Source organism: Lyngbya sp. PCC 8106, assembly GCF_000169095.1.
Taxonomy (GTDB): Bacteria; Cyanobacteriota; Cyanobacteriia; order Cyanobacteriales; family Microcoleaceae; genus Capilliphycus.
Map to the genome: position 1 here is coordinate 1 of NZ_AAVU01000007.1, position 57,671 is coordinate 57,671.

The following is a 57,671-nucleotide window of genomic DNA, read 5'->3' on the forward strand; positions in this document are numbered from 1 at the left end:
ATTGCTGCTGCGCCACCAACCAATAGCGAAGCACCACCAGTGAACGGTGCCAAATACCGCCAATCAAAGCACAACCGATCGAAGCGGTAACCGCCGCGATAGTGAAATCTTTCCATGCTTTGTAGGCAGCATCTCGACTCTTTTCAAGACCTTTGATCCTTTCAGTGGCTGCACCAATAGCTTGATCCACCATCTGAACCAGATTTGATGAATCTCTCGTGAATGACTGTAATATTTCGTTGTACTCGTTCATCTTTTGCTCGAACTTGCCAAGCTTTTTGATGAGCACACCAACCTCGTCTGACATCGTTTTTGAAAGAGGAATCGGACCTAGGGTCTCGTCGAACAAGTATGCCTTCAAGGCTTCCACTTTATCCTTAGGAGGCAGACCTCCCAATTCGTCAAGAACGCTTTGGTAGCCGCTAACGAACCGTCCGGCAGTTGAATTTACCCTTTGACCCAGCCATACCGTGTGTGTGTAGATTTCCTCTGGCGGTTCGTCCGTGGCCAAGAGATTTGGGTTAGAGATCAACTGGGCTCTGAGGGTTTTAGGATTTCCAAACTCTGTAGCCGATGCTTTCACATTTTGCATGGCTGCAATACAATCTTTGACCTGTTGCTCGCCGCCAAAATCACCGTATTTTGCCTTAAAATCACCTTCAGTGATAGGCATTTCAAGAGCAGTACCAACATAGCCTTGAAGCTCAAGCCAACTGTCACTGAATAGTCCAAACTGGCTTTTTTGCCCTGAGTTAGGGTCGGCAGGCTTAACTAGTCCTGGTTGTGGAGCAATAGATAGTTCAGTCATGATTTTTTCCTTAAGTTAATAATGGTGAATAGAAAATTACAAGGTTGATCGGCCGTTAGGCTGCAATTCGTAAGGTCTGCGCCCAATTTGGATCGTCTTTCGGAAGATCACTGCCAAAAGAGATCAAACTGGAGTCAACAAATGAGCCATTAAAGAAGGCTTTAAGAGCATAATCAACTTTGATCCAGTTGGCGGCTGATGCTGCCATTTCCTGCTCTTTGAGCCAGGGTCCATCGGCTAACGTCTCAATGCTGAGATCGGTTACCTTATACCGAATCTCATCAATCGAGCTTGCCCATGCTGTTTTGATAACTTGAATCTGGTTAATGATTCCGTTCGAGGTTGGAAGTGAGAACTTCATCAAATCGTCAAGTGCGCCGAGATCGTGACGGTAGGCGATCCGTTTCTGGAGGAATTCTTGCTTAGTGCTTACCTCTTGGACAAGTCCGTCATAGGAAGTCCGCGCCAACGCTGCTGCCACACCAAGACCAGTACCAGCAGCAGCAGCAGCAGCAGCCGTCACTGCACTTCCCACAGCAAAGCTGCCGCCGCCAGTTGGAACGGCAAGGTAAACCATGAGCCCAATCCCGACAATAGCAATACCAGCGGGAACCGCAATAGCAGCGACAGTAAGGTCCACCCATTTTTTATATGCAGCATCACGATCCTTTTCTAGCTGCTCGATTCGGGTTTTCAGACTACCAATCTCCTTGTCAAGTGACTGGCGGGTATTGGATGAACGTTCTGTGTAAGTCCTCATGGCATCCTGGGCTGCTTCCAATTCTTTTTCAAGGGCTTGGAATTCCTTGACTAGCAGATCGAGTTGTTCTACCGTCTGCTGCATCTTGTCAACGATTTGGTCGGTATCCAGGAAAAGGCTCTTGATTCCCGTAACCACGTCGGAGGGTTTTTCACCACGGGCGTTGGCGGGAATATTGCGTAGTGTCGATGCCAAGGTAAAGGCATTCTGATGGGCACGATCAAGGGTCCACAGGGTTGAAGTAAAGGTATCATTTCTTGGCCTTGCTGCATTGGCCAAGAGATTTGGATCTTTGAGTATATTGGCCCTGAGACTCTTGGGGTTGCCGTACTTTGATGCCACGTTGCGTAAGTCACGCATCGCATCAAAGCACTCCTTCATCAACTCACCGGACGATGCATCCCCATAACGTTGCTCGTATTCGCCGAAGTCGGATGGCAACGCTAATAGCGCTTGTACATTGTTTTGTAGGTCAAACCACTCGCTGGAAGCTAAAACAAACTTCTGCGCGAGTTGACTGTCACCAACAGTAGTTAGCAACCGGGATGATGGAACAAACAAAGGCATTTTTCTTTCATCTCCATAATTCTGAGTAGTAGCCTAACTATTCTTTACAGGACTTACGCAATTGTCACAATACTCTGGTACTCCAGAATACTCTTATGTGAATTTGAGACTAATTCAGTTACAAGCCCACTAATCTCATAAAACTAATATCAAAGCTAATAATATCAATTTACAATGAAGTTACCAAGAATACATAGTAGGTTCATTCGTGACAAGTTAAGCTTGTATCACAGTTGTCATTACTTGCAAACCGCTATCAGAGTATGCTTCCAGCATAAAGATTTCCTACCGACAACACCACCAAAGTTTGTAATGTTAAGAATATAGTCCCAAAGCCATTCCCCGTATCTGTTTCAGCAATCGAAAACTTAACAACTTCGCCACCATTGAGGAAGGATTCCCTTAACTTTAGAAAAACTCAAAAGTTAAAGACTATAATTCCGCTTCTTGGTAAAAGGGTACAAGCTTCACAAATCAACACACACTGCTCCCAGACGTTGAGCGTATAACCACTCCCGGTTTGCCCATTTTGAAGTGAGTGAGGAAAAATGGGCAGTCAGAAAGTATACCAAGAGACAGATTACCAAAAATCAAGCAAACAGGTACTATTTATACTCAACTGGGGAGTAATTTTTTTACCTCTGAATAACTGTTAGTCAAGCCTTTAGAAAAAAATGCAATCAGAAAATAAAAACTCTGTGCGCCGCCGGGGTGTAACTCTAACGATTCAAGGCTCAAGAAAAATCAATCAGGCAAAAGCCGAGATAGAAATTGAGCAAAACTTTAAAAGATACACTCTCGAATCTCTCAGTGAAGCCACAGGTTTAACCCCCACTACCATCAGCAAAGTCTTTACTGGCTCCGCAAGAGTCGATAAACGAACCTTACAATACTGCTTTGATGCCTTTAATCTGACCTTGTTAGCAAACGATTATCAATATAACTCCGATCGGGATAATCTTGCCGAGATGAGTTTCTCGACCTCTGCTGAAAACTTTTCCAACCTTGAAGCAGTCCGTGATTCTCCTTTGGAGACGCTGCGCGATCGCACCAATACCCCCCAAACCAGCCAAATGGCTCAATCACCTCGTCCCCCAACCGTTCCAGGAGGGCAGATGCCCCTGGATTCAGTATTTTACATTGACCGTCCTATCCTCGAATCTCTCTGTTACCAAGCCATTGTGCAACCCGGTACACTGCTCAATATCCGCGCCCCCAAGCAAATGGGCAAAACCTCCCTAATGAGCCGCATCCTGGCTTACGGTAGCTCCCTGGGCTATCAAACCGTTTCCCTAAACTTACAACTGGCAGATGCTGAGATTTTACAGAACCTAGAACGCTTCCTAAAATGGTTCTGTGCCAGAGTCAGCAAACAGTTAGGCTTACTAAATCAAACCGCCGACTTTTGGGATAACTCCTTGGGCAGCAAAGCAAACGCCACCGACTGCTTTGAGGATATTATCTTAGGCAACTGCGTTCGCGCAACGTCTCCAAAGGAGAATTGCCCTCTAGTCATAGCCATTGATGAACTCAACCAGCTTTTTGCCTACCCAGACATTGCTCGTGAATTTCTCCTACTTCTACGAACTTGGTCAGAAAAAGCCAAAATTAAGTTAACTAATAGTAATCTTTGGCAAAAGCTGCGACTGGTGGCGGTTTTTTCTACTGAAGTCCTGATACCTTCGGCGATCAATCCTTCCCTCTTGAATACTGGGCTGGTGATTGATTTACCTGAGTTTACCCAGGCTCAAGTACAGGATTTGGCAAAGCGTTACGAACAAGAGATAACCGCACAACAAATTGAGCAACTCATTACTCTTTTGGGCGGACATCCCTATCGGGTGCAGTTAGCATTTTATTCTCTCTATCAGCAGACAATAACTTTAGAAGAACTCTTAGAAAATTCTGGTAGCACAACTGCTCTTTATAAAGAACATCTAAAACAACAATGGTGGAATTTGCAACGCTATCCTGAATTATTAACAATATTTACGGAAATCGTTAGTCAATCAAGTCCTGTAGAGTGCGAGGCAAAGCAAGCTTCTCAATTGTATAAGATGGGGTTAGTGCATCACCAAGGTATGCAAGCAAGTCTCGCCTGCGAGTTATTTCGTCCGTTTTTCTGCAATCGCCTGTCGCCAATTAAAAATCAGTAGTTATCCCTCTTTGTGTTACTTTAAAGTTTGACACTCCCCGCTTGGGAATTACGTGGATTCTTATTTCAGCGAGTCGGCTTTCACTTGGCATTGATTTGGTGCATCTACTTTGCGACTGTCTAAGTGAAAATGTCTATCGAGTAAATGTGGAAATTTAGAACAGGTTTTGTATTTGCTCAATCTCAGAATAAGAGATAAGGTAACTTAAAATTGACTGCGAGTTTTACCAGTAACCCATCTATCTTTTCAGGTATTTTTTGAGGACTACAGCGTTTAATGAACACTGTAAAAATCTATCAGGGATGACTTATTTTAAGCCTGATTGTACTCGCCACAAACTCGCATAAATTCCTGTTGTTTCTAAGAGTTGTTCATGTCGTCCCCATTCTACTAATTTTCCCTGATCCATGACATAAATACAATCGGCATTCCGAACGGTCGAAAGACGATGGGCGATCGCAATGGTTGTTCGATTTTGGGTAATATGTTCTAGCGATCGCTGAATGGCAGCTTCTGTTTCGTTATCGACGGCAGAGGTCGCTTCATCTAATATTAAGATAGGAGGATTTTTAAGGACGGCTCTGGCGATCGCAATCCGTTGTCGTTGTCCGCCGGATAACTTTTGTCCTCGTTCTCCTACTATTGTATCATATCCTTGTGGTAAAGTTTGAATAAAACTATCGGCTTCTGCGACTTGGGCGGCTGCAATTATTTCAGGTAAACTCGCATCAAAACTTCCATAACAAATATTTTCAGCAACAGTACCATGAAAGAGAAAAACATCTTGACTTACTAAACCAATAGATTGACGTAAATCTCTTAATTTGATCCGATTAATTTCAATCCCATCGAGGGTAATTGTTCCCGATTGAATTTCATAGAGTCGCAGCAAAAGTTTAACCAATGTACTTTTTCCTGAACCTGTCGCCCCGACAATTGCGATAGTTTTTCCTGCGGGAATATGTAGAGATAAATCTTCAACAACACTCACTCGATTATTGTAGGCAAAGGTAATATTTTTGATATCAATTTCACCTTTGATCTCACTCACGGGAAGGGGAATATCTCCCGGATGAGTTTCAATCGGTGTATCTAATAAATTCATCACTCGGTTAGTAGAAGCCATCGCCCGTTGATACTGATCAAAGGTTTCTCCCAGTCGCGTTAACGGCCATAATAAACGTTGAGTAATAAACACTAAAACACTATAAGTTCCAACTGCTAAACGTCCCGCAATGGCTTCTAATCCACCTAACAATAAGGTAGCAATAAACCCAAATAAAATCACAATTCTAATTAACGGTACAAACGCCGAAGAAAGTTTAATTGCTCGTTTATTACTCTGGCGATAGGAGTTACTTTGTTGATTAATTCGTTCGATTTCATAGTCTTCTGCGGTAAAACTTTTGATGGTTGTAATTCCGCTTAAATTATTCGATAACTGTCCATTTAACCAACTGACTCGTTCTCTGACTTCTGCATAGCGAGGCGCGAGACGTTTCTGAAAAATTAGCGAACCCCAAATAATCAAAGGCATGGGTAACATTGCCAACCAAGCCACTTCGGGAGCGATAATAAAAAACCCGCCTCCGACTAAAATAACCGTTGTTACGACTTGGATAATTTCATTGGCACCGAAATCTAAAAACCGTTCTAACTGATTGATATCATCATTTAAAATTGACATCAAACTTCCCGTGCTGCGTTCTTCAAAAAATGCTAATTCTAACTCTTGTAAATGACTGTAAGCATCCAAACGCAAGTCATGTTGAATGGTTTGACCCAAGTTTCGCCACAGCAGTTCATAGGCATATTGAAAGCTTGATTCTAATCCCCAAATAATTAAACTCAACAGCGACAATACCCACAATTGAGCGACAACATTTTCGACTCCCCAGCGGGCGATAAATGAGTCTTGTTGGTTCACGACAACATCAACCGCAGCACCAATTAAAACAGGCGGTGCTAAATCAAATAACTTATTTAAAATTGAACAAATTGTCGCTTGCCAAATTTGCATCCGATAAGGATGAGCGTAGCGAAATAGGCGAGTGAGAGGATGAACGGTTTTAGATGATTTAGGAGACACTTTTCTAAATTCCGGTAGATGAATAAACCCTAACTGTACTGATTATTTTTGAGCGTAACTGTACAGAAACTTAATCTAACGATGTCTTCTCATTGTTATACCATTTTTTTAGAACTTATTTGGACTTGGGAAGCGAGTCCTAAGCAGGCACCGCCAATTCGCGGTGTACCGATGACTTTTCTCTCACCCTCTCCTGAGATGAGGGAATAGCCTCCTGCTTTTAGGGGGAGGATGGGTAGAGTGCATCAAAAAATTAGCATTTTTCTAATTCTTTCTCAATTCCTCTGTTTGATGTACCCTACTTTTCTGGTAGTTTGGTTAAGGTGTAACCCGTCCATACGGGAGTTTTTAAGGATTAGGAATTAATGGAACGGGCTAACAAAGGCGCCGCATTTAAAAGGGTTTGGGTGTAGGGATGTTGAGGATGATTAAAAATGGCTTCTGTTGAACCGATTTCGACAATTTTTCCGGCGTTCATTACTGCTATTCTATCGCATAAATATCTCGCGACCCAAAGATCATGAGTAATAAACAAATAGGTTAAATTAAATTCTTCTTTCAATTCTAACATTAAGGCTAAAACTTGCGATTGAACACTGGCATCCAACATACTCACGGGTTCATCACAAATTAATAATTGCGGATGAGTAATTAACGCCCTAGCAATGGCAACGCGCTGTTGTTGTCCGCCAGACAATTCACCCGGATAACGTTCATAATACTCGGATGCAGGCGTTAATTCTACACGTTCTAACATGGCTAAAACTTGAGATTTTGCCGCTTCTGGCGTGGCGAGTTTATGAATAAAAAGCGGATCAGAAATTGCCTGTCCGATGGTCATCATGGGATTTAAACAAGCGAGTGGATCTTGAAAAACCATCTGCATTTGACGGCGATAGGAACGAACTTGAGGAAGTGACAAATGGGTTAATTCTGTCCCGGCAAATTCAACGGTTCCGCCCGTCGGACGAATAAGCTGTAAAATACTTCGAGAGAGGGTACTTTTCCCACAACCCGACTCCCCAACTAGCCCTAATATTTCACCGGGATAAAGGTCTAAACTCACTCCATCAACGGCTTTAATCGCTGTTTTTTTCTGTGCAAAAAACTGTTGAATTAAATTCGATTCTAAGCTATAATATTGTTGTAAATCTTTAACACTTAATAACGGTTTAGCTGTGTTCTCAAAAATAGGAGAATCTTCTGAACGTTCTTCGACAGCTTGAATATGTAAAGCAGCATTTAAAAGGGATCGCGTATATTCGTGTTGAGGTTGTTGTAAAAGTTGATCTGTAAAATTCATTTCGACCATTTTTCCCGCATACATCACCGCCATGCGATCGCAATATTCCCCGACCATTGCTAAATCATGAGAAATCAATAAAATTGCTGTTCCTCGTTCCTCACATAATCGCGTTAATTCTTGCAAAATTTGAGCGGAAATGGTAACATCTAAACTGGTTGTTGGTTCATCTGCTACAATTAATTTGGGATCAAGAAGTAACGCCAATGCAATAGCTACCCGTTGTCGCATTCCTCCACTAAATTCATGGGGATATTGTGACCACCGACTCGCCGGAATTTTCACAGATTCTAATGTTTCGATCGCTTTTTCTTTCGCTTGGGAACGAGAAAGTTGAGGTTGATGAGCATTCAATGTTTCGATACAATGTTCACCAATGGTCATCAACGGATCAAGACGAGTCATGGGGTCTTGAAATACCAACGCTACCGCTTCACCCCGAAATCGCCTCAACTGGTTGGGGTTCATCTCAAATACCGACTGTTCCCCAAACATAACTCGCCCTTCAACTTTCGTAGAGGAGGGAAGCAACCGCATCGCCGCCCGCCCTAACGTTGATTTCCCACAACCCGACTCCCCCACCAGTCCCAACTTTTCTCCAGGTTTGAGGGTAAAGGAAACGTCATCCACCGCCCAAGTTACGGTATCGCTGCGACTCGGGTAGGCGACTCGAAGATGTTCGACGCAAAAAAGAGGATCAAACATGGGGGACGGGAGGTTAAGATTCATTGATTGTTGACGAATGACCTGAAATCCTTATTCTATCGGAATATATCAGCCAGTCATCAAGCAAGTCTAGATAATTTCAAGAGTCATCAATTCTTTTCTAAATTTATCCTATGGTTGATGGTCACAAAAACGGGTTTAAACTTGCCTTAAAATCCTTTAAATTATCGAATTTTCAATTAGAAAAACACATCTTACTGTTTAAAAAAAGCGGAAAATATAGGGATAGCGATAGGGTTTACTAGGATTATTAATCACAGAAACAATCCCAATAATCGGCATCACAAAACTAATTAACCCAACTAAAAATAAAAGCGGAATTCCAATTAAAACAGGAATCAGAATAAAACAGATAAAAGCCGCAATATAGAGATTGATATGTAAATTTAAAGCTTCTTTCGCATTTTCCTTGACCACCGAATCTTCAGCAGCAAAGAAAATCGCAAACGGAATCCCCACCGAAATTAAAAGACTACTAAAAAAAATCGAACCATGACATAAAGCCGATAACAGTCTGCGCTTATCTTCTCCGTTCATCAGTCACTCTCCTGATTCTCAATTGATTCTTTACCTTTAAACAGATTTTACCGCTTTCGAGAAGCAGTTGCTTGTCGAATTGGAATCTGAATCACAAACTCTGATCCTTGTCCAATCTCAGAGTAGCATTCTAACTGACCCTGATGTTTTTCGACGACAATCTGATAACTAATCGATAGCCCTAGCCCCGTTCCCCGACCAATTGGTTTTGTAGTAAAAAAGGGATCAAATAGCTTACAACGAACCTGTTCTCGCATTCCGGGGCCATTATCTACAATTCGGATCATCACCCAATTTGAGTTTACAACTTCGGTTTGAATTCGGATCGTTGGTTTTTGAGAACAAAGATCATCATCAGACTCAAAATCAGACAATAAATACTCAACTTTTGATGTATTCGGTTCATTGAAAGCATCAATAGCATTAACCAAAATATTCATAAATACTTGATTCATCTGACCTGCGTAACACTCCACAAAAGGAAGATTACCATAGTCTTTCACCACCTCAATTCCGACCTGTCCGGCTTGCTCTTTTAAGCGGTTTTGCAAGATTAAAAGTGTACTGTCAATTCCTTGATGCAAATCCACCGCTTTAAACTCCGCTTCATCCAGTCGAGAAAAACTCCGCAACGATAATACAATCTGACGGATTCGATCTGATCCAAGCTGCATTGAACTGAGCAGTTTGGGTAAATCTTCCTGAACAAATTCTAACTCAACTTCTTCAATATATCGCTTGATCTCCAGCACAGGTTGCGGATAATATTCCTGATAGAGATTCAGTAAATTTAATAAGTCGTTTGTATATTGAATTGCTGGAATGACATTGCTATACACAAAAGTCACCGGATTATTAATTTCATGAGCAATCCCAGCAACCATTTGACCTAAACTTGACATTTTTTCAGTTTGAATTAGTTGAGCCTGAGTTTTTTGTAATTGTTGTAATGCTACTTCTAGTTGTTGAGCTTGAGCTTGCGCTTGAATCGCATTTGCTTGGGTTTTAGCATAAAGTTGAGCTTGATTAATCGCAATCGCAAGTTGATCAGTCACTGCTTTTAATAATTCGATTTCATTCTCATGCCAATGATGAATTTTTTGATGATAAGCACAAGAAATAATTCCAATTTCACCCAATTTAGTTTGAATCGGAATAGATAAAAAAGAAAGAAAGCCTAACTGTGTTAAAAATTTACGCATCTCAGGTTCTGATACTTCAGCAATATCATCAACTTGAATCCTCTCTAGCTGTAAAAATCGCATCGCCCAACTTCCCACCTGTTCTACAGAATAATCACCCACTAAACTCGGAAGATCTGAATTTTTAGACTCATAAACAATCTCCCAATAATCTAAGAAAGATGTATTTCCGTTGGAACTTAAGTTAGAATTTGATTGTAGCTGCAACTGAGAACTTGACGACTTAGAACGATACCAAACAAAATAACACCGATCAAGCTGTAATAAATCCTGAATCTGACCGACTGTTGTTCTTAGAATAGTATTGAGATCAAGAGAATTCCGAATTTGACTAGCAATCCGATTAATTAATTCTTCCTGTTGAGCGAGTTGACGAAATTTTGTTTCCGAAGTTTGTAGTGCAACTTCAGCTTGTTTGCGAGCTGTAATATCTGTGATCGTACCAATATAACCGATAATTTCTCCCTGTTCATTGCGTTGAGCGATCGCCTGACCAAATACCCAACTGACTTCACCTGTCAAATGTTGCATTCGATATTCACTACGAAATATTTCTCCCTGTTGAATTGTTTTTTGCCATTCTTGAACAACTCTAGGTCGATCTTCTGAATAAATAGTTTTGATCCATCCTGTCCCTAAAGAAGCGGCTTGATTAGTTCCAGAAATTTCACAGCAACGTTCATTAACATACAAACAATTTCCTTGACTATCTGTATGAAAAATTCCCACAGGTGAGGTTTCAGCTAAAGTTTGATAACGTTTTTCACTCTCTCGTAAGGCTTCTTGAGCTTCAATTTCATCGGTTACATCCTGAACCAATGATAAAATAGAAATTAGTTTACCTGATTCATCAAATAAAGCTGAATTGTACCAATCGCAATAAACAATTGAGCCATCTTTAGTATAGTTACGGTTGCGAATTAAATTCCGAGGTTGAGTTTTATCCAGCAGCGAAGTCATGACTTCACGAACTGCTTCCATATCTTCCGAGATAATAAAATTCCACTGATTTGGCTGTAAATGAATCACTTCTTTTGCTGTCCATCCGAAAATTATTTCTGCTTGTTGTGACCATCGTTGAACCTGAAAATCTTGATTCCACTCAATGACTGCTAAAGGGGTATTTTCAATATGAAAACTAAGCTGTTGATGGGCGTGTTCAAGAGCTTGATTAATTTGTTCGAGTTCCTTCGGACTTTTTAAAGCTAAAAGTTGGGGAACTAAAGGAATAATTGCTGTAGCAGTGACCACCGAAATAAAAGCTGTAATTGCTTTCATAACTCCAGATACCCAATAAATAGGATACCAGAGTGTCACCACTGACATTAAATGAGTTAAACCACAAGCAATAATAAACGCTGCAAACAATAGGAAAACATTGACATAGGGTAAATCTTTCCGCTTGCGAACAAAGTAAAATAAGGTCGCTGGAATGGAAAAATAAGCCAGAACAATTAAGACATCAGAAATAACGTGTAATCCGACCAACTGAGGTCGCCAAAGGTAACAATGACCATGAGGAATAAAAGGACTTGTTTGCAAAATCTCGGATAAAATTTCCATAATAGACTAATTAATCGGATGGGAATGGATCGAAGCAACTCAAAAGTAATCAAACAATAAATAGATTCATCTAAAACGAGATTGATACTTTAATCTATAATTTTAACTCAAACTTAAAAGAGATCACCCCTAAAAATTAATTTTTAATATCTTTTATACTCTCTCTAAATTAAAAACATAAAAGTGATTTATAGATGAGTTTTACATCAATTACATCAATATTTTTTGTTTTATCTAAACTCGAAAACTTAAGATTCGAGGTTTTCTGGTAAGCTCTCTAGCTTCCTTCGGGAAAGAATCTCGACATTACGAGTTAAGATGATATCTATATTAACCCTGACTGCTCAATTCATCCAGAGGTTCAACAGAGTAGACCTTTGAACTCAAAATTAAGTTAATATATACAAAAATAGTTACATCCCTCATCAAAAGAGAGTCACCCGGCTTAAAATCAAAAAAATGAGAAAAGTCAAATTATCACCCAAATTCAGTAGAAAACCCAGTCTGAGAACAATCTAGCATCGAAAAACAGCAACAGTTCTCAAAATCATTAGCCATGAACCCCTTTCTGCAAAGAAATCCCCGGTAATCTGACGAATTTTTAGTGAAACCGATCAGAAGATTCACTACCTCGTCGCCCTATCCCGACTCACCACAGACTTGATATTAGGGATAAATTTAATTAAACTTATAAAGAAAAGGAACTAAATTTTTCGTTACTCTGAATCTATAGCTTTAGAACCGTAGTCACCCTAATCAATAGTTCTTCCCGTTTCCAACAAGGCTTTGAAATGTCCCCAGAAACTCAAACCGAACTTCAACTCGAAGTAGAACGAAGACGCAACTTTGCCATTATTTCTCACCCCGATGCCGGGAAAACCACCCTGACCGAAAAACTCCTACTCTACGGAGGTGCTATCCACGAAGCCGGCGCCGTCAAAGTCCGTAAATCCCAACGTCATGCCACTTCTGACTGGATGGCAATGGAACAACAACGGGGAATTTCCATCACCTCCACCGTGTTACAGTTTGAGTACAGTGACTACCAAATCAACCTTCTCGATACACCCGGACACCAAGACTTCAGTGAAGACACCTATCGGACTTTAGCAGCCGCCGATAACGCAGTTATGCTCGAAGACGCCGCCAAAGGGTTAGAACCCCAAACCCGCAAGCTGTTTGAAGTCTGTAAAATGCGGAGTCTTCCCATTTTCACCTTCATCAATAAAATGGATCGACCGGGACGCCATCCCTTAGAACTCCTAGATGAAATTGAACAAGAACTCGGACTCAAACCCTACGCCGTTAACTGGCCAATCGGTATGGGAGACACCTTTAAAGGCGTATTTGACCGCCGTACCCAACAAATCTATCTCTTTGAGCGATCGCATCATGGTAGCCGTGAAGCCACAGAAACCATCATTAGTCTCGGAGATCCTCGCATTGAAGACCTGTTAGACCAAGACCTCTACTACCAACTCAAAGAAGATTTAGAACTCTTAGAAGAAGTCGGATCAGACCTAGACCTCGAACAAGTCCATCAAGGCAAAATGACCCCCGTATTTTTCGGAAGTGCCATGACCAACTTCGGGGTGAAACTGTTTCTCGAAGCTTTTTTGGAATACGGCTTAAAACCCGGCATTCATCGCAGTACCCAGGGCGAAATTCCCCCCGAGTATCCAGAGTTTACAGGCTTTGTCTTTAAACTCCAAGCGAATATGGACCCGAAACATCGCGATCGCGTTGCCTTTGTGCGAGTCTGTACCGGAAGATTTGAAAAAGATATGACCGTCAACCATGCGCGTACAGGCAAAACCGTCCGTCTGTCTCGTCCCCAAAAACTGTTTGCTCAAGATCGAGAATCAATCGAAAACGCCTATCCGGGTGATGTCATCGGTTTAAATAATCCCGGTGTCTTTGCCATTGGAGACACCATTTACAATGGTCAAAAACTTGAATACGAAGGGATTCCTTGCTTTTCTCCCGAACTCTTTGCCTACCTGAGAAATCCCAACCCCTCCAAGTTCAAACAGTTCCGTAAAGGCGTTTCCGAGTTACGGGAAGAAGGGGCTATACAAATTATGTATTCTGTTGATGATGCCAAACGTGATCCGATTTTAGCCGCCGTCGGCCAACTGCAATTTGAAGTGGTACAGTTCCGACTTCAGCAAGAATATGGCGTAGAAACCCTTCTCGATGTCCTTCCATACAGTTTGGCGCGTTGGGTGCATGGCGGTTGGGAAGCCCTCGAAAAAGTTGGACGGTTATTTAATACAGTCACCGTTAAAGATAGTTGGGGGCGACCTGTATTGCTGTTTAAAAATGAATGGAATTATCAACAGGTACAAGGCGATCATCCAGAATTACAACTCAATAGTGTTGCGCCCGTTGTTTCGGGTCAAGAACCTGAATCTATTTAGTTAACCTTTCGGGGAGAATCAGTTGAAACCTAACTACTAGAGTCGGGTTTCAATCTTTGTTCTGGTGTCGAAAATTCACATTGATCAATTTTTTTAGCTATTCTCCGTTGTCTTTGACCACTAACACTGAACACTGAGCCTCCGCTACGACTTGAGCGCTGACAGAACCTTGTAAAATACGATTTAACCCGGTTAATCCCCGACTTCCCAGAATAATTAAGTCTACTTTGTAGATATTTGCAAGGCGAATAATCTCGACTGCCGGATCACCATGAACGATTTCCAGTTCACTCCGAAAATCTAACTTGTCTTGATAAAGGCGAAGTTGCTCTTGGAGAAATTCTCCCGAGTCGGGATGAGGACGATCAGCGAGTGCTTCACTGTCGGACTCCTGGGCAGAAATTACATGGGAGAAGATAATATTTGTGGTCGGTTGTAAATGAAATTGTTCTAGAGCCTGAATCACCAACTCAGTCGATGGTGAACCATCAACAGCAACCAATATTGTTTTCAGCACAGATAGAGTTATCCTCCCAGACGATTAGCCACGATTGTTCGTGACTTCCCATCATACCAAGATCTGCTCCTCAAACCCCGAAGATCGAGATGACTTGACAGCAAATATTTCAGTTACAACTGACCATCGAGATCAAAATCCGCTTCATCTTTAGAGGTTTCCGTTCGCAAACGTACTGAGTCCCCATGAGAGGGTAAACCTTCGGCAGTCGCCAGAATATTAATTGCATCCGCAACTTTTTGGAGAGCCGTAGGAGAATATTGGATTAAACTGGAATGCTTCAAGAATGTTTCCACCCCCAAAGCCGAAGCATAACGGGCTGCCCCAGAAGTTGGTAAAGTATGGTTCGGGCCTGCGAGATAGTCTCCCACCGCTTCTGGAGTTGAACTGCCCAGAAAAATAGCCCCCGCATGGCGAATTTTTTCCAGCATTGCCCAAGGATCTGCTACTTCGAGTTCTAAATGTTCTGGAGCAAATTCATTAGACAGTTTAGCTGCGGCATCTAAAGACTCAACCACAACCACCAAACCATAATGAGCGATCGCTTTTTCTGTTAAGGTTCGTCGAGGGTGATCCGTGAGTTGACGTTCGACCTCAGTGACCACCTGACGGGCTAATGCCGAGTCTGTGGTCAGTAAGATCGCCGCCGCCATCGGATCATGTTCAGCTTGAGCCAACAAATCCGCCGCCACATAAACTGGATTTGCCCCACTATCGGCAATCACTAAAACTTCTGATGGCCCAGCGAGGGAGTCAATGCCAACCGTTCCATACACTAACTTTTTCGCTAAGGTGACATAGATATTTCCGGGTCCTGTGATCACATCAACGGGCGGGATTGTTTCTGTACCGTAAGCTAGAGCGGCTACTGCTTGCGCTCCACCCACGCGATAAATTTCTTGAACCCCGGCAACTTGTGCCGCTACCAACACTGCTGGATTGACTTTACCTTCGGGGCCGGGAGGCGTAGTCATCACAATCCGAGGGACTTTCGCCACCTTCGCCGGAATTGCATTCATTAAAACGGTACTCGGATAAGCTGCTCGGCCTCCGGGAATATATAAACCCGCTCGATCAACAGGAGTGTAGCGTTTACCTAAGACCACATCATCCTCTTGAAACTGAACCCAAGATTTGGGAATCCGTTGTCGGTGAAAGGCTTCGATTTGTTTCGCCGCCAACCGAATCGCATCAAGAAGTTCTTTAGAGACTTGCTGGTAGGCAGCATCCAACTCTGAACCACTGACACGCAACTGTTCTGGCGTTAAGGTTTGGTGGTCAAATTCTTGGGTGTAGTGCAGTAGAGCTTTGTCACCTTGTCGTTTAACGGTTTGCAGCACTTCCCGCACCGTTGCCTCTTTATGAAGGATCATGTCATCATGGGTACGACTCGCGATCCGTCGTAGTTCTGATTGTGCTTCAACCCACTGAGTGATAATTCGCAGCATGGTGGTAGGAGTGCCAACCTCAAGAGTTATCGGCCAGAAGACGGAATTGGGAATCAGTCCAGAAATGGAGTGGACAGTACAAAACCGGAGTCACTTCGAGTCTGAGATTCAAAATTCCCCTTTTGCCTTGACCTGTCTCGATTTCCGCGTTTTCCATCACCTTTCATCCATTCTGAATGTTGGGTGTTCCCGAACTTCTTGTAATAGTTTAACGTATCCTACCCTTGCCCGTCCCAGATTCCAGCTTTTCGCTCACTTCCAATTGCTTTTTTTTTCTTGAGCCGGGTGAGAGTGCCTGCCCTGAAAGATTTTCGGACACTCGACTGACCCGATCACGCTTGATCCAAAAACCCAATTTTTTCTGTGACTATTTTTGCAGAAAAGATGTTATAGTAGTATTTCTGTAACTTGTGTATATAGAAGTCCTGAAGACCCGCATTTGGTGAGAACGCGAACCTATGGCTAATATTAAGTCTGCCATCAAACGAATTGAAATTGCCGAACGCAATCGGCGACAAAACAAATTCTACAAGTCCGCCGTGAAAACGTTAATGAAAAATTATTTCGCAGCGGTCGAAAAATACGCATCTGATCCCAAACAAGAAACCTTAGATGAAGTCAATCAACGGATGTCAGCCGCTTACAGCAAAATAGACAAAGCCGTAAAGCACCGCGTCCTCCATCGCAATAATGGCGCACGTAAGAAAGCTCGACTTGCCAAAGCTCTCAAACCTTACTTCCCGAATCCTAACGCTCAGGAGTCCAACGTGTCCTAAGGAATTCTGAATGGCTGTAGACAAAAGAGAAAAAATCACTCATTTGTCATCATCAATTAGGGGAAGGGAGATGAGTTAGCTCTTCTCCCATTTGCCAATTGGAAAGATTTATTCGCGGCGACTCAAAAACTCGATCACAGAGCGTTCTGCCCTGAATCTCCTCCATTGTATTCTAGAGTTCTAAACATTTAGATATAAAAGTGATCCTTAAATTAAGTCAAAAGTTGCAAGTGAGTTAACAACCAGTGACCGATTGCTGATCAGATCACACAGGAGATGGCTAGCGGGCGGTTTACAGCCTCATCCCCGAAAAGCGTAGAACATAGGCGATCTTTACTGATCTTGATCCTTACTCTACGGCACTTGAGGAAATTACACCCACGCGATTGTCAAGTTAGCCTGGGACGCCAGACAGCCCTAGCCCAACTTCTGTCAACATCACGTTAAAAAGCAGTGGAAATTGCTGCCAAGGCTCTCCCGAAACGCGAATCTACTCAATTATAATGCAGCTCGTTGATACTCACGTTCATCTTAACTTTGATGTTCTCGCATCGGACTTAGAAGCGATTCAACAACGCTGGAAAGCTTCAGGTGTTGTTCGTTTAGTCCATTCCTGCGTACATCCACATGAATTCACCGAAATTCAAGCGATCGCAAATCAAGTCGAAAACCTCTTTTTTTCAGTCGGTTTGCATCCATTAGACACCGAAAAATGGACTACCGTTACCCCAGACCAAATCCTCAAACTGGCGCAATCCGATTCCCGTGTCGTCGCTTTAGGTGAAATGGGACTAGACTTTTATAAAGCCGATAACTACGACTTGCAATTGCAGGTGTTTGAAGCCCAACTCGAGCTTGCTTATCACCTAAACAAACCCGTCATTATCCATTGTCGGGATGCAGCCGAACCCATGCTTCAACTCTTGCGAAACTTTTGGGAGCGACGAGGCCCAGTTCAAGGTGTGATGCACTGTTGGGGAGGAACCCCCACAGAAACCCAAGACTTTCTCGATTTGGGATTTTACATCAGCTTTAGTGGAACAGTCACCTTTAAAAAAGCCACTCAAATTCAAGACTCAGCCCGAATAGTTGATAGTCAACACCTTTTGATCGAAACCGACTGTCCCTTCCTCGCCCCAGTTCCTCGTCGGGGAAAACGCAACGAACCCGCCTACGTGCGTTATGTCGCTGAAAAAGTCGCCCAACTTCGAGATATACCCGTCGAGATTCTCGCCCAACAAACCACCGAAAACGCTTGTCGGTTATTTGGCTTACCCCAACCCGAACTCCAAGAACAACAACAACCCTTGAGTATTTAACCCCAATTTTTGAGAGGGGACTTCTAACCCAAAGAATCACGGTTCTGCGTTGGCAATCAACAACTCTTGAGGAAAAAAGAATAATCGGCTTTTGTTGAATCCATTCAATTCAGCCTCAAGGAAACACCCCCAGCTTTCACACCCCAAAGTCGAGGAAACCTATCCCAAACTTATAAAATCCGAAAACGAGTTGACTCTTAAATAAATTATGCTTTTGTTAAAACCCCAACCGACAGTCCCGCTCAAACCTCCCCTAAACTAAACAAAACACCCATAAATGTTCAAAATCTAGTCCGTACACCTTACCCCGTTCCCAAAAATCCAATTCCACTCAACTCAAAAACTAAACCTATGACGAATACCACCACCGAAGAATCAATGTTCCTGCTCCCCGACTTGATCGACATTCAACGCTCAAGTTTTCGGTGGTTTCTAGAAAGCGGACTCATTGAAGAACTCGAAAGCTTCTCCCCGATCACCGACTATACCGGAAAACTGGAACTCCACTTCCTCGCTCAAAACTATCGACTCAAACAGCCCAAATACGACGTTGATGAAGCCAAACGACGCGATAGCACCTACGCCGTGCAGATGTACGTTCCCACCCGCTTAATCAACAAAGAAACAGGCGAAATCAAAGAACAAGAAGTCTTCATCGGCGATCTGCCGTTAATGACCGAACGCGGAACCTTTATCATCAACGGGGCAGAACGAGTAATCGTTAACCAAATCGTGCGGAGTCCTGGTGTCTACTATAAATCAGAAATTGATAAAAACCAACGCCGAACCTACAGCGCATCCCTGATCCCCAACCGAGGCGCCTGGTTAAAATTTGAAACCGACAAAAACGATCTCGTGTGGGTGAGAATCGATAAAACCCGTAAACTCTCCGCCCAAGTTCTCCTCAAAGCCCTCGGACTCTCCAACAACGAAATCTTCGACGCCCTGCGCCACCCCGACTACTTCCAGAAAACCATAGATCGAGAAGGCGAATTTAGCGAAGAAGATGCCTTAATGGAACTCTACCGCAAACTGCGTCCCGGAGAACCCCCAACCGTCGCGGGAGGAGAACAACTCCTCAACAACCGCTTCTTTGATCCCAAACGCTATGATCTCGGTCGAGTCGGACGGTATAAACTCAATCGTAAACTGCGCCTGACCATTCCCGATATTACCCGTGTTCTCACACCCACCGATATTTTAGCGGCGATCGACTACCTAATTAACCTCGAATACGACATCGGCGAAACCGACGACATCGACCACTTAGGAAACCGTCGCGTGCGTTCTGTGGGGGAACTGCTGCAAAACCAAGTCCGAGTGGGTTTAAACCGTCTAGAACGAATTATCCGTGAACGGATGACCGTCAGCGACTCAGACTCTTTGACCCCGGCTTCCCTAGTGAACCCTAAACCCCTGGTGGCAGCGATTAAAGAATTCTTCGGAAGTTCTCAACTGTCGCAATTTATGGATCAAACCAATCCCCTAGCTGAATTGACCCATAAACGCCGTCTGTCCGCTCTAGGCCCGGGTGGTCTGACCCGAGAACGAGCCGGATTTGCCGTCCGAGATATTCACCCCTCCCATTATGGGCGGATTTGTCCGATTGAAACCCCAGAAGGCCCGAACGCAGGTTTAATTGGTTCCCTAGCGACCCATGCGCGAGTCAATCCCTACGGGTTTATTGCTACCCCCTACTATCCCGCCGAAAACGGTCGTGTGCGGCGAGATGGGCCTCCCGTATACATGACTGCTGATGAAGAAGATGATTTGCGAGTGGCACCGGGAGATGTCTCCACAGATGCCGAAGGCAACATTTTAGGGGAAGTGATTCCAGTCCGTTATCGTCAGGACTTCACCGAAACGACTCCCGACCAAGTAGACTATGTAGCCGTTTCCCCCGTTCAAATCATTTCTGTTGCCACCTCATTGATTCCCTTCCTCGAACACGACGATGCGAACCGGGCATTAATGGGGTCTAATATGCAGCGTCAAGCAGTTCCCCTGCTGCGACCCCAACGCCCCCTCGTCGGAACCGGGTTAGAAGCCCAAGCCGCCCGAGATTCGGGGATGGTGATTGTTTCACAAATTGATGGAGAAGTCTCCTATGTCGATGGGGCAAGAATTCGAGTCACCTCACCGGAAGGTCAAGAAGTCGAGTACGAATTACAGAAATATAACCGTTCTAACCAAGACACCTGTTTAAATCAACGTCCCCTCGTTTACGAAGGCGACCAAGTGGTCGTCGGACAAGTCTTGGCAGATGGTTCTTCAACCGAAGGTGCAGAACTAGCTTTAGGGCATAACGTCGTTGTCACTTATATGCCGTGGGAAGGCTACAACTACGAAGACGCGATTTTAATCAGCGAACGTCTTGTCTATGAGGATATCTACACCTCCATTCACATTGAAAAGTACGAAATTGAAGCGCGACAAACCAAGCTAGGGCCAGAAGAAATTACCCGAGAAATTCCCAACGTCGGCGAAGACTCCTTGCGACAACTTGATGCCAATGGGATTATTCGAGTTGGGGCTTGGGTAGAAGCCGGAGATATCCTCGTGGGAAAAGTTACCCCCAAAGGAGAATCCGACCAACCCCCAGAAGAAAAACTCCTGCGAGCGATTTTTGGAGAAAAAGCCCGAGATGTTCGCGATAACTCTCTACGGGTTCCCAACGGCGAAAAAGGTCGAGTGGTCGATGTGCGCGTCTTTACTCGCGAACAAGGTGATGAACTGCCCCCAGGTGCCAATATGGTCGTTCGGGTTTATGTTGCTCAAAAACGGAAAATCCAAGTCGGCGACAAAATGGCTGGACGACATGGAAATAAAGGGATTGTTTCGCGAATTCTGCCCGTTGAGGATATGCCCTATTTACCCGATGGACGGGCCGTAGATATTGTTTTGAATCCCTTGGGTGTACCGTCTCGGATGAACGTCGGTCAAATCTTTGAATGTTTACTCGGATGGGCGGGTGAAAACTTAAAGACGCGATACAAAGTGATTCCCTTTGATGAAATGCACGGAGAGGAAATGTCACGGGAAACGGTTCATGGAGAGTTGCAACTCGCCCGAGAAAAAAATAAGAAAGATTGGCTGTTTAACGCCGATAATCCGGGTAAAGTTCTGCTCTACGATGGTCGTACAGGAGAACCCTTTGATCAACCTGTAACCGTTGGGGTGGCTTATATGCTGAAGCTGGTTCACCTAGTCGATGATAAGATTCACGCCCGTTCAACCGGCCCTTACTCTCTGGTGACTCAACAACCCCTGGGCGGAAAAGCCCAACAAGGTGGACAGCGATTTGGAGAAATGGAAGTTTGGGCGCTCGAAGCCTTTGGTGCTGCTTACACCTTACAGGAATTGCTCACCGTCAAATCCGATGATATGCAAGGCCGTAACGAGGCTCTCAACGCCATTGTCAAAGGGAAAGCCATTCCTCGACCCGGAACGCCAGAATCCTTTAAAGTGTTGATGCGCGAATTACAATCTCTATGCTTGGATATTGCCGTTCACAAAGTCGAAACGGGTGAAGACGGAGTTGGCCGCGACTTAGAGGTGGACTTGATGGCAGACGAACCCAACCGAGGACGCACCCCATCCAAACCCACCTATGAGTTTACCGCCAGCGAAGAAGACAAAAAAGACTCTTAAACACTCAACAGTGACCCGTGAACACCGGAACAATCCAAAAAAACGGATAACGGTTACAACAGGTCACTGATCAGTCGCTCACTGTAAACTGTCTCACCGAACTGAGATTTATCCGTTTCTATAGCGTTAACGTTGATCACCCCCACCGTTAACTCATCCGTTAACAACTCCGTTTCTACAAACTATGCCTAAACTAGAACAGCGCTTTGATTACGTCAAAATTGGGTTAGCTTCTCCAGAGCGAATTCGGACATGGGGAGAACGGACATTACCCAATAACCAAATCGTGGGCGAAGTCACCAAGCCCGAAACCATCAATTATCGTACCCTGAAGCCGGAAATGGATGGTTTATTCTGCGAGCGAATTTTTGGTCCGGCGAAAGATTGGGAATGTCATTGCGGTAAATACAAGCGGGTTCGACATCGGGGTATTGTCTGTGAACGTTGCGGCGTAGAAGTCACCGAGTCAAGAGTTCGTCGTCATCGCATGGGCTTCATTAAACTCGCCGCACCCGTGACTCATGTGTGGTATCTCAAAGGAATTCCGAGCTATATGGCAATCTTGCTCGATATGCCCCTGCGGGATGTCGAACAGGTAGTTTACTTCAACGCCTACGTCGTCCTCAACCCCGGTAACGCCGAAAACCTCTCCTACAAACAGTTACTGATGGAAGAGCAGTGGCTAGAAATCGAAGAACAAATGTATAGTGAGGATACAACCCTCAGTGGGGTAGAAGTCGGAATCGGGGCAGAAGCCGTTGCTCAACTCTTAGCAGATATTCCCCTTGAAGAAGAAGCCGAGCGACTGCGTGAAGATATCGCGGCGGCTAAAGGACAAAAACGCGCCAAACTGATTAAACGCCTACGGGTGATTGATAACTTTATCGCCACTGGGTCAAAACCAGAGTGGATGGTATTACACGTCATTCCCGTCATTCCTCCAGATCTGCGACCTATGGTGCAATTAGATGGGGGACGTTTTGCCACCAGTGACTTAAACGATCTCTATCGTCGGGTGATTAACCGTAATAACCGTCTGGCTCGTTTGCAGGAAATTCTCGCCCCAGAAATCATTATCCGCAACGAAAAACGGATGTTGCAAGAAGCCGTTGATGCCTTAATTGATAATGGTCGGCGAGGACGAACAGTTGTGGGGGCGAATAATCGTCCGTTGAAATCCCTCTCCGATATTATCGAAGGAAAACAAGGTCGTTTTCGGCAAAACTTACTCGGAAAACGGGTAGACTACTCCGGGCGTTCAGTGATTGTCGTCGGGCCAAAACTGAAAATGCACCAGTGCGGACTTCCCCGTGAAATGGCGATTGAACTCTTTCAGCCCTTTGTCATTCATCGGTTGATTCGTCAGGGACTCGTCAACAATATTAAGGCGGCCAAAAAATTAATTCAACGCAATGATCCCAGTGTTTGGGATGTTTTAGAAGAAGTAATTTATGGTCATCCAGTCATGCTCAACCGAGCGCCGACACTACACCGTTTGGGGATTCAAGCCTTTGAACCGATTTTAGTAGAAGGACGAGCCATTCAGTTACATCCTCTCGTCTGTCCGGCTTTTAACGCGGACTTTGACGGCGACCAAATGGCCGTTCACGTTCCCTTGTCGATCGAATCTCAAGCCGAAGCTCGACTGCTGATGCTGGCTTCTAACAATATTCTTTCACCCGCGACGGGTTCTCCGATTGTCACACCGAGCCAAGACATGGTACTCGGCTGTTATTATCTCACGGCGGAAAACCCAGCGGCCACAAAAGGAGCAAACGGCTACTTTGCCAGTCTGACCGATGCGATCACCGCTTATGAACAAGGAGCGGTAGACTTGCACGCCTACATCTGGGTACGTTTTCAAGGTGAAGTAACGGGAAGCGAAGGTGAACGACTAGAAAAAGAAGAAAGCAGCAGTGATGGAATCGTCACCAAAATCTACGTCGGAGAGAAAAGTGGACAACCCACTCGTCGGGTGCGAGAAGATCAAGACGGAAAAATTTTGTCCCAATATGTGCGAACCACTGCGGGACGTGTGATTTTCAATAAAACCGTTCAAGACGTTTTAGTGTAATTGTTTTCGAGTCATCCGTTCACCGCCTTGAAAAAGCGATGCCCACAGATGACCGTGTGCTGAGGTCAGAGGTCAGGTTTGAGGGGTTGATCTCAAATCAGAAGATCACCTTCACCTGTCACCTGCTGACTCATTCACTGTTCACTATTTACTGTAATAACCCATGACTGACAATAAAAAAATCTTCCGTAATCAAATTATTGATAAAAAGCAACTCAAGAAACTTATTTCTTGGTCCTTTACCCATTATGGTACTGCCCGTACCGCTCAAATTGCCGATGTATTAAAAGATATGGGATTCCGCTATGCCACACGCGCCGGAGTTTCCATCAGTGTAGAAGACTTGCAAGTTCCCCCTTCTAAGCGAGGTCTTCTCGATGAAGCCCAAGAAGAAATTCGTCGTACAGAACGTCGCTATACCAAAGGAGAAATTACCGAAGTCGAACGCTTTCAAAAAGTGGTCGATACCTGGAACGGGACGAGTGAGGCCCTCAAAGATGAAGTGGTGCGAAACTTTAAAGCCACAAACCCGCTCAACTCCGTTTACATGATGGCATTTTCTGGGGCGCGGGGTAACATCTCCCAAGTTCGTCAGCTTGTGGGAATGCGGGGATTGATGGCAAACCCCCAAGGGGAAATTATTGACTTGCCCATTAAAACCAACTTCCGGGAAGGATTAACCGTTACCGAATACATTATCTCCTCCTACGGAGCGCGGAAAGGTTTAGTTGATACCGCCTTGCGGACGGCTGACTCGGGATATTTGACCCGTCGTTTAGTAGACGTAGCTCAAGACGTCATTTTGCGAGAAATCGACTGTAGCACCGAAAAGGGAATTTGGCTGCGAAGTATGACCGATGGTGAACGCATTCTGATTCCCCTACAAGATCGGTTGTTTGGACGAGTGCTAGGAGCAGATGTTATCCACCCCGAAACTGGGGAAATTGTTAGCTTTGAAGGCAAAAAAGCAGTTCGCAACCAAGCCATTTGTGCCGATCTCGCAACTGCTATTGGTCAATCAAAAGTCAAGGAAGTTTTTCTGCGTAGTCCGTTAACCTGTGAAGCGACTCGCTCCGTCTGTCGGCATTGTTATGGCTGGAGTTTAGCTCATGCAGATATGGTCGATCTCGGAGAAGCAATTGGGATTATTGCAGCCCAATCTATCGGTGAACCGGGAACCCAGTTAACCATGCGGACATTCCACACCGGAGGAGTCTTCACCGCAGAAGCCGCCGAAATTATTAAAGCCCCCTTTGATGGTGTGGTTCACTTACCGAAAACACTGCGATTACGCGCCTTCCGGACTCGTCACGGCGATGATTCTTTTTACATTGAAAGTAACGGTAAAATTACCGTCGAAAATGGGGATCGGACTCAATCGTTAAATGTCTCTCAAGGAAGTTCTCTGGTCGTCAAAGAAGGGCAATCGGTGAAAGCCGACCAAGTGTTAGTCGAGATTCCCGCCGGGGGTCGTACCGCTCGTAAAACCACAGAAAAAGCGACCAAAGACGTTGCCACAGACTTAGCGGGTGAAGTCAAGTTTGCTGATGTAGTGGCTGAGGAAAAAACCGACCGTCAAGGGAACATGACCCGCATTGCTGCCCGAGGCGGTTTGATTTGGATTCTCTCAGGTGAGGTGTATAACTTACTTCCTGGGGCTGAACCCACCGTTAAAAACGGAGATCGCGTTGGAATCGACAGTGTACTGGCTCAAACGCGATTAGTTTCGGAACATGGGGGAATTGTTCGGATTCACGAGCGCGAACCGGACACAACGACACCAGAGGTTCTCGAACCCTCTATTCCTCCCTTGGCTGAACCAACGGGTGCGGGTGTGGTCACTCCCACCACGACTCCCAAATCAGACCTCCCGCGTGAGATTGAAATTATCACCGCTTCGGTGTTGTTAGACCAGGCGTTAGTGCGGATACAGCAACTCCAAGGTCGTGAACAATATGTGATTGAAACCACCAACAACAATCGCTTCTTGCTGAAGGTGACACCGGGAAGTAAAGTCGAGAACCATGAAGTGATCGCCGAGTTGATTGATGATAGCTACCGCACGGCGACCGGAGGCATTATTAAATATGCGGGAGTTGAAGTCGCCAAGCGCAATAAAGCCAAACAAGGATACGAAGTGATTCAAGGCGGTACACTCCTGTGGATTCCTGAAGAATGTCACGAAGTCAATAAAGATATTTCTCTGTTATTGGTCGAAGATGGGCAGTACGTCGAAGCCGGTACCGAAGTAGTGAAAGACATCTTCTGTCAGTCCAACGGGGTGATTGAAGTCACTCAGAAAAATGACATTTTGCGGGAAATTGTGATCAAACCGGGAGAACTCCACCTCGTTGATGACCCGGAAATGGTCATGGCGATTGATGGTAAGATTGTTAATCCGGGAGAAGAAGCGATTCCCGGTATCGTTGCGACAGAATTGCACTACATTGAGTATGTGGAAACTCCCGAGGGTCCTGCTTTATTGCTGCGACCGGTGACTGAGTTCAAAGTCCCCGAAATGCCTCCGATTCCTTCTCAAGAGTCCTTAAACGAATCGATCTCTTTACAAGCCGTGCAGCGCTTAACCTACAAAGATGGTGAACGAGTGCGATCGGTTGAAGGGGTGGAACTGTTGCGAACTCAACTGGTGATTAATATCGGCACTGAAGCCCCCCAACTGGCGGCCGATATTGAACTGATTCCCCATGAAGAAGATCCAGAACTGATGCGCCTGCAATTGGTGATTTTAGAGTCTTTGGTGATTCGTCGGGATATCGTGGCAGATGCGACTCAAGGCAGCACCCGCACTCGTTTACTCGTTAAGGACGGAGACGAAATTAAACCGGGTTCGGTGGTCAGTCGGACGGAAATCTTGTGTAAAGAAACCGGAATCGTCAGTGGTATTCGCTCCGGGACAGAAATCCTCCGACGGATTTTGGTGGTGCGTGATGCTGACCAAATGAAAATTGACCTTCCCCCGGGAGTGACAACCAATGTTAAACCGGGTCAGTTGGTGGTTGAGAGTAGTGAACTAGCTCCTGGGGTGACACTTCCCGAGTCGGGTGAGATTATTGCAGTTCATCCCGGGTCATCCGGGACTGCTGAAGAGAAGTCTGTCTCGGAGGGTTCGGAAGATGATTCTCAACTGGCACCGAGCGGAACCACTCAAGTCATCATGCGTTTGGGTCGTCCTTATCGGGTGTCTTCTGGGGCGATTCTACATCTTAATGATGGAGATTTGGTGCAACGGGGCGATAACCTGGTGTTGCTGGTGTTTGAACGGGCGAAAACAGGAGACATTATTCAGGGTTTACCTCGGATTGAAGAACTGTTGGAGGCCCGTAAACCCAAGGAAGCTTGTATTCTCGCCAAACATCCCGGAACGGCGCAAGTCAATGTCACGGACGAAATTGTTGATCTGCGGGTGATGGAAAATGATGGCAACATTAGTGAATATCCGTTGTTACCCGGTCAAACGGTGATTGTCTCCGATGGACAAATGGTGGAAGTGGGTCAAGCCCTAACCGATGGGCCTGCAAATCCTCACGAAATCTTGGAAGTGTTCTTTAACTATCATCAACACCTGGAGGGCATTTATGATGCGGCGTTGCGGAGTTTCCAACAATGCCAAACCTTCTTGGTGAACGAAGTGCAGTCGGTTTATCAGTCTCAAGGAATTGATATTTCTGACAAACACATTGAAGTCATCGTTCGACAAATGACCTCGAAAGTGCGAATTGATGATGGTGGAGATACAACTATGTTACCGGGAGAACTGGTCGAACTGCGCCAGGTTGAACAGGTCAACGAAGCGATGTCGATTACCGGGGGCGCACCTGCACGATATACACCGATGTTACTCGGGATTACAAAAGCGTCCTTGAATACCGATAGCTTTATCTCAGCGGCGAGTTTCCAAGAAACCACTCGTGTTTTAACAGAAGCCGCTATTGAAGGGAAGTCTGACTGGTTACGAGGCTTGAAAGAAAACGTGATTATTGGTCGTTTGATTCCGGCAGGAACTGGATTTAATGCCTATGAAGAACTCGGGGTTGGGGATTTTAGCCTTGAGAATAACGACATGAGTTATCTCGAAGATGAGGAAATGGAATTGAAAGATGTTGTTCTTGATGATCGCACCGCTCGTAAAATGGATCGAGGTGATCTCAACGACACTCAAGAGTCCGATGAACTCATCAAGGATAATTCTCTGTTTTTGGATGATGAACTCATTGATGATGACAGTTTTGAGGAAGATAAATAACTGATCACAGAGATGTAATCTAGTATACGATTTGCGTTACTTTGAGTGGCTTCAAGGTATTTTCTGAATGTGATACAATCAAAAAACGCGAAAACCAAGCGATTAAAGCATTTAAGGCTTGACATCCCAGAGAATTCTTGTCTAGTGGGCAGCCTGTAAAAAGGTAACTGAGTAAAGCCATCAGTTTTAAATTTCCTGAAAATAGTGGAGTAGAGATCCAAAGTTGTGATTGAAAACTCAATAATAGGTTGGGTTCCAGCCGATTTTCAGCCTGTGGACAGGGTGCTGCCGACAGTCCTGGTTTGAAACAGGAAGCAAACAGTGCAAAAGTGTTGTAATGCGACGTTTTGTACAGGTTTTGTAGAACAGATGACTTCACTGTCAAACATCTGGGCATCTGTCTCCACTTTCAACAATCTAGCGGAGTGGGGGCAGGTGCATTAGGGAACCGCAGGGAGCGCCAAGGTAAGGTATAATATCAAGAGCAAAGCACGATTTGTGAGCTGTAGTTGGAAACTCCAATTTCAGCGCACGCGAATTGAAGCCGTTCAACTCTACTCATTGTTGCTGACAATACCGCATGATTGGATCAGACCCCAAGTTAGAACAGCACGCTCATCAAGCCGAACACATTCACAATGACCACGAACATCACCAGACGACTCCTCATGTTCACAGTGAAGAATCCCTGCGACGTATTGTGAACCGCTTGTCTCGGATTGAAGGGCATATCCGAGGGGTGAAAAGAATGGTCGCCGAAAGTGATCCTTGTCCGGATGTGTTAGTGCAAATTGCCGCGATTCGAGGTGCGTTAGACCGAGTGGCGCGGATTATCCTAGATGAACACTTGAGTGAATGTGTGGCAAGAGCGGCAAAAGAAGGTAACATCGATGATGAGATTGAGCAGTTAAAATCTGCTTTAGATCGGTTTATCCCCTAAGCCTTGTACTGCATTTATGTTCAGGAAAGTCTTCTTCGGATTGTTGTGGATCGGGTTTGTTACCTACGCCTTTACCTTGGCGCCGCCCGATCAGCCCGATACCTTAGTTTTGATTAAAGATTTGTCAACGGGCAACTGGCAGGGAATCAATCCTCTGATCGTTGCTCTTTTTAATTTAATGGGAATTTGGCCGCTAATTTATAGTAGTTTATTGTTTTTTGATGGTCAAGGTCAAAAAATATCGGCTTGGCCGTTTGCAATGGCTTCTTTTGCGGTGGGGGCGTTTGCAATATTACCCTATCTGGTTTTCCGTCAACCGAACCCCAATTATTCGGGTTCTCTAAATTTTGTTTTAAAATTATTCGATTCTCGAATTACAGGTATTCTTTTAACAATAGGTGCCGTTACGCTGATGGGCTACGGTTTAAACGGTGGAGATTGGTCAGACTTTCTACAACAATGGCAAACGAGTCGCTTTATTCATGTGATGAGTTTAGATTTTTGTCTGCTCGGTCTGGTGTTTCCGGCTTTACTGTGGGATGATATGGCGCGACGGAAAATGAATAATTCTTTTCTGTTTTGGGGGGTGGCTTTACTTCCCTTGCTAGGGCCTTTATTCTATCTGTGTGTGCGTTCGCCTTTGAGTTCAACTCTGGGTGAAACGGAAACCAATCAACAACAACCCCAAGCCTGATCTCTGAGCCGATCAATGTGATCTCAAAGACTTAAAGAATTACCATGGATGATTGATGGGGAGATCTCCGGATCTTGCCTTCAATACCCTGATTTTTTTTTCGATTTTAGATCAAAATTGCTCACAATATTAGTTTTTCATGTCTTCAGTCGTTGCGTAAATTGTTGCTTCGGTTTAAGATAAATTTTTCTATACTAGACTATATAGTTTAATTTTCTAACTTTTCAAGCCTCAGCAATACCTCTGCTCAGGAGGTCGAAAGATGGCTAAGAGTTGTAAGCTTCACCACTTTACCAGTGAATGGGGAAGCTCATTGCTCATTTTAAACGAGCTGGCTTTATTCTAGTTTCCAGTCATCTCTGTTCAACAGTCAGCAAGACATATTTCTAAATAAAATCTGATTAACCTCAATGGAAACATTTAAGAATGGATATCAAAAGAGACTCAAAACAATCCTTACTTCTGTTATTGGGGACTCTACTGTTGAGTTCATGTGCAGAACAACCTCAAGCTGCGGCACCTCAACCTGTAACCGTAGAAATTGACCGAGTTGAATCGAGTCAAGTCAAAGATAGCACCGAGTTTGTTGCTCGGGTTGAAGGGGTAGAAAACTCTGTCCTTCAACCTCGGGTAAGTGGTTGGGTGAAGCAAGTTTATGTGAGATTAGGCGATCAGGTGTCAACCGGAGATCCGATCATGTTGATTGATCCGTCTCAACAACAAGCGAATTTAGAAAGTAGACTAGCGGCGGTTGAATCAAGACGCGCTCAACTTGAAACGGCTAAAGCCAATCTAGACGCTCAACGAGCAGAATTGAGACGATTGCAAGCGGAGTTAAGCTATCAATCTCAAGAAGCCAATTTAAGAGATGCTGAACAAACTCTCGCCGCCGAAAGACAAGAAAAGCAACGCATTGAGTATGAACTTGAATTTCTTTCAGAAGCTGCGAACTTAAAAGATGCTCAAGAACAACTCGAAGCCGCTCGTCGAGAACGTGACCGTCGAGCAATTGTCAAAGAAGAACGGGACAGTGCTTTTGAGAGATATGAAAAGCTGTGGGAAGAAGGCGTTGTTTCCTCAGAAGCCTATGATCAACGTTTGCGTGAGATTCGAGAAGCTGAAGCGGCCCTCGCTCAACAAGAAGATACCGTGCGATCTGCACAAGCGCAAGTTGTAGCCGCTCAACAGGATCTCGAACGCCAGATTAGTACCTTACAAGCTCAGATTAGCACTCAGCAAAGCCGGATCGAAGCGGCGAGGGCGAGGGTTGAGAGTGCAGGACAAGCTTTTGAACGCCAAGTCGCGACTCTCAACGCTCAAATTGCCAGTCAGGAAAAGGTGATAGAAGCTCAACAATCTGAGGTGAATCGCTTAGGACGGGAAATTCAACAGGCTCAAGCAGATGCGACAGGTCAACAAGTTGAACTCGACTACTATAGTTTAGAAGCTCCAATTTCGGGGATTGTGGGTGAGCTTCCCGTGAAAGTGGGGGATTTTGTTGATAGCCAAACGACTGTTACCAGTATTCGACAAAATGATCAATTAGAAGTGAATATTGATGTCCCTGTGGGACGATTATCTCAAATTCGAGTCGGGACTCCGGTTGAACTGATCTCTCAAGAAACAGGTCAACAGATTGGCACAAGTAGGATTTCCTATGTCTCTCCGAATGCCGGAACAGAAACCCAAACGATTTTAGTCAAAGCAATTTACAACAACCAAGATAACAAACTGCGAACCGACCAAATTGTTCGAGCGAGAGTGATTTGGGAACAACAAGCGGGAATTACAGTACCGACAACGGCGATTAACCGCATTGGCGCTCAAAGTTTTGTGTTTGTCGTCGAAGAAGAAAATCAAGAAGGTCAGCAAATGCAGATCGCCAAGCAAAGACCTGTGGAGTTAGGGAGTATGCAGGGTCAAAGCTTTGAAGTTTTATCGGGGTTAAAAGCAGGCGATCGCATTGTTACCGACGGAGTGGTGAAGTTGCGCGATGGTACACCCGTTACCGAACCCAATCAACAGCAAGAAGCCGCATCACCTTCGGAGTAATTGAGAGTCGGGGCGTTGTGTCGCTGAGTTTACCCGGTCTGTGATCATGAGTTGAACCAATCGGAATTTACTCTAAAGGAGGATGCTGCGGTAAAACAGTATGGAATTTTAGCCAATCGCTCAATGAATAGAATTATTAATCTATCAAAAGTCAAGGAGTCTGATAAACTGGAAGGCAATTATGGTGCTTCGATTCTTTTGTTAGCAAAAAGATTGATTTTTTTAAGCCCGTTTGTCCTCGAAAATATCAATACGCTAAAACACCAGCATCTTAAAAGAAAAGTTTAAAATCAAGTCCGACTCTACGCCTAACGGCACGCTCTGCGAACGCTAACAATCGTTACTCCCAACCCTGAACTCATCTACCCCTGCTGATTTTTATGTTGTTATTCGTTAGCACATTTATTAAAAGACCCGTTCTGACAACGGTTTGCACCATTATTGTTATTTTGTTGGGGGCTATCTGTATTCCCTTGCTGCCGATTACTCAGTTACCCCAACTAGCAAACACCCAAATTAACGTCACTGCGGTCAATATTGGGGCAGATGCTCAGACGACCGAAACCACCGTCACGACCATCTTAGAACGGGAAATTAACGGGGTTGAGGATATGAGATATATCTCCTCCAACACTGGAAACAACGGCATTTCTAATATTGCTGTCGCTTTCCCTGTGGATGTAGATCGAGACATCGCTCAGGTTAACGTTCAAAACCGAGTCTCTCAGGCTGAACCCACCTTACCCGAGACCGTTCGACAAACCGGAATATCAGTTGCTTCTTCTTCTCCGAGTATTCTGCTCGTGATCGCGTTTTACTCTGACACTGATGATAACGGCAGATATCTCTACAACGATATCTTTATGAGTAACTACCTAGACTTGAGCGTTCTAGACCAGATTAGGCGAGTTCCGGGAGTCGGTCAGGCGACAATTTTTGGGGAACGACAGTATGCGATGCGAATTTGGCTCGATCCCCAACAGATGGCGGCACGGGGACTAACTGCTCAAGATGTTAGCGCTGCACTACAACAACAAAATATTCAAATCGGTGCGGGAAAACTGGGCCAGAGTCCGACACCCGAGGGTCAACGCTTTGAAATTCCCCTACAAGCAACCAGTCGTTTAACCATTGACCAATTTGAAGATCTCGTGCTAAAAGTCGGGGATGATGGGACACTGATTCAACTCCGAGATGTGGGTCGAGCCGAACTTGGAGCCGAGAACTATGATACTGTTGCCACCTTTAGAGGTCAACCAACTGTGGGGTTGGGGATTTATCAACTCCCCGGAAGTAATGCTTTAGAAGTGGCTAACCAGATTAAAGCAACAATGGCGGAGTTGAGTGAGAGTTTTCCGCCAGGATTAAACTATGAAATTCCCTACGACACGACATTATTTATTTCGGCTTCTTTGAATGAAGTGGTTGTCACCTTAACTCAAGCGATTGGTTTGGTGATTTTAGTAATTTTTATTTTCTTACAAGATTGGCGGACAACTTTGATTCCGGCTGTTGCTATTCCTGTGGCGTTAATTGGGGCAATGGCGGGATTAAAAATCATGGGATTTGAACTCAATACCCTGACGTTATTTGCTTGTACTCTGGCTACAGGTTTGGTGGTGGATGATGCGATTGTGATTGTTGAGGCGATTTCTCTAAAAATTGAACAGGGAATGAAACCCCGTCAAGCCGCCCTGGATGCGATGCAAGAACTGACCGGGGCAACGATTGCGACTTCTTTGGTGTTGATGGCGGTATTTATTCCGGTGTCATTCTTTCCTGGAACAACCGGAATTATCTTTAAACAATTTGCCTTAACAATTGCCTTTGCTGTCGCCTTTTCCACCTTTAATGCGTTGAGTTTTTCACCGAGTATGTCGGCCGTGCTACTGCGTCCGAAAGATAAAACCAAAGGGCCTCTCGGATTGTTATTTAAAAAGTTTAATCAGGGGTTTGGTGGGATTCAAAACCAATACGCGAAAGCAGTTAATTTTCTGCTCAAAATCAACACTCTGGTCATGGGGATTTTTGTGGGGGGTTTGGTTCTCACCGTTTTGATGTATCAATGGGTGCCTGGAGGATTTATTCCGGAAGAAGACCAGGGCTATTTTATTATTCTGATTCAAGCTCCAGAGGGGGTTTCTCTCAACTACACCGCCGAAGCCATTGACGAAATTACAGATAGAGTTTTAGAAGCACCTGAAGTGTTGGGAACCTTTGGGATTGCTGGATTTAGTTTTAATGGAGTTAACCCCAGTCAAGGGATTATGTTTGTTCCCCTCAAACCCTGGTCAGAACGCCCGACGCCTGAACAGTCTGTTTATGGTGTCCTGGGTCGGGTAAATGGGTCTTTGCAAACTGTAGCGTCTGTGAGAGCGTTTGCGGTGAATGCACCCCCTGTTCAAGGGTTGAGCAGTACGGGTGGGTTTGAATTTCAGTTGCAAGATCGCAGTGGAAATTTACCGATTTCGGCTTTACTGGAAAATGGAAATCGCTTAATTGGGGCAGTCAATTCGCCTCAATATCCGTCTGTCGGAGTGGCTTTTACTCAATTTACGGCAAATAAGGCTCAAAAACAAATCGAAGTGCTACGCGATCGCGCTAATACTCTTAATGTTAATGTGAGTGACATTTTCCGAACCCTGCAAACTTATTTTGGTTCATCTTATGTGAGTGATTTTGTTCTCGGACAGAGACAATATCGGGTGTATGTACAAGCAGAAGCGGAGGCTCGGTCGGCACCTAACGATATTGATAAACTCTACGTTCGCTCTCGCAATAATGAGATGATTCCGTTGAGCAGTTTGGTTAGAATTACAGATTTTGTCGGCCCAGAAACGATTACCCGCTTTAATATTTTCCGCTCAATGTTGATTCAAGGAAATCCTGCACCTGGTTATAGTAGCGGACAGGCGATCGCCGCGATGGAACAAGCGGCCTCGGAAGTGCTTGACCCGGGTTTTGGGTATGCGTGGCAGGGGAGTGCTTTGGAGGAACAGGCTTCTGGGGGTGCGGCTCCGATTATCTTTGGTTTGGGGTTGGTGATGGTATTTTTGGTGCTGTCGGCGCAGTACGAAAGTTATATTGATCCCCTGATTATTATTCTGTCTGTACCCTTGGCGGTGTTGGGTGCGATGTCCGCGATTTGGTTGCGTTCTAATGTGTTGATGGTGGGTAGCATCTGGCCGGTGGTGACGAATGATGTTTACTGTCAGGTGGCGTTGGTGATGTTGATTGGTTTGGCCTCTAAAAACTCGATTTTGATTGTGGAATTTGCTAACCAGTTGCGCGATAAAGGCCTGAGTATTAAAAAAGCGGCATCGCAAGCGGCAGAACAACGGTTTCGACCGATTCAAATGACGGCAATTTCTTCTCTGATTGGGTTTTGGCCGTTGGTGGTGGCATCGGGTGCGGGTGCGTCGAGTCGTTGGTCTTTGGGAACGGCAATTTTTGGCGGAATGTTTGTGGGAACGCTCCTGAGTTTGTTGATTACGCCGAACCTTTATATTGCGATTAAAACCCTAGAGGCTCGTGTACTGAAAGGGGAAAAGCCGGAGAAAACTGATGGTGATGACGATTCTAATGGTTCAGGGGGGTTACTCAAGCCGATAAAACGCCGTTCCAGTGGTGATTCTGAATCTACAGAAGAAACTTCTTTGAGTCCTGATCAGGCTTTACGAATCAATCATCAGTCTCCTGATCCTCACGGAGAAGGGGTTTAGGTTTACTGTTCACTTAGGATCAAATCAACAAATGCGATGACGGATGAAGAACGTGTCCAAGCTAATCATGCTGAGGCTTCCCAAGCTGACAGCCCGACCGTGTCTCACTCGGATGACTCGACAGAGTTAACTCTTTTTAGCTTGTCGCAGCGCGTCGAACAGTTAGAGGAACAGTTGAGTAATGTGTTGTTGTTGTTGAGTGATGTCTACCGTTATCAGAAATTGCGGGACTTGTTGGCGGCGCAACAGTGGCAGGAAGCGGATCTCGAAACGACGAGAGTGATGTTGGAAATTATCGGACAAAGTAATCACGATAATATTACGCCGGATGATGTGATCAAGTTTCCTTGTAGTAGTTTATGCTTGTTGGATAAACTTTGGAGAACTTATAGTCATGATCATTTTGGGTTTAGCCGACAACAACAAATTTATGTGAGTGAGGGGGGAACCGATGATATTTCTAATATTGATTTACAGGTTTTAGAAAAAGTTGGCGATCGCATGGGATGGCGGGATAATCATAAATGGTTGCCCTATGATCACTTGGATTTTAGTTTATCGGCACCATTGGGTTGTCATCCGTCTAACTGGTGGCGTTCGGCTTATGGGGCAAAGATGGCGGTTTATTTTCTAGCGCGACTGATGCAGTGTGATGTCACTTCGGATGTTCAACTTATCGCAGAGGATACTGAAAATGTTTAAAGATTGGTCTACGGATGATTGGATTAATCATATCCTATTTGCTGTGACGATTTTGCTTTTATTGGCTTCTTTTATTTTTGCTTAATTTCTTTTTAACTTGAGTCATCATTTTCGGTGTGGTTGAGGTAGATTTTGATTGAATTTCCATCGATTATCCCCGAAATCGGATGATGATCTCTTAATTTTAGCCTAAACAATGTTGGAAAGATTCTCAGGTACTATTTTAATTTTCGTAAAACAATGTTTGTAATTTCTCGAAGGTTTGCTAAAACGGATATAGAGACTAAAAAAAATGTCAATCTGAGTCAGCTTAGGGGGAAAATACAATGAATACGAGGCTCATCCTCTTTTCGGGGATTATCATGGCGATGCTTGGCTCTGTATTTGGGTTAGCAGTCTCTAAGCTCCACCAGGATCGGTATCAATGTTGTAATCAGGTCAGCATCAATGATGTGGGTTATTCTCGCTCAAAAGCACCGAGTCAGTATGCAATGGCGGGAGCCGCGATGGGGTTGGCAGTCGGTTCCGTTTTGGAGACAGTTCGGCAGATGAAGCCAGAAGAAAATGAAGAATAGAATTATTCAATCACAAAATAGACAAAAAAAGAGATAAATTTAATTAACAAGTCAAGAAGTGGAAGAACTGAAAAAGCAGATCAAATCTCCCACAACTTTTAGTTTTAATCAAGTTTGCATCAAATTTTAGCGTTCAATCCGATGAATTTTCAGGAAGTTGGTGCCTCTGGGGTGTTTCGTGGGAATTCCAGCAACAACCAGAATTTGATCACCCAGATTGACTAACTGACGTTCTAACAGTAATGTTTCGGTTTGATCCATTAATCCTTCAAAAGAGCCAACTTCGTGAGCTAACAAAATGGGGAGAACGCCCCAAACTAAGTTCAAACGATGGTAGGTAATCTCATCGGGGGTAAAAGCCACAACAGCAGCTTTTGGTCGTTCTGCGGCAGCGAGTTCAGCAGTATATCCGGTGCTAGTATAAGCAACAATACACTTCAACGGCAGAATTTTATCAATTGTATTTATAGCTTCACTCAACGCATGGGTTTCGTCGGACTCAGCAGGAGGATAGTTAACAAATTTCAATTCCGGTTCAACACCAGAGGCAATTTTAGCCAGCATTTCCACCGCTTTCACCGGAAAATCACCCACGGCGGACTCTCCCGACAACATCACCGCATCCGTACCGTCAATAATCGCATTGGCGACATCCGAGGCTTCTGCACGAGTCGGGCGAGGATTATGAATCATGCTTTCTAGCATTTGGGTTGCCGTAATTACTGGAACTCCTTTTTGGTTGCAGAGTTTAATAATCTGTTTTTGCAACAAAGGCACTTTTTCTGGACTCATTTCTACTCCTAAATCCCCTCGGGCGACCATCAAACCGTCACATTCATTGATAATTGCTTCTAAGTTCTCAATAGCTTGGGGCTTCTCAATTTTTGCCATTACCGGAATATGTTCAGCCCCGTGTTCCGTGAGAAATGTCTTTAAGTGGCGAACGTCTTCAGCCCGACGGACAAAACTCAGAGACACCCAATCAATCCCTTGAGATAAACCAAATTCTAAGTCTTGGATATCTTTTTCTGTCATCGAAGGCAGTTGTAAAATTAAACTGGGTAAATTGACGCCTTTGCGACTTTTTAATAAGCCCCCTTCTACGATTTTACATTGAACGGCTTTACCCGAAATTTCCTCAATTTTGAGTTCTAATAAGCCATCATCGAGCAAAATTTGCGCCCCAGGTTCGGCTTCTTCTGCTAAAGAGGGATAATCAATCGAAATAGTATTCGGTTGATTGTTATACTCATCAATGGGAACTAAAGTTAGGGATTCACCTGTGATTAGTTCAATCCCACCATCGGGTAACTGACCGACTCGAATCTTTGGCCCTTGTAAGTCTTGCAATAGGGTAATCTGGATATCTAAATCATCTGAAACCTGACGTAACATTTTAATCGTTTCGGCATGATCTTCGTAGCTACCATGAGAGAAATTTAATCGGGCGATTCTCATTCCTGCAACGACCATTTGTTTAAGGGTGTTGGCATCTCGACTAGCAGGACCGATAGTGGCGACAATTTTGGTTCGATGAGTTGACATTTGCATGAGCTATATCTGTTATATCTAGAGGTTGATTCAAAGTTCTCCTTTGATGGAGATGTAATCTTAATTTTCAGTAGATGAAAAATACAAGGTTTTAAAATCCGAAGTTTTCATCAGAAAAGTTAATATTTTATAGATCAAGTTTATCGATATATTCTCGTAAAGTATGAGCAGATTTTTTGAGAAGTTTTTCTTCGTTTTCAGCTAGGGTAAAATTCATGACTTTCATCACGCCGTCTCGGTTAACAATCGAAGGTAAACTAATACAAATATCTTCGGATAATTCGTACATTTTATCAACTCGGGTACTGACGGTAAAAATCCGATTTTGATTGTGAAGAATAGCTTTAACAATCTCTGTCACCGCTAAACCAATGGCATAGGAAGTATATCCTTTTCGCTTGATAATTTCATAAGCCGCATTTTTGACCTGTTCAAAAATTTCATTTAATTCTGCAAAATCGCAAGCAGGGCTTCCTTTCCAGTCTCCATCACAGATTTTCATTCCGGCAACATTTGCCTTACTCCAAACCGGAACTTCACTATCACCATGTTCACCGATAATATAAGCATGAACACTGCGAGGATCAATATCGAGTCGGTTAGCCAATAAAGCCCGAAAACGAGCGGTATCGAGTACCGTTCCTGAACCCAAAACTCTCGAACTGGGAAAACCTGAAAGCTTGAGACTCACATAGGTCATAATATCAACAGGGTTGGCAACTATTAGTAAAATTGCATCGGGACAATGTTTAGCAACATCCCCAATTAAACTTCTAAAAATTTTGACATTACGGTGTAATAAATCTAGACGAGTTTCACCTTCTCTTTGACTCGCTCCTGCTGTTACAATCACAATATCGGCATCCTTTCCCACATCCGCAACAGTTCCGGCTTTGATGCGAGTCGGAGAGATAAAAGGAACGCCATGCAATAAGTCCATGACTTCTCCTTCGACTTTATCTGTGGCGATATCTTGTAAGATCAGTTCATCAAAACAGTCTTGAATTAACATAGAATAAGCACAAGCCATCCCGACCTGACCTGCTCCAATGATCACACCTTTGCGAGGTTTAATTTTACTATCAAAATTCTCCGCATCTGGATGTAGATTAAATAATCCCTCAAACATAAATCCTCCCGTTAATTAATTAATTTTTGAGTTAATTCAGTTAGAAAAATTGTACGTGGCTATACAATTTAGTTGTTTTGAATTGTTATACAACTTATACAACAGTTTTGACTGAATTACACCATATTTTAGCACTAACTTTTAAATCTTGCAGGGCAATGATTTAATAAATAATCTATTCTTAACCACAATTATAAATCTTCTTAACCCCTCAGTCAGCAGAATCTTCATAAAAATGGTTTATTCATCTATCTAATGAGGTAAAATGAGGAGACTTAAATGCCCATAGTTTACAAGTTATATCTATAAAAATGTAGATTTTTTTTAAATCAATCCTTTTGTACTTGATCAAAATTGATGTTAAAATTGACAACCCAAGTCAATACTAAAATAATCTCGTAAAATTTTGTTATATTCTGCTTCGGTAGATATGGTACACTCTTGTCGTTGACCATTTTGGGTAATTATTAATCGGTTATCGCTCAATGTGACTCGACCTTCAAGCGTTGCTTTCGTACAAATACGACGCTGAGTAAAAATAGATTGAGGTGAGGTTTGATTATATTCACAAGTTGATTGAAAATCTGTTAGTTTTTTAGGTGTTAAGGTGAAACAATATTTGGGTTGATAGTGGTCATCTTTTTTTTGATAAAATATCCAGTGACTCTCCTCTTTTATCAGCTGATAATATTCTTCCTGTTGGATTTGTTCAGTTAAACTTTCTAACTTCAAAGGATAAAGAAATGAGTCTCCAAAACCAACATCAACTAACCAAAAATCTCTGTCTTTTACCAACAGCATTAAATGACCCAATTCTCGCCCAAAATGACCATCTTCTCGTGCAACTTGAGCAGAAATTAGAGTGATATTAAAACCTAGTTGTTGCAATAGCCAGGAAAATAAAGAGTTAAGTTCATAGCAAAAGCCTCCTCGGTTTTTTTGAACGATTTTTGTGTATAATGTTTCTAAATTAAGATGAATTGGTTGGTTGAGATGAATACTAAGATTTTCAAAAGGAACCGTCAGTAAATGACAGTAATGCAGTTGATAAAGCGTCTCAATATTGGGTTCAAGAGAACCTTGATAGTGAATCCGGTTTAGATAGGCTTCAACGTCCATATAAAACTTAATATTTTAACTTTTATTCCTGATCAAATTTCTGTTCAATTTGACGATATGTTGGGACATCAATCAGTTTCTCAAACTCCTGAAAACTGACTAAATTTTCTAAATTTGCTGTACTTCCGGTTTCTTTCAACTGACGCAAACAATTCGTCATCGCTTTCGTGACAGTTAATAAACCTGACAAGGGAAAAAAGACAATTTTAAACCCTAGTTGTTGTAATTCTTGGGCTGATAATTGAGGTGTTTTTCCGCCTTCTATGATATTTGCAACTAAGGGAATATTGGGTAAAGCGTTAGCAATTTTAACGAGTTCATCTTCAGACTGAGGTGCTTCAATAAAAATTACATCAGCCCCTGCTTCAAAGTAAGCTTTACCTCGGTTAATGGCTTCATCTAAACCCAAAGGTGCGCGAGCATCTGTTCGTCCAATAATGACTAAATTACTATCCGCTTTCGCATCAACTGCGGCTTTGATTTTCGCAATTTGTTCGGTTGTGGAAATCACTCGTTTTCCCTCAAAGTGACCACATTTTTTCGGCCATTCTTGATCTTCTAAAATAATTCCAGAAACACCTAAATTAATCGCATCTTTCACGGTACGAATAACATTCAAAACGTTTCCATAACCTGTATCTAAATCCGCAATTAACGGAATTTGAATTGACCGAACAATTCGACCAATACTATAAAACATTTCAGTCGCTGTGAGAAACCCATAGTCAGGTAAACCCAATGTTGATGCAGCAATACCAAACCCACTGGTCGCGACGACTTCAAAACCTAACTGTTCAGCTATTTTAGCACTCAAACAGTCATAAATACCCGGAATTACCAAAATTTCTGATTGTTCTAGTCGTGTTCTGAGTTTATTTGTAAAAGACATAGGATAATATTAAAGCTCTATAATTTAGGATACACCAATCCCTGTCGTTATCAAGATTATATTTCTAGAAGCCGATGAACACTCAAAAAATCATTCAGCAGTTTGTACTAGCAATTGCAGTCGGCTTTTTATTCAATTGGCTTAATATTCCTGTTGGTTGGCTATTGGGGCCGATGATAGTGGGAATTCTATATGCTACTATTCAAGGCTATTCTGAACCCTTATCTCCTATTTTTATGACATTGGGTAAGGCATTTTTGGGTTTAGCAACGGCAGTTCGTTTCTCTCCAGATACTCTAATTATCGCTGCTAATTATGCAATACCTTTACTATTTTGTATTATTATCACTGGAATTATGAGCGTATTTCATGGTTATTTATTATCTCGTTTTTCGGGGATTGATCGAGTTACCGGATTGCTCGCTTTTATTCCGGGTTTAGCTTCAAGTATTGTGGCAATTGGCGAAGAAATGGGAGCGGATGCGGTAGCAATTGCTTTATTTCAATACTTGCGTTTATTGTTAGTTATTGTGATTGTTCCGACTCTGGCAACTTTCTTGTTTCCGGCTAATTCTGAAAGTCCAAATTTAATCCCTATTTTGACAGTAGATCAATTATCTATTCCTTTCGTTTCCAATTTGTTTATATTAGCAATTTGTTGTGGTCTAGGCATCTGGGGCGGAAATAAATTTAATCTACCTGCATCGGAATTTCTCGGAACATTTATTATCGGTTTAATTTGTTTTTGGACGTTTCCTCAGTATATCCAAGTTCCTCAATGGTTATTTCAAACGGGATTATTGCTTGTGGGACTTTCTATCGGATTAAAGTTTGATTTTCAAACAGTTAATAAACTCTTTAAAGCGGTATTAATTGAAGCAGGATTAGTCATTTCACTAATTATCTGTTGTTTAGCAATTGGATATGGATTTCATCGGGTGACAGAGGTTGATCTTGTTACTGCTATTTTAGGATTAACACCTGGAGGACTTGAAGCAATGATTGCAACGGTTGTGCAGCTTGCCGGTGATACAAGTCTGGTATTAGCAATGCAATTAACTCGAATGTTAATGATTCTTTTATTGACTCCCTGGCTAACTACTTTTGTGATCAAACAAAAAGAAAAAGATGTGTAGTTCTAACAATGTTTAAAAAAATCAACTTAGATTGATTTGCGAACAATATTCAGCTATGATAGATTTAAACTTGTGCAACTTACAACGATGTCTGAAGCTTTTACCTTTGATAAACTGATTAAAAATGTTCGGGTTATTCGTCCTCACCAGCCCTCTGTAGAAACGTTTGATATCGGGATTAAGGATGGAAAATTCGTTCAAATTGAACAGAATATTAACCCCGCTCAAGCTCAACAAACCTTCGATGGAAATCACCTTTTAGCCTTTCCGGGCGTGGTAGATGCTCATATGCACGTTGGGATTTATCAACCCCTAAATCAAGATGCTATTACAGAGAGTAAAGCGGCTGCAATGGGCGGTGTAACAACCAGTTTAAACTATATTCGTACAGGTCAATATTATCTCAATCAAGGCGGAAGCTACCATCAGTTTTTTCCGAAAGTGTTAGCGCTTTCTGAGGGTAACTTTTATGTTGATTATGGGTATCATGTTGCCCCAATTGCGGCTGAACATCTAGAAGAAATGCCCCAACTATTTGAGGAGTTTGGAGTATCTTCTTTTAAAATTTTTATGTTCTATGGCGGTTATGGGTTGCACGGACTATCCGACCAGCAAAATTTATTTTTAATGATTAATAAAGAAGAACGCTACGACGTGGCTCACTTTGAGTTTATCATGCGAAGTTTAACTCAAATGCGCGAAAAATATCCCGATTGTCAAGATTATCTCAGCTTGAGTTTGCACTGTGAAATTGCGGAAATATTGAGCGCCTATACCAAAATTGTTCAACAGGATAATACCCTAACTGGACTGAAAGCTTATAGCGCGGCTCGTCCTCCTCATTCAGAAGGTTTAGCGATTTGCATTGCATCCTATCTTGCCCATGAAACCAACTGTATTAATATCAATTTACTACACTTAAGTTCTCGCAAAGCTATTGAAGCCGCTTTGATGATGCAAGCGACATTTCCTCATATTAATTTCCGTCGAGAAGTCACTGTCGGACATCTGCTTTTAGATGTGGATGCACCGACTGGAAAATGGGCAAAAGTTAATCCTCCCATTCGTCCGCGAGAGGATGTAGAATTTTTATGGCAAGCGGTTTTAAATCATCAAATTGATTGGGTTGTGAGCGATCATGCTTGTTGTTCAGCCGAACAAAAAGTTTCTCAACAAAACCCCGAAAATATTTGGTTAGCGAAGTCGGGTTTTGGGGGAACTGAATATTTACTATCTGGGGTTTTCAGTGAAGGAAATAAACGCGGAATGCCTTATCATCAAATGGCTGAATTATTAGCTTGGAATCCTGCACAACGATTTGGGCTATTAGAAAAGGGGGATATTGCTGTAGGTTATGATGCGGATTTGGTATTAATTGATCCCAATGAAACCTTTACTGTTCGGGCAGTAGAATCACAGTCTCAACAAGGTTATACGCCCTTTGAAGGGATGGAATTAACCGGACGAGTTAAAAGTACATTTCTTCGCGGAAATTTGATTTATCACAACGGAGAAATTCTCGGTTCGCCCCAAGGACGTTATTTGAAACGACCCTATGGAAAGTCTACAACAAAATTAAAGTAAAGGTGTTTTGAAAAAAGTCACATAATTTAGAGATTTAACGCCTTAGCTTTAACTCATTGATACTCGAATCAAAGTCCGTATGACAAACAATTTCTTCAAGACTAGATACTCGTTTTTGCAACTGGTCAATTTTTGTTTGTTCAAGTAAGTTTGTTGGTTGTACAAATATCCAAACTGATACAGTGCTAACCATAGCTGCAACTATCACGACTAAGGGTAAAATTGTGTAGTTTTCAACTATAGCAATGATAGGTACACAAGCGAGTAAACAAAAAATAGATAAACTCCATATCCATTTTGTTGCTGCTAACCGAACATCATTCATCTCAAATTGCTTTTTCTGACTAGACATAATACATCCTATGATTAATAATGAATAATCCACCAATTCTATCCCAATCTCTTTAAAAGAATTATATTCTCAAAAAATATCTTGACAAACTGGTGGTTTATCTTTATGAACTTTTTTCATTCCAGACAGCGAGAATTCATCATGTAGCTGTAGTTATCTACTGCTGACTTTGATCTACTTTTCGCTTATTATGAGATGAAGTCAACATCTTTACACCTTGATATGCTGCAAATCCAACTCCGACTGTTGCGGCTACTGGTAACGCGGCAGAAACAGCGACTCCTGCTGCCCCTGCTGCCATTCCACTACCAACCACACCACCAACAGCAGCCAAACCTGAACCGATCATATCTGCTACGCTCAGATCCATCACGGCACTTACACTTAACAAAGCCCCAACAGCGGCTCCGCCCACCCATGCTCGTGTGGTATTGGGAGGATCAGGCTTGACAATAATAACCTGAGAATCATTCTTATAGGTATCGTGAGAATCATTGTTATAGGTAATATGGCGATCATCAATATTAATGTTACATTCTGATTTCCCCAATGCCCGTGATTCTGCTGTACATAATGGTTGTGCTGAATTCTGAACTGTTGTTGGCGTAGCTTTATTAGCCCAAGCTGGCTGAGACATCAGAGGAAAAAAGAAGGTAGAAAACAACAACACTGACATGAAGAATGTTGTTATGCGTTGTAGAAACGTTTGTGACTTCATCATCTTGCTCCAAGTTCTTTAAGTTAAAAAGAAAAACTATCTCAATTGCGACCTATTAATCCTGTGATGTTTTTAGGTTACTATACATAATTTAAAGCCATAAATTATTAGTGTCAATTAGAGAAATTACTGAGATGGATGAATGGATTTATTTCTCAAGAATCCGTGATTTTACGGATGTCATTATTTTTACGATCAGCACAATAAATTTTTAACTTAGTATTATGTGTGTTAAAATAGGATGAACGCGCCGAACAAGAGCGCCAAAATGCCATTCCTCGGTTGTTGGGAATGGGTTTAAGTGTTGAACAGGTAGCGGAAGCACTCAACCTCAGCCTCGAACGAGTTCAGCAACAGATTTAAACCTTAGACAACCCATTATTTTGGTTTTTGCTTCAAAATATAGATGGAGTCATTTTAGAGGTATCTATGTTTCCTTTTTTCAATCCTTGCTGGAATTGGGACAGTTCATCGAGTTCTCACAAAGCTTATCAGGAACGCAAACTGCAATTTTTGAAGTGGATGCGAGATGATCTTGAAACTCGGTTGGCTGGACTCAATGCGGCGATAGAAACCGTTCAACGCCAAATGAATCAAGAGTAAGCAGGATCAAGTTTGAAATTTAAAGTTTGAATCAGGGTGCTGAATCTTGCGCCTTTACTCATAATATATTACCACAAGTTAGCATCACAGCTAACTTTTTTATTGATTAAGTCATGTCACGGGGTTAACTCAGTTTATGAATAGGAATTCAACATCAAAAAAAGTAGTTTAATCGGATAAAAATGATGTAAAATCTTTTCACAATGAACATTAGTCAAGCCTAATTTTCTATGACAGCAAATCCAGAGCGCATCGAATCTTTTCGAGCCTTAGCCCTTCAGTTAACTTGTCAGGCGGTTAATTGTGCGAGTAGTCCTTCTGAAGCCCGAAGTATAATGACAAAAGCTGTCGAGAGTTTGGAGGGAAAAATTGCCACCAGTTTAGCGTTTATTGGTTCTGATTGTCGTTTGGTGGTACTTCCTGAATATTGGTTAACAGGTTTTCCGATGGGCGAACCGTTGGGAATTTGGGCAAAGAAAGCCTGTTTAGAAATGGACGATCCTATCTATAATACTTTAGCAGAAATCGCACAGAAATTCAAGATATTTTTAGCGGGAAATGCCTATGAAATTGATCCCAATTTTCCGAAGTTGTACTTTCAAAGCTGCTTTATTTTCAACCCATCTGGAATAATGGTTTTGCGGTATCGACGGTTAAATTCTATGTACACACCCACGCCTCACGATGTTTGGGATAAATATCTAGATTGTTATGGTTTAGATGGTATTTTTCCAGTGGCAAAAACCGAAATTGGTAATTTAGCAACTCTCGCCTCTGATGAAATCTTATTCCCTGAACTTGCGCGAACTTTTGTCACCCGAGGTGCTGAAATTTTCTTGCATTCAACCTCAGAAATTTATGGTCATGCTAGACTCCCAAAAGAAGCAGCAAAAGTGTCTCGGGCTGTGGAAAATATGGCTTATATTATCTCAGCAAATACTGCCGGAATTGTTAACACTCCGCTTCCAAGTTCTTCAACTGATGGCGGTTCAAAAATTATTGACTATCGGGGTATTCTATTAGCAGAAACGGGAGCGGGTGAGAGTATGGCCGCTTTTGCAGAAATTGATTTAACAGCTCTGCGACGTAACCGCAAACGCCCTGGAATTCAAAATTTATTGGCACGTCATCGTTCAGGGTTGTATACTGAAACTTATCAATACCATAATTTTTACCCCGCAAATACGATGTTAGAAGGAGAAGTTGAACGACAACATTTTATTAAAACTCAGCAAGCAACAATTAATAACTTAATTCAGCAGGAAATTATTTAAAATATGGAACACAAAATAAAAGTTCGCAATCCTAGAACCGGAGCAATTGATTATTTTATTACACCTCCTACAGAAGCAGAAATTACTCAACAGTGTGAGAATTTAAGACAAGCTCAAATTGACTGGCAACAGTTAGATATTCATCAGAGAATAGGAGTTTTACAAACCTGGAAAAAAGCCATTATTTCTGAAAAAGATACTTTAGTTCACGCTTTAGTTGAAGATACGGGAAGAATTAGAGAATCAGTGATGGAAGTTGATGGGGTTATTTCTAGTTTAGAGCGATGGTGTAAACTTGCTCCAGACCTTTGTTTTACAGAAGAAAAAAACACAGCTATTCCTTTTATTCAAATCAAATCTCAACTTGTTCCTTACTCATTAGTTGGGGTAATTAGTCCGTGGAATTTTCCTCTGTTACTGTCTCTAATTGATGCAATTCCGGCGTTACTCGCTGGATGTGCAGTTCTCATTAAACCCAGTGAAATCACTCCCCGATTTATTCAGCCTTTAGTTAAAACAATTCAATCTATTCCCCAGTTAAATCAGATTTTAGGTTGTATTGAAGGAGCAGGAGAAACGGGAAAAACTATCATTAAAAATATTGATGCAATTTGTTTTACTGGGAGTGTTTTAACCGGAAAAAAGGTTGCTGAAGCGGCTGCTAAACGATTAATTCCAGCATTTTTAGAATTAGGCGGAAAAGATCCGGCTATTGTTTTAGAATCTGCTAATTTAGAACAAGCAACCTCAGCTATTTTATGGGGTTCTGTGATTAACGCTGGACAGTCTTGTTTGTCAATAGAACGGATTTATGTTGCTGAATCAATTCGTGATAATTTTGTTAATCAACTCGTTCAAAAAGCCAGTCAGTTATCCCTCAACTATCCTGATATCAAAAGCGGTGAAATTGGACCGATTATTTCAGCCAAACAAGCGACTATTATTGCTGAACATTTATTAGATGCAACTGAAAAAGCAGCCATTTTTCATTGTGGAGGTCAAGTTGAAGAATTGAATGGGGGATTTTGGTGTAGTCCAACAGTGTTAACTCAGGTTAATCATCACATGAAAATAATGACGGAAGAAACCTTCGGCCCGGTCATGCCTATAATGACTTTTACCTCGAAAGAAGAAGCAATTAAACTGGCAAATGATAGCGTTTATGGGTTAAGTGCAGCCGTTTTTGCAGATTCACAAACAGAAGCTTTAGAAGTCGCAAAACAGATAGAAGCCGGGGCAATTAGTATTAACGATGCAGCTTTAACAGCTTTAATTAATGAAGGTGAAAAAAATTCGTTTAAATGTTCAGGCTTGGGAGGTTCACGGATGGGTGCGGCTTCAATGCAACGATTTTTCCGCAAAAAAGCCCTATTAACTAAAACCCAAGCTATTGTAGACCCGTGGTGGTATTGACAAAACTAAAAAGTTCATAAATAATTAAAAAAATCATCATTCTTTTGTTACAATTGGATATCTTTAAAGTACAAGGTTTTAAAGAGGAACATTAATCATGTCAAACCTACACGAAAAAATGCCTGTTTTAGCCCGCCATGAAGGAGACTGGAAGGGAACCTATACTCTGGTTAATATAGAAGGCAAAATTATCGATCAGCATCAATCTCATTTAACCTGTCAATTTCCAGAAACCGGGGATTATCCCTATTTTCAAATTAACCGTTATCACTGGGAAAATGGCAAACAAGAAGAACATCAATTTCCAGGTATTTATCAAGATAACAAACTTATTTTTGATACCGAACGCATTACCGGAAAAGCCTGGGAAGCCGATGACTCTACTCTAATTTTATGGTTAGCGTATAAAGGTGTACCTGATGCTTATATTTATGAAATGATTCAAATTAGCCCTTGTAATAATTATCGCGCCCGAACTTGGCAATGGTTCAAAAACTATCGAATTTTTCAACGCACTTTGATTCAAGAAGAACGAATGCAATAAATTCAGAAATTTGATTACATTTTCAAGAGATTAATTCACCATAATGAAACAGCAAGTTAAAAGAGCATATTTAGACACAGAAGATGGACAAATACTCTATCGCATTGCAGGCGAAGGAGAGGCGATTTTACTCCTTCATATGACACCTCGAAGCAGCGATGAATTTAGAGAAATTATCCCCATTTTAGCTAAGAATAAACAAGTGATTGCTATGGATTTAATGGGGTTGGGAGATTCGGACAAACCGCCTAGAGAGTATTCTGTCGCTGATTATGTTCAAAATATTATTACGCTTTGGGATGAGTTGGGGATAAAAAAAAGCAGCGTTCTCGGAAGTGTAACGGGTGGTTATATTGCGGGTGAATTTGCGGCAAATTATCCTGAACGAGTGAATAAATTGATTCTTTGTAATGTGCATGGTTTTGATGCCGAAGAACAAGAAAAAATCTTGCAAAGATATTCAATTGGATTTAAAATAAAAGCAGATGGTTCTCACTTAATTGAACGTTGGCTTTCTCGGGTTAAGTATGTCGGAAAAGGAGAGTTAAATCATCGCTGTGTGATTGATGATTTGAAATGTTTCGGTTCTCCCGTATATCCTGGTGTTGCCGTCGGAAACTACTGTCTATCGGCAAAAGAAAGATTTAAAAAGATTCAATCTCCAACTCTAGTGTTAACCGGAGATCAAGCATTAGACCCCTTAGAAAAAGCAGGTTTAGCGAAAGCAGAAAATCAAACTTGGCTATCTGAATCTATTCCTCACAGTCAAGAGATTATCATTGAAGACGGTACGCTTTGGATGATCAATCAAGTCTATCAAGAAGTTGCTAAAGCTGTGATTAACTTTTTAGATAAAACGTCAAATTAAATGAACCCTCAAACTTACAAAAAATTAGTCGCCACTCAAGTCAGTAGTGATTTTAAATCGGCTATTAAAATCATTACACTTCCCCTACGTGAACTGACTAATGATGAAATTATTATTCAAAATAAATTTGCGGGGGTTAATGCTGGTTTTGATACTTTATTATCTCAAGGAAAAATCCCCTATTTTAAACCGACTCCCCCTTTTGAATTGGGCGTTGAAGCAGTGGGGGAAGTCGTAGCTGTTGGCAAGAATATCACAACCTTTAAAATAGGGGATACTGTCGCTACTACAGTTCGAGGGGGTGGATATAGCGAATATCAAGTTATTGATGCAAATCTCGCCATCAAAGTTCCGCAAGCAACCCCAGAAATTTTAACCTTAATTCCCACTGGAATTTCCGCGTTAGTCGCCCTAGAACAAGTGGGAGAAATGACAAATCAAGAGACAATATTAGTCACCGCAGCAGCAGGAGGAACCGGACATATAGCGGTTCAACTGGCAAAATTAGCAGGAAATCATGTAATCGGAACTTGTGGTTCAGAAGCCAAAGCCAACCTACTAAAAAAGTTGGGTTGTGACAGAGTAATTAACTATCGCACAGAAGATGTTGATGAGGTACTTCAGCGAGAATATCCGAAAGGAATTAATTTAGTTTTTGAATGTGTTGGTCGCAAAATGTTTGATATTTGTGTTAATCATTTAGCTATTCGAGGTCGTTTAATTGTTGTTGGTTTTATTTCTGAATATGCAGATCAATTAGAGATTGTAAATCAACCTAGAATTTATCAAAAACTCTTTTGGAAAGGGGCTTCAGTCAGAGGGTTTCTGATGCCACTCTATCAAGAATATAGTTTAGAAGCTAGAAATCGTTTATTTCATTTACTCGAATCTGGTCAAATTCAAGTGGCAATTGACCCAACAGAATTTAGAGGAATTGAATCTATTGACTCGGCGGTTGATTACTTACTAGCAGGGAAAAGTTGTGGAAAAGTTGTGATTACATTTTAACCATCTTCATAGGAAATTACAGTTCCTAGCTTTGATAAATCTCGATCAATTCTAACGAAAAATAAGCATCCCTCATCCGTAATATGACGAGGAAGAAGACTCCAGCTAGGACAGTAACAATAGCCATCTTTCTGAACTCGATAATCTCCCAAATCCAAATATCCAGATAGACAAAAATCTTCTTCATTATAGGCTTGGATCATAGAATATTTACCATCATAATGAGGCAAAATAGTTAACAACCAAACACCACTATTATTTTGATTTTTTCTCAACCATTTTTTCTTGGCAACCTCAAATTGAGTTGTATCTGTTTTTCCCCAAGGTAAAAGTTTAGTATCCATTGCGGGAATAAAATCACAAATTCTGGCATTCGGAACCGTATTTTGAGCAGATTTATACTGTAACGGAACAGGCCCATTTTCCATCCAGAGGAGTTCAACGGGTTGATTTCCTAATACTTTCCACGGCCCTACTTTCACACCAGCAGGAATAAAAGAATAGCCATGTTTGGGTAACTTCCATTCCCCCAGTTGAACTTCACCTGTTAATACAAAAATCTCTAAGTCTGTGGTAAAAATGCCTTCTGGGGCGGTAAATTCAGGTGGAAAAACGACTTTAGCCGTTGATGCGCCACAATCATGCCAACTTAACAAACGACGGTTTCCAGGGGCTATATTGTTGGGCATTCCAGGAATTTTCCAGCCATTTTCTTCTGGAACGGAATTGCTATCAAATAACAGATACTCACGAGGTTTATACTCATTAGAAATGGCGGTTCGCCGACCCGATAAACTCATACGGCTTTGACCCTCTCCGCCCCAATCTTCAGGAATGGGTGGAACACTCAAAAAATCATCTGTTTCCACGTTTTAACTGTCCTTTACCTTTTCAAAACTCTGCCGTGATGTTTATTGTATCAAAATCTGTCTATAGTTAAGTGAATTTAAGAGGTTTAATTGTTCATTGTTTAGAATTCACAATAAAAACCCGAAGCTAAATTTCAGCTACAATTTTACCGAATTAGATCCAAAAATGCAGTATCAACCCATACAGCAAACAACAGGCAATTTTTAAGAAGATCTAAATAGCTAATCAATCCCCATCTGAGTTTGAGATAGTCTGAGTCTCAATACCCCAATGTCAACTCCTGTATCTTCCAACTGTCAGGCTTTTATCGAACTCATACCACTCCCAATATTGGGGGATTTATGACCCGAGTAACTTGTTTTATTCTTGACACCACCTAAACCATGAACTCACAATTTCAACACTCAATGATGCCCCAAGCTACGCATGATGAGTTAGCCCGTCAAAACTTCATGCAAAGCCTATCTGTTCATGTTAACCGTAAAATGGCATCAGGTAATAAGGCAGTCTATGAAAAAGTGGTCAAGCCGAACTTTGAACAAAAACATCAACGTTATCCCGAAAATCGCCATGAGATTTTACAGGAAATGGAAACTCAATCCTATTATCATTGGTGGAGTATTTTAAAGCGATTTCAACAGGAAATGATGTGGGAGTCGGTGGGCGCAAGTGTTGAACGTCAACTACCTGATTTGATTACAAAAGCTAAAAATATACATAATCAAATTGGTTCTTTAATTCTCGATCCTAACTTCCAAATACCTGCTTATATGACTGAAGTTGATATTCATTGTATGCCGGGAGGATATCATACTGAAATCATTGAAAATGACCTTGCAGCCGGTGCCGTTTATGATCGCGGTGTTTATGTGTATGGTCGAGGTTGGTTAGGAACTCTCAATGATGATATGGGTCATTCCGTTATTCAAAATTATCTCCAACCCCATTATCCTAACTTGAAACCTCAAAAAATTCTTGATATGGGATGTGCAGTTGGTCATAGTACCCTTCCCTATATTGATGCTTATCCAGAGGCAGAAATTTATGGAATTGATATTGCGGCACCCATGTTACATTATGGTCACGCTCGGGCAGAAGCATTAAACAAACCCGTTAATTTATCTCAACAAAACGCAGAAAAAACGAACTTTACCGATGGTTCATTTGATTTAATTGTTTCTCATATTTTATTGCATGAAATTCCGGCTTATGCTATTCAAAATGTCATGCGTGAATGTTATCGGTTGCTGTCGCCTGGTGGAATTATGGTTCATCTGGATGCGCCTTTGTATCGACATATGGATGCTTATACAGCTTTTATTTCCGAGTGGCAAACGATTAACAATAACGAACCCTTTTGGAGTGAAATGCGAGAGTTAGATTTAACTGCTCTTGTCACAGAAGCAGGTTTTCAATCAGACAAAACAACTGAAGCTTTTATTCGCAAATACAGTTGTAAAACACCAAAAGCTTCAAGTTCTGAAAAAATACCACCCGTTAGCGTACGTCCGACTTGGTTTGTACTCACCGCTCAAAAATAAATATTAGTAAAAAATCCAATGGTAAAAACAGCAAAAGGAGAACGTCCCATTTACCTCAATGATCCTCAACAGGATAAATTGTTAGGTATCATCATGGCGTTAGCGGGTGAAGTTTCTGTCTTGCATGAACGTTTAGATACCGTAGAACGACTGTTAGAAATAAAAGGAATTGTATCACCCTCGGAAATAGAAACCTATCAACCCGATGAAAAAACCTCTGAGCAACGAGAACAATGGCGAACAGAATACATTTCTCGAATTTTGCGAATACTAGAGGAAGAAATTGACACAATCTCGCCGTAAAAGAGGCTATAATAACAACAACTGTCTCTAGTTTGTATCGATGACCAAAACACAACAAACCCTAGAAACTGCCCAACAAGCCTTTGAACATTTTCGTCACGGTTTAGCCACAGGAGAATGGGAAAAATTTATCGCTATTTTGAGTGATGACTTTACCTTTTCCTTTCCGGCTGGCCCCTATCAAGGTTTAAATCAAGGAAAAGAACGCATGGCTGAATTTTTAGGCTATGTATCTGAAAAAGTGTTTAGTCAGGGTTTAGTTTTCACTCTCGAACGAACCACGTTTAATGAAAACACCGTTGTTTTTGAGGGAACATCAGAAGGCTTAATGTTCGGAAACCCTTATAAAAATCAAGTCGCCGTTTCTTTTGATATTCGAGGTGATAAAATTTGCAGTTACCGAGAATATTTAAGTCTCGTTTATCAACCCTAAATCCTCTCAATAAATTAGCTTTTACAATCACCCCATTATTCACGAATTTAAACAATTTTTGACCGTAAACTTTGATCATTGTAGATCTGAACAATACTGGTACGCTGATCTTTGTAATAAAAAATATCTCCAAGTTCCAAACCAACCCTGACTATCTGAGTCATACTTACCAAAGAGATGAATCCAGTTTTGTTCTTAAAGATTGTTCATGTTACTTAACCCTCTAACCTTTAAGTTTTAGTTTTTCAGCTACAGTCTTATTCTCTCATGTTTTGGTTTGATTTTGAGTCACAATTCGATCAAAATACCAATTTAATCCCGGTGCTAACAAACTATGTAATCGACTCAATAACGTCATTTCAATTCCGGGTGCAATTGCAAACGTATTATTTTTGATGCCGACAATAATTTCGCGAGCAATATCCTCTGGTTTCCACATTTTTGCCGTTTCTGTAATCTGTTTTGTTTCTGGAGGTTTGGTTTGATTTTCCGCTTCTAATTGCGGTGTATCTGTATCTGGTGGATAAACAATTGTTACCTGAATTCCTAACGGTTTCAATTCTCCTCGCAAAGATTCTGCTAACCCTCGTAATGCAAATTTTGACGGAGAGTAAGGTGTATAACCATAAATTCCAATCAATCCCGCACCGGACGAAATCAGCACAATATTTCCTTTTTTCTGCGGTTTCATATAAGCTAAAACCGCCCGCACAGCATACAGAGAACCAAAATAATTAATCGCCATTGTGCGTTCAAAAAGTTCTATCGGTAAGTCTTGAAAATAACCCGGAACAGAAATTCCCGCCGATGTAATCAAAATATCAGGAACCCCCAGTTCTTGAACAGAATTCCTAATCGCTATTTCCACCTGAATGCGATCTGAAACATCAGCAACTTTAGTACAAACTCGTTGTTCCGACTGTAATTTTACCGCTTCTATTTCCGCTTTAGCAGTTTCCAACTTTTCCGGTGAACGGGCAATAATCGTAATATTTGCCCCTGATTTGGCTAACAACTTCGCCGTCGCTTTACCAATTCCACTCGAACCACCCGTGATAATCGCGTGTTTTTGATTAAAATTCATCTTTTGTAATTCACCCCTAAAATTAAAAGTAGGGTGCATCAAATCCTCCCCATTTCACTCAATTTCACCCGAGCAATCATTTTGATGCACAAACTCAATCAGATTAGGGTGCATCAAATCATCCCCATTTCACTCAATTTAACCCGAGCAATCATTTTGATGCACAAACTCAATCAAATTAGGGTGCATCAAATCCTCCCCATTTCACTCAATTTAACCCGAGCAATCATTTTGATGCACCCTACCTGTCTTAGAATTTGGGCGAAACAAATGGGAATGCTGAGGGTGATACAATTGCGATCGCGTTGTTGTTTTCTGATTTCTCAACGCCGGACTAATCACATAAAGCGTTGTTCTAATCAACTTTTCTTCTTCAGTCACTTTTGCCATTTCCGTCAACGGCACAATTCTAATTTTTTCATCCGGCCATCCCAAACGATAACAAATCGCCACAGAAGTTGAAGCCGGATAATGTTCAAGTAATTCTTGCTGGGCTTGTTCGACATGACGCGCACTCAAATATAAACACAAACTCGCCTGATGCGCCGCCAAACCCGCCAAAGCCTCACGAGAGGGAACAGAAGTCGCCCGCCCACTAAAACGAGTCAAAATAATCGTCTGCACCAACTCCGGTACCGTCAACTCAACCTGCAATTTCGCTGCGGCATCCTGATAAGCACTAATTCCAGGCACCACCTCAACCGCAATTTCTGCTTCTGCCAACTGGTGAATTTGTTCATGTATCGCGCTGTACAAACTGGGATCACCCGAATGCAAACGCACCACAGAACGCCCTTGTCGCACCCGTTCAATCATCATTGGCACAATTTCTTCAAGGGTTTTATTGGCTGTGGCGATCAATTCCGCATCCGAACGCACATCTTGTAATATTTGTTGAGGTACCAACGAATCCGCATACAAAATTGTATCAGCTTGGGCGAGTAGTCGTTGCGCTTTGATAGTCAGTAACTCAGGATCACCAGGCCCTGCACCAACAATATAAACCGCAGGTTGTAGTGAATTTGTAGCTGATCTGTTCATACTTAAAAATTGTCCAAAAATTAATCAATTTCCCAAACTATTCCGGATTTTACCAAACTTTTCTCGATAAAGAGAATGGTAGATGCACCCTGGTTGAGGCTCCGGACTAAATATCCGGGGCATTTTTTTTGTCTGTTTTTTTGTTGTTCCGGATATTGGCAAACTTATCTAGATAAAGAGAATGGTAGATGCACCCTGGTTGAAGCTCTAGATTTCAAATCTAGGGCATTTTTTTTGTCAAAATTACCTGTTAATTCCGGATATAACCACACTTCTCTAGATAGAAATAGTGGTAGATGCACCCTGGTTGAAGCTCCAGATTTCAAATCTGGGGCATTTTTTTATCTATTTTTTTGTTCCGGATATTGCCCGAGTTTTCTAGAGAATAATAATGGTAGATGCACCCTGGTTGAAACCCTAGATCATTCGATCTAGGGATTTTTCTTTTAAGATTCATTGCGTTGTTGCTTTGTTGAAACCACATCGGGTAAAGAACGATTCAGCACATAAAGCCACGCCAAACCTGCTAATCCTAATACAATACCACTTAAACTCACCAGTTGAGCAACTCGCAACGGCCCAAACATTAAACTATCTGTCCGTAATCCTTCTATCCAAACTCGACCTGAACTGTAAGCGACAAAATAAACTAAAAATATAGTCCCCAGTTTTAACGGAGGTTTGCCTTTTAATCCTCTAAAAAACAAGGTGATCAGTAAGATAAAAACCAAAAGATTCCACAGCGACTCATAGAGAAAAGTCGGATGAAAATATTCAAAATTTGCATAGGCAAGGGGACGATTTTCAGGCGGAATATAAAGTTTCCAGGGTAGATCCGTTGGACTTCCAAATGCTTCGGAATTAAAGAAATTTCCCCAACGTCCAATCGCCTGACCTAAAATAACAGAAGGAGCGACTAAATCCGCTAGTTGCCAAAAAGAAACTTTCTGGATTTTTGCAAAAATCAAAGCCGCAATAATCCCCCCAATAATTGCGCCGTGAATCGCAATTCCGCCTCGCCAAATTGCGATCATACTTGCTGGATCATTAGCATAATTTTCCCACTCAAAGGCAACATAATAAAGTCTGGCACAGGGAATCGCCCCAATCACCAACCATATTGCTAAATCACCGATTAAATCCGGATCAACCTGACGACGTTTGGCGAGAGACTGAGAAAGCGTCACGCCAATTAACACCGCAGATGCTATTAAAAAACCATACCAGCGAATGGCGATCGGCCCTAACCGAATTAGAATCGGGCCGGGGGACGTAAATTGAAACGCTAGCAGTAAATCAGAACTGTGCATAATGAATGTGAAGCCGTTGCATTGGCAAGGTATATT

The 57,671-nt window shown here is 42.4% G+C and carries 44 protein-coding genes; 26 read left to right on the plus strand and 18 right to left on the minus strand.

The features are described 5' to 3' along the window. Both L8106_RS06520 and L8106_RS06525 read right to left on the minus strand, forming a co-directional pair. The coding region (locus L8106_RS06520; RefSeq protein ID WP_009783442.1) for a hypothetical protein at positions 1–808 on the minus strand (808 nt) is incomplete at its 3' end. Positions 809–863: 55 nt separating this feature from the next. Next, positions 864–2,135: an alpha-xenorhabdolysin family binary toxin subunit A gene (locus tag L8106_RS06525; protein WP_009783443.1), complete on the minus strand. Its 1,272-nt coding sequence runs from the start codon at positions 2,133–2,135 to the stop codon at positions 864–866. A gap of 674 nt (positions 2,136–2,809) precedes the next feature. Here L8106_RS06525 and L8106_RS06530 point away from each other — a divergent pair. Beyond that, positions 2,810–4,291: an AAA-like domain-containing protein gene (locus L8106_RS06530; RefSeq protein WP_009783444.1), complete on the plus strand. Its 1,482-nt coding sequence runs from the start codon at positions 2,810–2,812 to the stop codon at positions 4,289–4,291. A 307-nt stretch (positions 4,292–4,598) separates the two neighbouring features. On the opposite strand, the gene L8106_RS06535 is transcribed toward L8106_RS06530, so the two are convergent. Then, entirely contained in the window at positions 4,599–6,311 is a 1,713-nt protein-coding gene (locus L8106_RS06535) for an ABC transporter ATP-binding protein (RefSeq protein WP_039895649.1), read from the minus strand. Between the two features lie 150 nt (positions 6,312–6,461). Here L8106_RS06535 and L8106_RS34180 point away from each other — a divergent pair, with 150 nt between their 5' ends. Then, positions 6,462–6,590 (plus strand): hypothetical protein, encoded by a 129-nt coding sequence (locus L8106_RS34180; RefSeq protein WP_009783446.1) that lies wholly within the window; start codon positions 6,462–6,464, stop codon positions 6,588–6,590. 145 nt (positions 6,591–6,735) lie between these two features. On the opposite strand, the gene L8106_RS06540 is transcribed toward L8106_RS34180, so the two are convergent. The 3 genes from L8106_RS06540 to L8106_RS06550 all read right to left on the minus strand — a co-directional run bounded on the left by L8106_RS06540 (position 6,736) and on the right by L8106_RS06550 (position 11,711). Then, positions 6,736–8,388 (minus strand): ABC transporter ATP-binding protein, encoded by a 1,653-nt coding sequence (locus tag L8106_RS06540; protein ID WP_009783447.1) that lies wholly within the window; start codon positions 8,386–8,388, stop codon positions 6,736–6,738. Positions 8,389–8,610: 222 nt separating this feature from the next. Further along, positions 8,611–8,946 (minus strand): DUF4870 domain-containing protein, encoded by a 336-nt coding sequence (locus L8106_RS06545; RefSeq protein ID WP_009783448.1) that lies wholly within the window; start codon positions 8,944–8,946, stop codon positions 8,611–8,613. A gap of 47 nt (positions 8,947–8,993) precedes the next feature. Then, on the minus strand, positions 8,994–11,711 hold the full coding sequence (locus tag L8106_RS06550) for a PAS domain S-box protein (RefSeq protein WP_009783449.1): 2,718 nt from the start codon (positions 11,709–11,711) through the stop codon (positions 8,994–8,996). A 791-nt stretch (positions 11,712–12,502) separates the two neighbouring features. On the opposite strand from L8106_RS06550, the gene prfC reads away from it, so the two are divergent. Then, the gene (gene prfC, locus L8106_RS06555; protein ID WP_009783450.1) at positions 12,503–14,131 is read left to right on the plus strand and encodes a peptide chain release factor 3; all 1,629 of its coding nucleotides are present in this window, start codon (positions 12,503–12,505) and stop codon (positions 14,129–14,131) included. A 97-nt stretch (positions 14,132–14,228) separates the two neighbouring features. On the opposite strand, the gene L8106_RS06560 is transcribed toward prfC, so the two are convergent. Next, a complete protein-coding gene (locus L8106_RS06560) occupies positions 14,229–14,648 on the minus strand; it encodes a universal stress protein (protein WP_009783451.1) in 420 nt (139 codons plus the stop codon). Positions 14,649–14,761: 113 nt separating this feature from the next. After that, the gene (gene hisD / locus L8106_RS06565; protein ID WP_009783452.1) at positions 14,762–16,096 is read right to left on the minus strand and encodes a histidinol dehydrogenase; all 1,335 of its coding nucleotides are present in this window, start codon (positions 16,094–16,096) and stop codon (positions 14,762–14,764) included. A 458-nt stretch (positions 16,097–16,554) separates the two neighbouring features. Here hisD and rpsT point away from each other — a divergent pair, with 458 nt between their 5' ends. The 12 genes from rpsT to L8106_RS06625 all read left to right on the plus strand — a co-directional run bounded on the left by rpsT (position 16,555) and on the right by L8106_RS06625 (position 36,865). After that, the gene (gene rpsT, locus L8106_RS06570) at positions 16,555–16,872 is read left to right on the plus strand and encodes a 30S ribosomal protein S20 (RefSeq protein WP_009783453.1); all 318 of its coding nucleotides are present in this window, start codon (positions 16,555–16,557) and stop codon (positions 16,870–16,872) included. A 503-nt stretch (positions 16,873–17,375) separates the two neighbouring features. Continuing rightward, positions 17,376–18,191, plus strand: coding sequence for a TatD family hydrolase (locus L8106_RS06575; protein WP_009783454.1), 816 nt, complete (start codon positions 17,376–17,378; stop codon positions 18,189–18,191). Positions 18,192–18,542: 351 nt separating this feature from the next. Next, positions 18,543–21,842, plus strand: coding sequence for a DNA-directed RNA polymerase subunit beta (rpoB, locus tag L8106_RS06580; protein ID WP_009783455.1), 3,300 nt, complete (start codon positions 18,543–18,545; stop codon positions 21,840–21,842). A 184-nt stretch (positions 21,843–22,026) separates the two neighbouring features. Then, positions 22,027–23,916, plus strand: coding sequence for a DNA-directed RNA polymerase subunit gamma (locus tag L8106_RS06585; RefSeq protein WP_009783456.1), 1,890 nt, complete (start codon positions 22,027–22,029; stop codon positions 23,914–23,916). 163 nt (positions 23,917–24,079) lie between these two features. Beyond that, on the plus strand, positions 24,080–28,180 hold the full coding sequence (locus tag L8106_RS06590) for a DNA-directed RNA polymerase subunit beta' (RefSeq protein ID WP_009783457.1): 4,101 nt from the start codon (positions 24,080–24,082) through the stop codon (positions 28,178–28,180). 580 nt (positions 28,181–28,760) lie between these two features. Further along, positions 28,761–29,120, plus strand: coding sequence for a metal-sensitive transcriptional regulator (locus L8106_RS06595; RefSeq protein WP_009783458.1), 360 nt, complete (start codon positions 28,761–28,763; stop codon positions 29,118–29,120). A gap of 16 nt (positions 29,121–29,136) precedes the next feature. Further along, on the plus strand, positions 29,137–29,814 hold the full coding sequence (locus L8106_RS06600; RefSeq protein WP_039895627.1) for a hypothetical protein: 678 nt from the start codon (positions 29,137–29,139) through the stop codon (positions 29,812–29,814). 426 nt (positions 29,815–30,240) lie between these two features. Further along, entirely contained in the window at positions 30,241–31,866 is a 1,626-nt protein-coding gene (locus L8106_RS06605) for an efflux RND transporter periplasmic adaptor subunit (protein WP_009783460.1), read from the plus strand. Positions 31,867–31,917: 51 nt separating this feature from the next. After that, entirely contained in the window at positions 31,918–32,154 is a 237-nt protein-coding gene (locus tag L8106_RS06610; RefSeq protein WP_009783461.1) for a hypothetical protein, read from the plus strand. Positions 32,155–32,246: 92 nt separating this feature from the next. After that, entirely contained in the window at positions 32,247–35,588 is a 3,342-nt protein-coding gene (locus L8106_RS06615) for an efflux RND transporter permease subunit (RefSeq protein ID WP_009783462.1), read from the plus strand. A gap of 36 nt (positions 35,589–35,624) precedes the next feature. After that, positions 35,625–36,290, plus strand: a complete 666-nt coding sequence (locus tag L8106_RS06620) for a GUN4 domain-containing protein (protein ID WP_009783463.1) — start codon at positions 35,625–35,627, stop codon at positions 36,288–36,290. A 326-nt stretch (positions 36,291–36,616) separates the two neighbouring features. Then, the gene (locus tag L8106_RS06625) at positions 36,617–36,865 is read left to right on the plus strand and encodes a hypothetical protein (RefSeq protein WP_039895628.1); all 249 of its coding nucleotides are present in this window, start codon (positions 36,617–36,619) and stop codon (positions 36,863–36,865) included. 126 nt (positions 36,866–36,991) lie between these two features. On the opposite strand, the gene pyk is transcribed toward L8106_RS06625, so the two are convergent. From pyk to L8106_RS06645, 4 genes are all read right to left on the minus strand, one after another. Further along, entirely contained in the window at positions 36,992–38,416 is a 1,425-nt protein-coding gene (gene pyk, locus L8106_RS06630) for a pyruvate kinase (protein ID WP_009783466.1), read from the minus strand. Between the two features lie 127 nt (positions 38,417–38,543). Further along, positions 38,544–39,545, minus strand: coding sequence for an L-lactate dehydrogenase (locus tag L8106_RS06635; RefSeq protein ID WP_009783467.1), 1,002 nt, complete (start codon positions 39,543–39,545; stop codon positions 38,544–38,546). A gap of 360 nt (positions 39,546–39,905) precedes the next feature. Continuing rightward, entirely contained in the window at positions 39,906–40,664 is a 759-nt protein-coding gene (locus L8106_RS06640) for an arylamine N-acetyltransferase (protein WP_009783468.1), read from the minus strand. Between the two features lie 22 nt (positions 40,665–40,686). Beyond that, positions 40,687–41,553, minus strand: coding sequence for an oxaloacetate decarboxylase (locus L8106_RS06645; RefSeq protein ID WP_009783469.1), 867 nt, complete (start codon positions 41,551–41,553; stop codon positions 40,687–40,689). A gap of 74 nt (positions 41,554–41,627) precedes the next feature. Here L8106_RS06645 and L8106_RS06650 point away from each other — a divergent pair, with 74 nt between their 5' ends. Beyond that, entirely contained in the window at positions 41,628–42,689 is a 1,062-nt protein-coding gene (locus L8106_RS06650) for an AbrB family transcriptional regulator (RefSeq protein WP_009783470.1), read from the plus strand. Between the two features lie 87 nt (positions 42,690–42,776). Continuing rightward, the gene (locus L8106_RS06655; RefSeq protein WP_009783471.1) at positions 42,777–44,273 is read left to right on the plus strand and encodes a dihydroorotase family protein; all 1,497 of its coding nucleotides are present in this window, start codon (positions 42,777–42,779) and stop codon (positions 44,271–44,273) included. 34 nt (positions 44,274–44,307) lie between these two features. Here the strand turns inward: L8106_RS06655 and L8106_RS06660 are convergent, their stop codons facing one another. Both L8106_RS06660 and L8106_RS06665 read right to left on the minus strand, forming a co-directional pair. After that, positions 44,308–44,625, minus strand: coding sequence for a hypothetical protein (locus L8106_RS06660; RefSeq protein WP_009783472.1), 318 nt, complete (start codon positions 44,623–44,625; stop codon positions 44,308–44,310). A gap of 157 nt (positions 44,626–44,782) precedes the next feature. Next, positions 44,783–45,346, minus strand: a complete 564-nt coding sequence (locus tag L8106_RS06665; protein ID WP_156803604.1) for a hypothetical protein — start codon at positions 45,344–45,346, stop codon at positions 44,783–44,785. Between the two features lie 426 nt (positions 45,347–45,772). On the opposite strand from L8106_RS06665, the gene L8106_RS32810 reads away from it, so the two are divergent. The 6 genes from L8106_RS32810 to L8106_RS06690 all read left to right on the plus strand — a co-directional run bounded on the left by L8106_RS32810 (position 45,773) and on the right by L8106_RS06690 (position 51,053). Beyond that, positions 45,773–45,946, plus strand: coding sequence for a hypothetical protein (locus L8106_RS32810; protein WP_009783475.1), 174 nt, complete (start codon positions 45,773–45,775; stop codon positions 45,944–45,946). A gap of 230 nt (positions 45,947–46,176) precedes the next feature. Beyond that, on the plus strand, positions 46,177–47,220 hold the full coding sequence (locus L8106_RS06670; RefSeq protein ID WP_009783476.1) for a nitrilase-related carbon-nitrogen hydrolase: 1,044 nt from the start codon (positions 46,177–46,179) through the stop codon (positions 47,218–47,220). A gap of 3 nt (positions 47,221–47,223) precedes the next feature. Continuing rightward, complete coding sequence (locus L8106_RS06675) at positions 47,224–48,633, plus strand: aldehyde dehydrogenase family protein (protein WP_009783477.1); 1,410 nt, start codon at positions 47,224–47,226, stop codon at positions 48,631–48,633. A 97-nt stretch (positions 48,634–48,730) separates the two neighbouring features. Continuing rightward, positions 48,731–49,177 (plus strand): DUF3598 family protein, encoded by a 447-nt coding sequence (locus L8106_RS06680; protein WP_009783478.1) that lies wholly within the window; start codon positions 48,731–48,733, stop codon positions 49,175–49,177. Positions 49,178–49,220: 43 nt separating this feature from the next. Then, on the plus strand, positions 49,221–50,045 hold the full coding sequence (locus L8106_RS06685) for an alpha/beta fold hydrolase (protein WP_009783479.1): 825 nt from the start codon (positions 49,221–49,223) through the stop codon (positions 50,043–50,045). Next, positions 50,046–51,053: a zinc-binding dehydrogenase gene (locus tag L8106_RS06690; RefSeq protein ID WP_009783480.1), complete on the plus strand. Its 1,008-nt coding sequence runs from the start codon at positions 50,046–50,048 to the stop codon at positions 51,051–51,053. Here the strand turns inward: L8106_RS06690 and L8106_RS06695 are convergent. Next, positions 51,050–51,922, minus strand: coding sequence for a DUF4437 domain-containing protein (locus L8106_RS06695; protein ID WP_009783481.1), 873 nt, complete (start codon positions 51,920–51,922; stop codon positions 51,050–51,052). The genes L8106_RS06690 and L8106_RS06695 overlap by 4 nt on opposite strands. 384 nt (positions 51,923–52,306) lie before the next feature. Here L8106_RS06695 and L8106_RS06700 point away from each other — a divergent pair, with 384 nt between their 5' ends. From L8106_RS06700 to L8106_RS06710, 3 genes are read left to right on the plus strand one after another with little or no spacing between them, the layout of a single operon-like run. Continuing rightward, positions 52,307–53,464: a class I SAM-dependent methyltransferase gene (locus tag L8106_RS06700; protein WP_009783482.1), complete on the plus strand. Its 1,158-nt coding sequence runs from the start codon at positions 52,307–52,309 to the stop codon at positions 53,462–53,464. Between the two features lie 18 nt (positions 53,465–53,482). Beyond that, positions 53,483–53,767: a hypothetical protein gene (locus L8106_RS06705; RefSeq protein WP_009783483.1), complete on the plus strand. Its 285-nt coding sequence runs from the start codon at positions 53,483–53,485 to the stop codon at positions 53,765–53,767. Between the two features lie 40 nt (positions 53,768–53,807). Continuing rightward, positions 53,808–54,200: a nuclear transport factor 2 family protein gene (locus L8106_RS06710; protein ID WP_009783484.1), complete on the plus strand. Its 393-nt coding sequence runs from the start codon at positions 53,808–53,810 to the stop codon at positions 54,198–54,200. Between the two features lie 265 nt (positions 54,201–54,465). Here the strand turns inward: L8106_RS06710 and L8106_RS06715 are convergent, their stop codons facing one another. The 3 genes from L8106_RS06715 to lgt all read right to left on the minus strand — a co-directional run bounded on the left by L8106_RS06715 (position 54,466) and on the right by lgt (position 57,635). Beyond that, positions 54,466–55,323 (minus strand): SDR family oxidoreductase, encoded by an 858-nt coding sequence (locus L8106_RS06715; protein WP_009783486.1) that lies wholly within the window; start codon positions 55,321–55,323, stop codon positions 54,466–54,468. A gap of 174 nt (positions 55,324–55,497) precedes the next feature. Further along, entirely contained in the window at positions 55,498–56,325 is an 828-nt protein-coding gene (gene cobM / locus L8106_RS06720) for a precorrin-4 C(11)-methyltransferase (protein WP_009783487.1), read from the minus strand. A gap of 446 nt (positions 56,326–56,771) precedes the next feature. After that, positions 56,772–57,635, minus strand: a complete 864-nt coding sequence (lgt, locus tag L8106_RS06725) for a prolipoprotein diacylglyceryl transferase (protein WP_009783488.1) — start codon at positions 57,633–57,635, stop codon at positions 56,772–56,774. Positions 57,636–57,671: the final 36 nt, after the last annotated feature.

Excerpts from the sequence above, each read along its gene's own strand:
- L8106_RS06525 (WP_009783443.1), bottom strand. The coding sequence starts at position 2,135 with ATGCCTTTGTTTGTTCCATCATCCCGGTTGCTAACTACTGTTGGTGAC.
- L8106_RS06530 (WP_009783444.1), top strand. The coding sequence starts at position 2,810 with ATGCAATCAGAAAATAAAAACTCTGTGCGCCGCCGGGGTGTAACTCTA.
- L8106_RS06535 (WP_039895649.1), bottom strand. The coding sequence starts at position 6,311 with ATGCAAATTTGGCAAGCGACAATTTGTTCAATTTTAAATAAGTTATTT.
- L8106_RS34180 (WP_009783446.1), top strand. The coding sequence starts at position 6,462 with ATGTCTTCTCATTGTTATACCATTTTTTTAGAACTTATTTGGACTTGG.
- L8106_RS06540 (WP_009783447.1), bottom strand. The coding sequence starts at position 8,388 with ATGTTTGATCCTCTTTTTTGCGTCGAACATCTTCGAGTCGCCTACCCG.
- L8106_RS06545 (WP_009783448.1), bottom strand. The coding sequence starts at position 8,946 with ATGAACGGAGAAGATAAGCGCAGACTGTTATCGGCTTTATGTCATGGT.
- L8106_RS06550 (WP_009783449.1), bottom strand. The coding sequence starts at position 11,711 with ATGGAAATTTTATCCGAGATTTTGCAAACAAGTCCTTTTATTCCTCAT.
- prfC (WP_009783450.1), top strand. The coding sequence starts at position 12,503 with ATGTCCCCAGAAACTCAAACCGAACTTCAACTCGAAGTAGAACGAAGA.
- hisD (WP_009783452.1), bottom strand. The coding sequence starts at position 16,096 with ATGCTGCGAATTATCACTCAGTGGGTTGAAGCACAATCAGAACTACGA.
- rpsT (WP_009783453.1), top strand. The coding sequence starts at position 16,555 with ATGGCTAATATTAAGTCTGCCATCAAACGAATTGAAATTGCCGAACGC.
- L8106_RS06575 (WP_009783454.1), top strand. The coding sequence starts at position 17,376 with ATGCAGCTCGTTGATACTCACGTTCATCTTAACTTTGATGTTCTCGCA.
- rpoB (WP_009783455.1), top strand. The coding sequence starts at position 18,543 with ATGACGAATACCACCACCGAAGAATCAATGTTCCTGCTCCCCGACTTG.
- L8106_RS06585 (WP_009783456.1), top strand. The coding sequence starts at position 22,027 with ATGCCTAAACTAGAACAGCGCTTTGATTACGTCAAAATTGGGTTAGCT.
- L8106_RS06590 (WP_009783457.1), top strand. The coding sequence starts at position 24,080 with ATGACTGACAATAAAAAAATCTTCCGTAATCAAATTATTGATAAAAAG.
- L8106_RS06595 (WP_009783458.1), top strand. The coding sequence starts at position 28,761 with ATGATTGGATCAGACCCCAAGTTAGAACAGCACGCTCATCAAGCCGAA.
- L8106_RS06600 (WP_039895627.1), top strand. The coding sequence starts at position 29,137 with ATGTTCAGGAAAGTCTTCTTCGGATTGTTGTGGATCGGGTTTGTTACC.
- L8106_RS06605 (WP_009783460.1), top strand. The coding sequence starts at position 30,241 with ATGGATATCAAAAGAGACTCAAAACAATCCTTACTTCTGTTATTGGGG.
- L8106_RS06615 (WP_009783462.1), top strand. The coding sequence starts at position 32,247 with ATGTTGTTATTCGTTAGCACATTTATTAAAAGACCCGTTCTGACAACG.
- L8106_RS06620 (WP_009783463.1), top strand. The coding sequence starts at position 35,625 with ATGACGGATGAAGAACGTGTCCAAGCTAATCATGCTGAGGCTTCCCAA.
- L8106_RS06625 (WP_039895628.1), top strand. The coding sequence starts at position 36,617 with ATGAATACGAGGCTCATCCTCTTTTCGGGGATTATCATGGCGATGCTT.
- pyk (WP_009783466.1), bottom strand. The coding sequence starts at position 38,416 with ATGCAAATGTCAACTCATCGAACCAAAATTGTCGCCACTATCGGTCCT.
- L8106_RS06635 (WP_009783467.1), bottom strand. The coding sequence starts at position 39,545 with ATGTTTGAGGGATTATTTAATCTACATCCAGATGCGGAGAATTTTGAT.
- L8106_RS06640 (WP_009783468.1), bottom strand. The coding sequence starts at position 40,664 with ATGGACGTTGAAGCCTATCTAAACCGGATTCACTATCAAGGTTCTCTT.
- L8106_RS06645 (WP_009783469.1), bottom strand. The coding sequence starts at position 41,553 with ATGTCTTTTACAAATAAACTCAGAACACGACTAGAACAATCAGAAATT.
- L8106_RS06650 (WP_009783470.1), top strand. The coding sequence starts at position 41,628 with ATGAACACTCAAAAAATCATTCAGCAGTTTGTACTAGCAATTGCAGTC.
- L8106_RS06655 (WP_009783471.1), top strand. The coding sequence starts at position 42,777 with ATGTCTGAAGCTTTTACCTTTGATAAACTGATTAAAAATGTTCGGGTT.
- L8106_RS06660 (WP_009783472.1), bottom strand. The coding sequence starts at position 44,625 with ATGTCTAGTCAGAAAAAGCAATTTGAGATGAATGATGTTCGGTTAGCA.
- L8106_RS06665 (WP_156803604.1), bottom strand. The coding sequence starts at position 45,346 with ATGATGAAGTCACAAACGTTTCTACAACGCATAACAACATTCTTCATG.
- L8106_RS32810 (WP_009783475.1), top strand. The coding sequence starts at position 45,773 with ATGTTTCCTTTTTTCAATCCTTGCTGGAATTGGGACAGTTCATCGAGT.
- L8106_RS06670 (WP_009783476.1), top strand. The coding sequence starts at position 46,177 with ATGACAGCAAATCCAGAGCGCATCGAATCTTTTCGAGCCTTAGCCCTT.
- L8106_RS06675 (WP_009783477.1), top strand. The coding sequence starts at position 47,224 with ATGGAACACAAAATAAAAGTTCGCAATCCTAGAACCGGAGCAATTGAT.
- L8106_RS06680 (WP_009783478.1), top strand. The coding sequence starts at position 48,731 with ATGTCAAACCTACACGAAAAAATGCCTGTTTTAGCCCGCCATGAAGGA.
- L8106_RS06685 (WP_009783479.1), top strand. The coding sequence starts at position 49,221 with ATGAAACAGCAAGTTAAAAGAGCATATTTAGACACAGAAGATGGACAA.
- L8106_RS06690 (WP_009783480.1), top strand. The coding sequence starts at position 50,046 with ATGAACCCTCAAACTTACAAAAAATTAGTCGCCACTCAAGTCAGTAGT.
- L8106_RS06700 (WP_009783482.1), top strand. The coding sequence starts at position 52,307 with ATGAACTCACAATTTCAACACTCAATGATGCCCCAAGCTACGCATGAT.
- L8106_RS06705 (WP_009783483.1), top strand. The coding sequence starts at position 53,483 with ATGGTAAAAACAGCAAAAGGAGAACGTCCCATTTACCTCAATGATCCT.
- L8106_RS06710 (WP_009783484.1), top strand. The coding sequence starts at position 53,808 with ATGACCAAAACACAACAAACCCTAGAAACTGCCCAACAAGCCTTTGAA.
- L8106_RS06715 (WP_009783486.1), bottom strand. The coding sequence starts at position 55,323 with ATGCACCCTACTTTTAATTTTAGGGGTGAATTACAAAAGATGAATTTT.
- cobM (WP_009783487.1), bottom strand. The coding sequence starts at position 56,325 with ATGAACAGATCAGCTACAAATTCACTACAACCTGCGGTTTATATTGTT.
- lgt (WP_009783488.1), bottom strand. The coding sequence starts at position 57,635 with ATGCACAGTTCTGATTTACTGCTAGCGTTTCAATTTACGTCCCCCGGC.